Here is a 57,060-nt window from a genome sequence, read left to right on the forward strand (position 1 = left end):
TCCGACCAGCAATCGGTGTTCGTCGCCGGCATGGAGCGCACTCTGCGCTACCAGGACATCTCGATGCTGCATGAGGGCGACTATTTCCTCAACGGCAAGCTCTATGATGCCAATGGCAGCGAGGTGAAGGTCGAGGGACCGGGCCACCATTGAGGGAGAGCCGTGGGTTTATGCATGCCCGCCGGCATGTTGGTGATGACGAAGCGGTAGCAACGGCTTGATGAACGGAGTCCCATCGTGAAATCCGTTCCGTCTCGCGCCCGCCTCGAAATGCGCTGGACGCACGGGGCAAGGCCACCTTCTCGGAGGCAATCATCGGTCCCTCACGTCGGGACGCGGTGATGGGAGCATGCGGGGCGGCCCTGTTTCCTATCAAGGGCCGCTTGCCGCGTGGGCAGCACCGCCCCCGACCCTGGATTTCCAATCTCCGGAGCAAACTCAGTGCTGGATAAAACCTGGGAGCAACATCATCGGCCACTTACAGCATCGTGCCCGATTTCCGACCCGATCACGATGCTGTAATTGATTGTTGCCGCATCGTCTCTGCCGGAAACCGGTACCCACTTTTCGGCACGACGCTCTCGTCAAACTTGCTACGCCTGCGTCTCCGCCAGGCGGCAACTCCCGGTTCAAGACAACGACTAAACGATGTTTGTCTATCCCTATACAAGCACCTTGGAGAGAAAGGCTTGCGTTTGTGGATGGCATGGGTTGCCCAGTACATCCCCGGGCTTACCTTCTTCGATGATCTCGCCGCCGGCCATGAAGACGATATGATCAGCCACTTCACGGGCGAAGGCGATCTCGTGGGTCACCACGATCATCGTCATGCCGCTTTGGGCAAGATCGCGCATCACGTCCAGCACATCGGAGACCAGCTCGGGGTCCAGGGCGCTGGTCGGTTCGTCGAACAGGATGAGCTTGGGCTGCATGGCGAGGGCGCGCGCAATCGCGACACGCTGCTGCTGCCCGCCGGATAGCTGGCGGGGGTAGGCGTTGACCTTCTCAGCCAGTCCGACGCGCTTCAGGATGGCGTGGGCGCGCTCCCTCACGTCCTCGCGCGGCTCCCGCTTCACCCCGACCGGTCCCTCCATGATGTTCTGGAGAACCGTCATGTGCGGGAACAGATTGAAGTGCTGGAACACCATGCCGATATGGATGCGCTGGCGCGCTATCTCATGCTCGTGCATTTCCTGGAGGTAGCCCTTGTGCTCCTTGTAGCCGATCAGCTCGCCATCCACGCGGATGCGGCCCTTGTCGATACGCTCCAGATGGTTGATGCAGCGCAGGAAGGTGCTTTTGCCGGAACCGGATTGGCCGAGCAGGCACATCACCTGGCCGTTCGAAACGGACAGGTTTATTCCCTTGAGAACCTCCAGGGCGCCGAAGGACTTCCGCACGCCCGTCGCCTGCACCATGATCTTGGCCGGCGGCTTTGGTTGAAAGGTCATGGCGCGCTCCCTTTCTCGCCAGGATCGAGCCGGTTGTTGCGCGACAGCCCGAAGAACGCGCCGATGCTTTGCAGGGGCGTTGGAGGGAGGTTGCGGCTGCTGCCGCGGGCGTAGTGGCGCTCGATGTAATACTGGATGCCGCTCATCACCGAAACGATGATCAGGTACCAGATGACCGCCACCAGCAGCAGCGGAATGGTCTCGAACGTGCGCGTATAGATCGTCTGGGCGGCGAAGAGCAGTTCGGGAACGGCGATGATGCTGACCAGGGCCGACATCTTCAGCATGTTGATGGTGTCATTGCCGAGCGGCGGGATGATGACACGCATCGCCTGCGGCAGTATCACCCGCCGCAGCAGCCGCCCGCGCGACATGCCGATGGACTGGGCCGCTTCCGTCTGGCCGTGATCGATGGAAATGATGCCCGCGCGGATGATCTCCGCGCTGTAGGCGGCTTCGTTCAGGCCGAGCCCGAGGATTGCCGCCACATAGGGCGTGATCAGCACATTGGCATCCAGCTCGACGAAGTCGGGACCGATGAACGGGATGCCCAGCGAGATATGGGGAAACAGGGCCGACAGATTGTACCAGACCAGCAATTGCACCAGCAGCGGCGCTCCGCGGAAGAACCACACGAAAAGCCATGATGCACCCGACAGGATGGGGTTCGGCGACAGCCGCATGACCGCCAGCATCACGCCCAGCGCGACACCCATCACCATGGCGATGGCCGTCAGCTCGAGAGTACGCCATACGCCCAGCAAGATCGTCTGCGAGGTGAAATATTGACCGACCACAGCCCATTCGAACCGCGGGTTGGTGAAGAGCGTGTGCACCAGCATCGCCGCCAGAAGGGCGACGAAGGCGATGGCCACCCAGCGCCAGGGATGACTGGCCGGCCTGATGGCCAGGTCGATCGTGGGATCGACATCCGCTCCCTTCGGACGGGTCTCGTTGACCGACATGGCTGGCTCCCGAAGTTGCGGCTGCCGGGTGGCGATCTCCATCCCTTATTGGCCGTCGTTGATCGTGGCCGTCTTGATGGCGCCGACCTCCTGTCCCCACTTGGCCAGGATCTTGCCGTAGGTGCCTTCGTCGATCAAAGCCTGCACGGAGGCCTGGAGGGCCTTGGCCAGTTCGTCGGAGCCCTTGGGCAGCACCAAGCCGTAGCGACGCGGTGCATAGGAGGTGCCCGGCACCTCGAAGGAGCCTTTGTGCTGCTGCGCAATATAGGCGCCGGCAGCGGTGTCGATCATGGCCACGTCGGCCCGGCCCGCCTGCAAGGCCAGGACGATCTGGCTGGTGCCGGGCAGGATCTTGGCGCTGACTTCCGGCTTGCCGGCCTTCACACAGTCGTCCGAAGCCTTCTTGGCATCGTCGATTTCCGTGGTGCCCTTGTCGATTGCGACGGAGATGCCGCAGATGTCGGCCAGGCTATGGATGTTCTTGGGGTTGCCTTGCTTGACCAGGAAACCGCCACCCGAGGTGAAATAGTCGACGAAATCGACCTTCTTGCGTCGTTCCTCGGTGTCGGTCATCGCCGACATCGCCATGTCGTAGCGGTTGGCCGCGAGAGCCGGGATGATGGCGTCGAAGCTCATATGCTGGAATTCGAGCTTGACGCCGAGCTTCTGCCCGATCGCTTCTGCCAGATCCTTGTCGAGGCCGATGATGGTGGTGTTGTCGGTGTCGAAATATTCGAACGGCGGATATTCGACGTTGCTGGCGACCCTTATCTGGCCAGCTTCCTTCAATTTGGCGGGCAGCATGGCCTGGATCTTGGGATCTGCCTTGGTCGCAATGGCGGTATCGGCATGAGCCGTACCTACGAGCATTGCTCCGACCAGGAACAACGCGGCTGCGGTCGCCGAGGCCGACCGAGCGTGACGACGACGTTCATTGCCCATGCATTGAGTCCCCTGTTTATCGCGAGGGCCACATTGACGTGGTCTCGAAGCTCGCGGATTTTGGTTCTGGATGGTTTGGTGATTAGATGTATATACTAGTTTATACAACTTGCCGAAGCCGTTTTTGTCAAGCGCGATCCGTCCTTGAGGTCCGGGGGGCGCCCTTCGGTAGCGAGATGGGATCGGTTGGCGCTCCGGCTCTTCTCGACACGGCGGCGTATCGGGACTGGCAGGCATTTCGTTTTACTATATAGCTATATACATTATTGGGAATTGCTGCCCATCGAGCGTGCCTTCGGGGAAGTGGTCGGTTCTCGGCTGCTGCCCCATGCGGCTTGTATTAACATGTAGACCTGTTTGATTCAGACGCATTGGCACATGGCGAGATGAACAAGAAAAGAGATGGCGCCTTGAAGGAGATGGTCCGCGGCAACGGCGAGATCGGGGTCTCGCTGGGGCAGCAGGTGCGCAACCATATTCTGGCGAATATCAATTCGGGCGAATGGCAGGAAGGCTATCAGGTCCCGTCTGAATCGCGCCTTTCGGAACAGTTGGGCGCCTCGCGCATGACCGTCCATATTGCCATGCGCGACCTCGCCGCGGAGGGGGTGCTGGTGCGGCGGCAGGGGGCGGGCACCTTTGTCGCCGCCCGCCAGAGCCAATCCACCTTCCTGGAATTGCGCAACATCCATTCCGAGATCGAAGCGCGCGGGAACCGGCATACGACAGACGTCATCAAGATGGAGGAGGTCAACAGCGATCTCAATCTCGCGACCGAGCTCAATGTCGTGCCCGGTTCCACGGTATTTCACTCTCTGTTGGTTCACCGGGAAAACGGAAGACCGCTGCAAATTGAAGACAGATACGTAAACCCGCAGTTTTCTGCGGACTATCTGGAGCAGGATTTCACAAAAATCACGCCTTATGTCCACCTGATGGCCGTGGCTCCCCTGGAGGAGGTCGAGCATGTCATTCAGGCCGTCCTGGCCGATGAGTTCAGCTGCAAGCTGCTCGAAATGAAGGAGGGCGAACCGCTGCTTCTGCTGCGCCGCCGCACCTGGTCGCGCGGCATGATTGCCACCAGCGCGCGCTTCCTGCACCCGGGTCCTCGCTTCAGTCTTGCCGGGCGAATGCCTGTCGGACGCTGACGCGAGGGGGAGGCGGGTTTCCGGCGGGCCCAGCCTTGCCGTCCCTCCGCCGAAGGGCTTTGTCTGCCTTGACAGGGGCTCGACATCTGAAAGATATTAAAGTTGCATATACAACTCTATATAACTTGGATGCCGACATGTTGGGGCCAATGTTTGCAATCGGCGATCAGGGAGCTGGCGTACCCAAGCCCAGCGCGCGGCTGACGGAATTGCCCGGCTACGGACGCGGCCGGGCCGGGCCCGGCATCGCGTTCGCGCACCGGCTCGGTTCCAACGAGGCACCGGATCCACCGAGCGCGGCCGTCCAGGCCGCCGTGGCCAAGGCAATGACGGGCGCGCACCGCTATCCGGACTTGCGCGGCGAAACGCTGGCGGAGGCGCTGGCAAACCGGCATGGTCTGCCCGCCGACATGGTCGCGGTATCGGCGGGCTCCGTCACCATGCTGGACCAGCTCATCCGCGTCTATTGCGATCCTGGCGACAGGGTGATCACGCCCTGGCGCTCCTATGAGGCCTATCCGATCATCGTCGGCGGAGCAGGCGCGCGCCTTGTGGAGGTGCCGCTTGACGGTCGTCACCGGCTGAATGCGGCAGCGATCCTCCAGGCCTGCAGATCCGAGGCGCGGGTGGTGATCATTTGCAACCCCAACAATCCGACCGGCACCGTGCTGGCGCCGGACGAGTTGGAGGCGCTGCTGGATGCCATACCCGCGCAAACGCTCATCATCCTCGACGAGGCCTATGCCGACTATGCCGACGAGGCGGCGATGGTTGCAGCCTCGCCCGCGCGCCGCCTCGCCCGGCATCGGAACCTTGCCGTGCTGCGCACGTTTTCCAAAGCCTGGGGGCTTGCCGGCATGCGGGTCGGCTATTGCCTGGCGGATCGAAGCGTCATTGCAGCGGCCAATGCGGTCGCGCCGCCATTCCCGCTGCCGGCAACCGCGCAGGCGGCGGCGCTCGCGGCCCTTGCCGAGGAGGATGTGGTCGCGGCACGCATAGCTGCCAGCCTCGAGCAGCGAGGGCACATGTATGAGGGGCTTTCGGCCCTTGGATTCGAGGTCGCGCTCTCGCAGGCCAATTTCGTGTGGTTGGCGGTCGGCGCGGAAGCTGAGGCGCTGACTCTTCATTTGTCCGCGGCCGGGATTGCGGTGCGCTGTTTTCGCGGCGAGGGCGTGCGCGTCACGACGGGGACTGCGGCTGCCACCCAAGCCCTGTTGACGGCGGCGGCGTCCTGGCTGTCGAGGTGAAGGGCCGAGGGGAGAGCGACGATCGGCTGAGGCCACGGCGGGCGGCCGGGAACATCGGGATGCCGTTCGCTGGGAAGGGTTGATCTGCCCGATGCTGTTCACCAATGCGGCTATGGCGGGAGCGTCCTATCGACCATCGTGACCGCGACGGGATAGTCTTGCTCCGCCCGCGAGCCGTGGGCGCCTTCGTCCATTCCGCAGACGTCCTGCGGACAACATAGTCAGCGGAGTGCCATGTCGAGAGAAAGCACCCTTCCCAAGGCGTTCGTCCAGACCCTGCGAGAGCGGTTCGCGGATCGTTTCCAGACCGGGGCGGCCATATGTGCGCAACACGGTTCCACGACCACCTGGATCGAGAACCAGCCGCCGGATGGCGTGGTCTTCGCCGAGAATACGGCGGAGGTTGCCGATATCGTCGGACTGTGTGGCGAGGCGGGCGTGCCGGTCATCCCCTTCGGCGCGGGCAGCTCGCTCGAAGGCCAGCTCAATGCGCCAAGAGGCGGTATATCCGTCGACCTGACGCGGATGGACCGCATTCTTGCGGTCAACGCCGAAGACATGGACTGCGTGATCCAACCGGGTGTGACACGCAGCCGCCTGAACGACTATCTGCGCGATACCGGCCTGTTCTTCCCTCTCGATCCCGGCGCCGATGCGACTCTCGGCGGTATGGCCGCCACCCGCGCTTCGGGCACGACCGCGGTGCTCTATGGCACCATGAAGGACGCGGTGCTGTCACTCGAGGCCGTGATGCCGGACGGCCGGGTGATCCGCACCGGCCACCGGGCGCGCAAGAGTGCGGCGGGCTACGATCTGACCAGGCTGCTGGTCGGTTCCGAAGGCACGCTCGGCATCATCACAGAGCTGACGGTTCGGTTGCGAGGCATTCCCGAGGCGGTGTCGGCGGCCCGCTGCTCCTTCCCCACCGTCGAAGATGCCAGCAATGCCGTTATCAGCGGCCTTCAATTCGGCCTGCCCTTTGCGCGGATCGAGCTGTTGGACGCAACCACGGTCAAGGCGGTCAATGCCCATTCGCAGCTGAACCTGCCGGAGACGCCGCTGCTGCTGGCCGAATTCCACGGCACGCCGGACACGGTCGCTGAATTGTCGGTGCGTTTCGGGGACATCGCCCGCGAGCACGGCGCCACCGCACTGGACTGGACGACCGATCCGCAGGAACGGACGCGGTTGTGGAAGGCGCGCCACGACCTGTTCTGGGCGGTCCTGGGCCTGCGGCCCGGCGCCAAGGGCATCAGCACCGATGTCTGCGTGCCGATCTCGCGACTGGCCGAATGCATCGGCGCGGCGGCCGAGAAAGCCCAATCACTGAGGCTGCTCGCTCCGATTGCGGGGCATGTCGGCGACGGCAATTTCCACAATCTGATCGTGCTCGATCCGGAGAACCCGGCAGAGCGGGCCGCTGCCAAATCCTATATCGGCTGGCTGAACGAGCTGGCTCTTTCCATGGAAGGAACCTGCACGGGCGAACATGGCGTGGGGCAGGGCAAGCGTTCCTATATGGAGCGCGAGATGGGCCCGGCACTGGATGTGATGGCGGCCATCAAGGCGGCGATCGATCCGAAGAACATCATGAACCCGGGAAAGATCCTGCCTGAACGCTTCGAAGCGCAAAGCTAGCGGATCGTGTGGGGAAGGGATGAAATTTCAAAAAATAGCGCAAGAATAAGAGCTTACGGCATCAATTTCGATTTGAACCCCAAGTTAGATTCTGTAGCGCCGCTCTGAGTGGTGCAGAGCGGCCCGTTCATTCGCGGCTGAACGCCTCGACAATGGCTTGCGAGGCGGGATTCAGGATCGCGCTCTTCGCACCGTCGAGCGGGCAGGCGAGGATGACCGGCTCCCGGGCGAAATCCTCGGCGATCGGCACACTGGCCAGGGGAGTCCCGTCATAGGCACAGCTGCTTTTCGATCCTGCATAGGTGATGCCGATGCCATCGCCATGGGCGGCCAGGCTGCGCATGACCTCGAGTGCCTGCACCCTGTGGCGAACGACCGGCTCCGCGCCGATCCGCCGGAAGAGGCCCAGGACGTGTCTTACCGACAGGCCTTCCTCGAAGAGGATCAGCGCGCGTTGGCCGAGGTCACGGAGGCTGACCTCCTGCAAGCCGGCAAGGGGGTCGTCGACGCGCATCAAGGCGTGGGGCTGGATGGACGCGAGCGGTCGGCGCAGGAAGCTTGCGTCGAGACCAAGGTCGAACGTCACGGCCAGGTCGATGCGCGATTGCAGCATGTCGCGGGCGAGCGTCTCGAAATCGGCGATGCGATAGCGGATCTCGGCGCCCGGCAGCTTGCTGCGCAGGGCGTTGAGCAGGCGGCCGATATGAAGCGGCGCCAGATCCTCGAACAGCCCCAGTGTCAGGCGGCCGGCAGTAGCGCGTTGGTTGCGGGCGGGATCATCCAACTGCCGGGCGAGGGAGATGATCTCCTCGACCTGGGCAAGATAATCCCGGCCGAAATCGGTCAGCTCGACCGGGGCACCCCGGCGCCGGATGAAAAGCTTGCGCGCCAGGCGCCGCTCGACCTGCGTGATGGCGACCGAAAGCGAGGGCTGCGATACGTTGAGCTGCGAGGCGGCGGCCGAAAGACTGCCTGAGTGGGCCACGGCGGAAACATACTCGAACTGGCGAAGCGTGAGATATAGCATGAGCCTAAGAGTAGTTTAGATACTTATTATTTGAAACTATAAACGATTGCCTGTTTGCTCGTGCCGTCAAGCAGGGAGGAACGCAATGACACATCCGCTCGTCACGCAGGAACAGATCGAGGCCTATCAGCGCGACGGCGTCGTGCTGGTGCGCGGATTGTTCAAGGATCACGTGGAGAGACTGCGGGCGGGTGTGGCCCGCAACATGGCCGAGCCCAGCCAATATGGCGCCGAGAACCTCAAGCCCGGCGAGGCTGGTCGCTTCTTCGACGACTATTGCAATTGGGAGCGCATCCCCGAATTCGAGACCGTGATCCGTCACTCCGCAGCCGGCGAGGTCGCGGCGGACCTGATGGGGGCGAATTCGGTCCAGGTCTTCCACGACCATGTCCTGGTCAAGGAACCCGGCACATCGAAGCCGACGCCCTGGCACCAGGACGGTCCCTATTATTTTGTCGAGGGGACGCAGACGGTCAGCTTCTGGTCGCCGCTGGATCCGGTGCGCGAAGCGTCGCTGCGCTGCGTCGCCGGCTCGCATCGCTGGCCGAAGCCGGTCCTGCCGACGCGCTGGCTCTCGGAAGAGAATTTCTACGCCGACAGCGATGCCTATATCCCCGTACCCGATCCCGATGCGGAAGGCATGGACATTCGCGAGTGGGGGATGGAGCCGGGCGATGCCGTCGCCTTCAACTACATGACGCTCCATGGCGCTCGCGGCAACAATGCCACAACACGCAGACGGGCGTTTTCCCTGCGCCTGGTGGGAGACGACGCTCGCTATGTCGAGCGGCCCGGCCGCACCTCGCCTCCCTATCCCGGCCACGGCATGTCGGCGGGCGAAAAGCTGCGCGAAGACTGGTTCCCGACGGTTTTCCAACGTGGAGCTACGCGCGACGTCGGCTGACACATCATCGAGGGGCGGGCCGGTGCCGGCTGTTTTTCCAGCGAGGGCCCTCTGCGGAAGACAACCGGCAATCAAGTGGTCGTGGCGTTACAATAGAGGGTTTTCAAGGGAGTACGGGTTGCTGTGCCCTGAGCCCCCGCAACCCAATCAAATATGCACCAACCCCCGCGAGGTCTCATGATTCCGCGGGGTTCTGCTTTGTGAACACCGGTTTGTGCACAGGAAGGATCAATCACTGACCTCCCTGATTCAAATCGGGCGGCAGCTCCGAATGGCGCTACGCCTAAATATTTTCGCGCGTGTGAATGTCGAATGGCTCGCAATACGGCTTGGGCCCCTGCGCAGTCCTAGCGGTCGCAGTCACGGAATATAGTTGTGCGCCTTGTCCAGCCAGGGCGGATCTTCGGCATACATTTCCTGGATGAGCTTCTTGACCAGGTCGATATAGGGTGAGCTATCGCCGACCCTCTGGTTGAGGATGACGGGAGAACTGGCGTCCCTCTCCTCCAGCAGCCTGTAGTGAACGTCCGACCGCATCTGGCGGGCGGAGGCGGGCACGAGGCATAGGCCTGCATCCGCTGCGACCAGCCCGAGGGCCGCCTGGATTTCCCGCACCTCCTGAACCTCTGCGGGACGCGCATCATGGCCGTGCAGCAGGCCCAGAACATGGTCGGCATAGCTGGGGCGCGGTTCCTTGGGATAGACGATGATCTTCCGGTCCGCCAATGTCCTGATCGGTAGCGGTGCGTTGCTTTCGGCCAGCGGCGTGCCCTTGGGAATGGCGACGACCAGCCGTTCCTCGCGCAGCACGATGCCGGTGACATTGGGATCGCTGTGGCGAAGCCGACCGAAGCCGATGTCGATGCGGCCTTCCTTCAGGGCGGGGATCTGCTGCACCGACACCATTTCCAGGAGCTGGATGTCGAGCTGCGGTGCATGCTGGCGCAGCTTGCGCACGAGCGCGGGGAGGCCGCCATAGAGGGTGGAGGCGACGAAGCCGATGGAAAACACGCTGTTCTGGTTCAGCCCGACCCGGCGGGTTGCCGTCAGCATCTGGTCCACCCGGCCGAGAACCTGGAGGGACTGCTCGTAGAAGAGCCGGCCCGCATCCGTCAGGCGCACGGGCCGGCTCTTGCGGATGATCAGGGGCACGCCCAGTTCCTCCTCCAGCAGCTGGATCTGCCGGCTCAAGGGCGGCTGCGCCATGTGCAGGAGCTCGGCCGCGCGGGTGAAATTGCGCTCGCGTGCCACCGCCACGAAATAGCGGATCTGGCGAAGATCCATTTTACCCTCCCTCAGAGGTATGTTGCACTGCGGTAAGTGCCGTTATTCGAGGGCTTTTCCCAGTACTATACCTACAAGGTATCATGTCCAACACAAATGGTGTTGGACGGGGCGTCATGGCTGCCGCAGGATCGCAGCATGAACACGGTTTTTGCCCCCCTCGCTCCGGCCACAGCCCTCGCTCCCGTCGTCGAACGGATCGAGACACTGCTCGTCGACCTGCCCACCATCCGGCCGCACAAATTGTCGGTCGCCACCATGGACGGCCAGACCCTGATGCTGGTGAAGGTTCACTGCAGCGACGGCATCACCGGTATCGGGGAGGGCACGACGATCGGCGGGCTCGCCTATGGCGGAGAAAGCCCGGAGGGCATGAAGCTCGCCATCGACAGTTATTTTGCGCCGGTCATGATCGGTGAGGATGCGACCCGCGTGCAGGCCCTGATGGCCCGCCTCGGCAGGATGGTGAAGGAAAACCGCTTCGCCAAGAGCGCGGTGGAAACGGCCTTGCTCGATGCCCACGGCAAGCGCCTCGGCCTGCCGGTCAGCGAATTGCTCGGCGGGCGCCGCCGCGACCGGCTGCCGGTGGCCTGGACGCTCGCCTCCGGCGACACGGCCAGGGATATCGCCGAGGCCGAACATATGCTGGATCAGCGCCGGCATCGCATCTTCAAGCTGAAGATCGGCGCCAGGGGGCTGAAGGAAGACATCGCCCATGTCGCCGCGATCAAGCGGGCGCTCGGCGAGCGCGGCGCGGTGCGTGTCGACGTCAACATGGCCTGGAGCGAAACCGAGGCTGTCTTCGGCATGGCGGCGCTGGCCGACGCCGGCTGTGAGCTGGTGGAGCAACCCGTGGCCTCGACCGCCGCCCTGGCCCGGCTGGTCCGTCGTTTCCCTGTGGCGCTGATGGCCGATGAAGCGCTGACGGGGCCGGAATCCGCCTTCGAGATCGCCAAGACCGCCGGCGCCGACGTCTTCGCCGTCAAGATCGAGCAGAATGGCGGCCTCTACAACGCGCAGCGCGTCGCGGCCATCGCGGACGCGGCGGGTATCGGCCTGTATGGCGGCACCATGCTGGAAGGCCCGGTCGGCACCATCGCCTCGGCGCAGGTCTTCTCGACCTTTGCCGATCTGCAATGGGGCACCGAATTGTTCGGCCCGCTGCTGCTGACGCAGGAGATCCTGCGCCAGCCGCTCGATTACAGCGACTTCGAGCTGACGGTTCCGGACGGGTCGGGGCTCGGCATCGACCTGGACGAGGAACGCGTCGCCTTCTTCGCCCGCAACGGTCCGCGCAAGACGATCAGCGCCGGTTGAGGAGAGAGCCATGCTGTTCCACGTCAGGATGGATGTGACCATCCCCCACGACCTGCCCGCGAGTGAGGCGGCCGAGATCATCGCGAAGGAAAAGGCCTATTCACAGGCGCTGCAAAGCAGCGGCAAGTGGCGGCACATCTGGCGCATTGCCGGTGCCTACGCGAACTACAGCGTGTTCGATGTGAAGGACAATGCGGAACTGCACGAGATCCTCTCGGGCCTGCCGCTGTTCAAGTTTATGCGTATCGAGGTGGCCCCGCTGCTGCGACACCCCTCTTCGATCCGCGACGGTGATGGCTGACGTCACCGCGCCCGGGGCGACCACGATGACGAGGCTCCCATAAATTCAAAAGCAATAAATGGAGGATTGAAATGAGCGTGAAGATCTTCGCAAGGCCGGACATCCAGGATTTCCTGAAGGTCCTGAGCGGCCTCGACAAGGACGGCGGCAATCCGCGCGTCAAGCACATCGTCCATCGGATCATGTCGGACCTCTTCAAGGCGATCGACGATCTCGATATCACCCCGGACGAATACTGGACAGCCATCGCCTGGCTCAACGACATCGGCGCGGCCGGACAAGCGGGCCTGATTTCGCCCGGCCTCGGCCTCGATCACTTCCTCGACGAACGCCTCGACGCGATCGACGCAGAGCTCGGCATCGACAACCCGACACCACGCACGATCGAGGGACCGCTCTATGTCGCCGGAGCGCCGGTCTCACATGGCTTCGCCCGCCTCGACGACGGCACGGATACGAACGGCCACACGCTGATCATGCACGGCACCGTCCGCGGCGCCGACGGCCGGCCGCTGCCGGGGGCGACCGTCGAGGTCTGGCACTGCGACACCCGCGGCTTCTACTCGCATTTCGATCCGACCGGAAAGCAGGCGCCGTTCAACATGCGCCGCACCATCATTGCCGACGGCGAGGGCCGCTACAAATTCCGCAGCATCGTGCCGAACGGCTATGGCGTGCCGCCGGGCAGCCCGACGGAAAAGCTGCTCTCTGCCCTTGGCCGCCATGGCCAGCGCCCGGCCCATATCCACCTCTTCATCAGCGGCGAAGGCCATCGCAAGCTGACGACCCAGATCAACATCGAGGGCGATCCGCTGGTCAATGACGACTTCGCCTATGCCACCCGCGACGGCCTCGTTCCAGCCGTCGTCGAGCGGACGGACGCGGCCAGCATCGCGGCCAATGGGCTGGAGGGGCCCTTCGCCGAGATCGTGTTCGACATCCATCTGACCGCACTGGTCGACGGCGTCGACAACCAGATCAACGACCAGCGCAAGCGCGCCGCGGCCTAGAGCAAAACGCGTTCAAGCATGAACGCTTGTTTGCTCTAACTCCTTGTTCCCAAGCCAATTCAGAGGATTGGCTGACGCGTCTTTGCGATTCTCGGTGAATTCACCAAATCGCAAAACGCTTTAGCCGGCGGCGGCACCAGCGGCCCCGGCGGCCGCTCCATCCACCCCGATCATCGACATCGTTGCAAGGGCCGCGCCGACCGCCGTCCCCTGCGGGAGAGAAGTCATGTCCGCAATCATCGACAAGGCCCGTGATCTCGATCATCTGCTCGCCACCGCCGTGCAGGATGATCATGAGGCCGGCGTGTTTCGCTGCCGCCGCGACATCTTCACCGACGCGGACCTGTTCGCGCTGGAGATGAAGCACATCTTCGAGAGCAACTGGGTCTATCTGGCCCATGAAAGCCAGATCCCCGACAACAACGACTATTACACCACCTCCATCGGCCGTCAGCCGGTGGTGATCACCCGCGACAAGACCGGCACGCTCAACGCCGTCATCAATGCCTGCGCACATCGCGGAGCGATGCTCTGCCGTCGCAAGCACGGCAACAAGGGCAGCTTCACCTGCCCGTTCCACGGCTGGACCTTTTCCAACACCGGCAGGCTCCTGAAGGTGAAGGACGAAAAGACCACCCAATATCCCGAGCAGTTCGCCAAGAACGGCTCGCATGACCTGACGCGCGTCGCGCGCTTCGAGAATTATCGCGGCTTCCTGTTCGGCAGCCTGAAGGAGGACGTGGCGCCGCTGACCGACTTCCTCGGGCAGGCGCGGATCATCATCGACCAGATCGTCGACCAGGCGCCGGATGGACTGGAGGTGCTGCGGGGCAATTCCTCCTACATCTATGACGGCAATTGGAAGCTGCAGATGGAGAATGGCTGCGACGGCTACCACGTCTCCTCCGTCCACTGGAACTATGCCGCCACCATGGGCCGCCGCAGCGAGGAAGGCACCAAGGCGGTCGACGCCAATTCGTGGAGCAAATCGGTCGCCGGCGTCTATGGCTTCGAGAACGGCCACATCCTGTTGTGGACCAACACGATGAATCCGGAGGTCCGCCCCGTCTACGGCCAGCGCGAGAAGATCCGCGAGCGCGTCGGCGCCGACAAGGCCGATTTCATCATCAACCAGACCCGCAATCTGTGCATCTATCCCAACCTCTTCCTGATGGATCAGTTCAGCACGCAGATCCGCGTGACGCGCCCCATCAGCGTCGACAAGACAGAGGTCAGCATCTTCTGCTTCGCCCCGAAGGGCGAGGGTGCGGAAGACCGGGCGCTGCGCATCCGCCAATACGAGGATTTCTTCAACGTCTCCGGCATGGGCACGGCCGACGATCTCGAGGAGTTCCGCGCCTGCCAGTCCGGCTATGCCGGCACGGCAGCGCTGTGGAACGACCTGTCGCGCGGCGCGCCGCTCTGGATCGACGGTCCCGACGACAATGCCAGGCGGATGGGCCTCGAGCCGCTGCTCTCGGGTGAGCGCAGCGAGGACGAGGGGCTGTTCGTCCGCCAGCACGAATATTGGGCGACGGTGATGCGCCAGGCGCTCGCTGCCGAGAGGAAGGGAGTGGTCGCATGAGCCTGTCCTATGATGCCATTCGCGCTTTCCTGTTCCGCGAGGCGCGCCTTCTCGACGATCGCCAATGGGATGAATGGCTCACCTGCTATGCGCCCGACGTCACCTACTGGATGCCGGCCTGGGACGACGACGATGCGATCACCGAGGACCCGCATGCGCAGATCTCGCTGATCTACTATCCGAGCCGGGAAGGCCTGGAAGACCGCGTCTTCCGTATCAAGACCGAGCGGTCCGGCGCCTCGACGCCGGAGCCGCGCACCAGCCACAGCGTCATCAATGTCGAGGTGACGGCCGACCGGGGTGGCGAAGTGGACGTGCGCTACAATTTCCACACGCTCAACCACCGCTACAAGGTCACCGACCAGTTCTTCGGCACCATGTTCGTGACGCTGCGCCAGGATGGCGACAAGCTTCTGATATCGAACAAGAAAATCGTCCTGAAGAACGACTATATCCGCCAGGTCATCGACGTCTACCACATCTGACGGCACCAGCCGGACAGGAACGGAGAGGAGGGTTCCATGACCTTCTACACGATCGCACTGAACTTCGAGGACGGGGTCACCCGTTTCGTCGACTGCAAGCAGGGCGAGAAGGTCCTGGATGCCGCCTTCCGCAACAAGATCAACCTGCCGATGGACTGCTCCGACGGCGTATGCGGCACCTGCAAGTGCCGCGCCGAAAGCGGTGCCTATGATCTCGGCAGTGATTTCATCGAGGATGCCCTGACCGAGGACGAGGCGGCGGAGGGCCTGGTGCTGACCTGCCAGATGGTGCCTTCGAGCGATTGCGTCCTCGCGGTGCCGACGACTTCACTCGCCTGCAAGACCGGCCACCAGAAATTCGCTGCCACGGTGGCGGCCGTGACGCCGCATCATGACGCCGCGATCGTGCTGGAACTGGAGGTGGATGCCGCCGCCGCGCCAGCCTTCCTTCCCGGTCAATATGTCAATATCGACGTGCCGGGCAGCGGCCAGAACCGCTCCTATTCCTTCTCCTCGGCGCCAGGCGATCGGCGTCTCGGCTTCCTGATCAAGACGATCCCCGATGGGGTGATGAGCGGATGGCTCGCCGGGGCCAAGCCCGGCGACAGGCTCGACCTCACCGGCCCGCTGGGCAGCTTCTATCTGAGGGACGTGAAGCGTCCTCTCCTCTTCCTTGCCGGCGGCACGGGGCTCGCGCCCTTCCTCTCGATGCTGGAGGTCCTTGCCCGCACGGGGTCAGAGCAGGTGGTCCACCTGATCTATGGCGTCACCCGCGATCTCGATTTGGTTCTCGTCGACGAAATCGCGGCCTATGCCGCTCGCCTGCCGAACTTCACCTTTACCACCGTGGTGGCCGAGGAAGCCTCCAGCCATCCGCGCAAGGGCTGGGTGACGCAGCACATGCCCGCCGAGCTTCTGCATGGTGGCGACGTCGACGTCTATCTCTGCGGCCCGCCGCCGATGGTCGATGCGGTGCGCCGGCATTTCGACGAGAATGGCGTGAAGCCCGCAAGCTTCCACTATGAGAAGTTCACGTCGAACGCCCCGGCGAAGGAAGCGGCATGAACCCGGCGTGCTTCACCGACCGCTTCGCCGGCAAGGTGCTGGTGGTGACCGGGGCGGCGCAGGGCATCGGTCGCGCTGTGGCGATCCGCGCGGCGCGGGAAGGCGGCCGTGTGCTGTTCGTCGACCGTGCCGATTTCGTCGCCGAGGTGGCGGCGCAAGCGGGCGGTGAGACGGCCGCCTTCAGCGCCGACCTCGAAACCCATGAGGGGGCCGCGGCGGCGATGCGCTTTGCCGCCGACAGGTTCGGGGGCATCGACATCCTCATCAACAATGTCGGCGGTGCCATCCGCATGCGGCCTTTTCTCGAATTCGAGCCGCAGCAGATCGACGCGGAAATCCGCCGTTCGCTGATGCCGACGCTCTATTGCTGCCATGCGGTGCTGCCTTTGCTGGTCGCCCGAGGAGGCGGTACCATCGTCAACGTCTCCTCCAATGCGACGCGCGGCATCCATCGCCTGCCCTATTCGGCGGCCAAGGGCGGCGTCAACGCCATCACGCAATCGCTGGCGATGGAGATGGCCGGCTTCGGCATCCGCGTGGTCGCGACCGCGCCGGGCGGCACCGAAGCGCCGCCGCGCCGCGTTCCACGCAATGCGGCGGGCGATACGGACCGGGAAAAGGCCTGGATGGCCGAAGTGGTGAGCCAGGTGAAGCAGTCGAGCTTCATGAAACGCTACGCCACCATCGAGGAGCAGGCGGCGCCGATCCTGTTCCTCGCCTCGGACGAGGCATCCTACATCACGGGCAGCGTGTTGCCGGTCGCCGGTGGGGACCTGGGCTGAAAAGACTGGCCTGAAAAGACCTGGCTGAAGCGATCTGGGCTGAGATGTCCAAGACAATCGGGGGGAACGACAATGCGCAAGATCGATGTGATCGAAGCGATCGACAACAATCCGTTCGGGCCGTTCCAGTGGGCGGTGGTGGCGCTTTGCGCCCTGCTGCTGATCGTCGACGGCTATGATGTCTTCGTGGCCGGCACGGTGCTGCCGACGCTGATCGCCGAATGGGGCCTGAGCAAGCCGCAGGCCGGGGTGCTGCAGGCCTGGGCGCTGTTCGGCATGATGTTCGGTGCGCTCGTCCTCGGGCCGCTCGCCGACAGGATCGGCCGCAAGAAGGGCATCGCGATCAGCTTCCTGCTGTTCACCATCGCCACCCTGGCGACCGGTTTTGCCACCTCACCGGACCAGTTCAAGATCTTCCGCTTCATCGCCGGCCTCGGCTGCGGCGGCCTGATGCCCAACGCGGTGGCGCTGATGAACGAATATGCTCCCAAGCGCCTGCGCGGCACCATGGTGGCGCTGATGTTCTCCGGCTATTCCGTCGGCGGCATGGTGGCGGCCGGGCTCGGCATCGGCCTCATCCCGCATCATGGCTGGAAACCGATGTTCTTCGTCGCCGCGGTGCCGCTCCTCCTCCTGCCTTTCATCCTGTGGAAACTGCCGGAATCGCTCGGCTTCCTGATCCGCCAGGGCGAGCAGCAGAAAGCGCAGGCCATCTATGCGCGCATCCTGCCCTCCGCCAAGCTCGAAAGCGGCGACACGCTGGTTTTCACGGAAAGCAAGGGAACATCCGCCTCGATCCTCGAATTGTTCCGCCACCAACGCGCCTTGCGCACGCTCATGCTCTGGATCGCCTTCTTCTGCTGCCTGCTGCTGGTCTACCTGCTCTCCTCCTGGCTGCCGAAGGTGCTGCAGGAGGCCGGCTATGCCGAGAAGGCCAGCCTGCTCAGCCTGTTCTCGCTGAACTTCGGCGGCATGGCCGGGGCTGTCGCCGGCGGCTGGCTGGGAGATCGTTTCGGCCTGCCGAAAGTGGTGATCGGCTTCTTCGCCGCAGCCGCGGCCTCCATCGCGCTGATCGGCAGCAATCCGCCGGCCGGCCTCCTGTTCCTGATGGTCTTCATCGCCGGCGCCTGCACCATCGGTACGCAGATCCTGCTCTATGCGAGCGTCGCCCAGCTCTACAACCTCTCCATTCGCTCGACGGGGTTGGGCTGGGCTTCCGGCGTGGGGCGCATTGGCGCCATCGTCGGCCCGACGCTCGGCGGCATGCTGCTCGCGAGGGAATTTCCGCTGCAGCAGAATTTTCTGATCTTCGCCATTCCCGCTCTGGTCTCGACCATCGCCATGCTGGTCTTCGCAGTCGCCAATGCCCGCAGCGCCGAAACCGGCCAGCTCGCCGCGATATGAGCAACGGGCGACGATCGGCAAGCAAGCACCTGCCGGTCGTCGCTTTTCCCCCTCGTAGTGACGCCGAAAGCCGCCATGCCTTATCTCGATCTCGCCAGTCACCGCCTTCACTACCGCATCGACGGCGATGCCGCGGACAGGCCGTGGCTGCTGTTCTGCAATTCGCTGGGAACCGACCTTACCATGTGGGACGGGCAGGCGTCGGCGCTGTCGCGGAGCTGCCGCGTGCTGCGCTACGACCGGCGCGGCCATGGCCTTTCCTCGGCGCCGCTGGCGCCCTACGCGCTTGCCGATCTCGGCAACGACGTTCTGGCGCTGCTCGACGCGCTGGCTATCGAGCGGACCCATTTCTGCGGCCTTTCCCTCGGCGGCCTGACGGGTCAATGGCTCGCCGTCCATGCGGGGAACCGCCTCGGCAAGGTCGTCCTCTGTGCCACCGCCGCACGGATCGGGACGCCCGAAAGCTGGAATGCCCGTATCGAAGCCGTGCGGAGAGACGGTCTCGGCTCGTTCGTGGCGGCCACGGCTGAACGCTGGTTCACGCCGGCCTTCATCGCCGGCAATCCCGATGCCGTGGGAAATGTCCTCGACCGTTTTGAGATGACCGTGCCGGAAGGATATGTCGGCTGCTGTAACGCCCTTGCTAATGCCGATCTTCGTGGAGAGATCGCCGGGATAGCAAGCCCCGTTCTTGCCATTTCCGGGGAGGACGATCCGGTTTGCCTTCCTTCCGACCTCGAGGCCCTTGCCGCTGCCGTCGAGCGGGGACGGCACGTCTCACTCATCGGTCGGCACCTCGTCAACATCGAAGCCTCATCGCCGTTCAATGCCGTGCTATCCGATTTTCTGGAATCTCGCTGAGACATTCCAGCTTGAGATTCGAGGGCATGGAAAAGCAGTAGCTATCCAGCGAAGACCGTACCTTGTCAGTGCAGGACCGCCTGTCCTGGATCGGCCGGCGATCGAAGAGCTGGAGATGATCGGGAGCGCAATAAGGCCATGCCGGGCTGTTCGCTCACCCCAGCATGATGTTGATGGTCTTGGCCTCGGTGTAGGAGATCATCTCTTCGATGCCTTCCTCACGGCCGACGCCAGAATTCTTCATGCCGCCAAAGGGAACACCGAGGAAATGGTTGGAGCAGCCATTGATCCAGACATGGCCGGAGCGGATCCTGCGGGCGACGTTGAGGGCGTTGCGGATATCGTTGGTCCACACCGCGCCGGTCAGGCCATACTCGGTGCTGTTGGCGAGTTCCACCGCTTCATCCACCGTCTTCCAGCGCCCGACCGACAGGATGGGGCCGAAGACTTCTTCCTGCCACAGCCGCATGCCGGGCTTGACGTCGGCATAGACCGTCGGCTCCACCCAGAACCCCTTGGCGAAGCGCTCGCCTGGAGGCCTGCGGCCGCCCGTCATCAGGCGCGAGCCGTCATGCCTGGCGGTTTCGAAGAAGGACAGCACCTTTTCATGCTGGATGCGTGAATTGACAGGGCCCATGTCGGTAGCGGGGTCGAAGGGATCGCCGAGCCTGAGGCCGGCAACCGCCGAAACCACGCGTTCGAGCACGGCATCGTGGATGTCCTCGTGCAGGAGCAGGCGGCTGGTCGAACCGCAGGATTGGCCCTGCCAGCTGAAATTCATGCCGCGTACGGCGGCGGCGGCGATGATGTCGGGATCGGTGTCGGGAAAGGCGATCAGGGGATTCTTGCCGCCCAGCTCCAGCGTCACATGCTTGACGGCCACCTCTGCCGCCGATCGTTGGATGGCGCGGCCGGTCTGGGGCGAGCCGATGAAGGCGATGCGCTTGATGCCGGGATGACGGACGATGGCGTTGCCCACCGTGGCGCCGGGGCCGGTGACGATGTTGAACACGCCCGCAGGCAGGGCCTCGCGCGCGACCTCGGCCAGCAGCAGCGCCGACAGGGGGCTGGTTTCCGGCGGCTTGACGATCACCGCATTGCCGGCCGCCAGCATGGCGGCGGTGCGGGCGACGGCGAACATTAGCGGGTGGTTGAAGGGCGCGATGCGCGCCACCACGCCATAGGGCTCTCGCAGGGTGAGATGCAGGTTCTCGGCCGTGGCCGGAATGGTCTCGCCCTTGAGTTCGTGAATGAGGCCGGCATAGTAGGTCAGGCTGTCGACGGCATGGCCGACATCGCCGCGCATCGGCGTGATGGTGTTGCCGGTATCGGCGACCTCGATCCTCAGGAAGTCCTCGGCGCGGGCACGCAAGGCCTTGCCGAAGGCGCGCATGCGGGCGCCGCGTTCGGATGGGGTGAGAGCGGCCCAGGCAGGCCAGGCGGCATCGGCAGCGGCAAAGGCGCGCTCGACATCCTCGGCCGTGCTGCGCGGCGAGCGGCCGATCACCTCCTCGGTGGCGGGGTTGATGGAAAGGTCGAACTCGCCGCCCGAGGCGTGCACCAGTTCGCCGCCGATCAGCATCCTGTCATGTTCTATCGCGTAAGCCATGTCTGCGTGCTCTTTCCGGCCGCTCCCGTGGGGTGGCCTGACATCAATGGGTGATCATGCCGCCATCGGCATTGAGGAGCTGTCCGGTGATCCAGCGGGCCCGGCGGGAGAGCAGGAAGGCGATGGCATCGGCGATGTCGTCGGGGCCGCCGGCGCGCTTGAGGCATTGCTGCTCGATCATGGCCGCCTTCTGCTCGGGCGTGACGGTGGCCCGCTCGACCTCGGTGAAGGTCGGGCCCGGCGTCAACGTGTTGACCCGGATTGCCTGGCCGCCGAGTTCGCGCGCCATCGCCCGCGACAGGCCCATCACACCGGCCTTGGACGAGACGTAATGGGCATAATTGGGCCGCCCGAACAGGATGGTCGAAGAGGCCACGTTGACGACCGAGCCCTCGCCCGAGGCCACCAGGGCCTCACGAGCGGCCCGTGTCATGTTGAAGACACCCTTGAGATTGACGGCCTGGACCTGGTCCCACTCGTCGGAGGGGATTTCCCAGAAGGGACGCATCTTCAGGGTCGAGAAGATCGAGGCGTTGTTGACCAGGCCGAACACGCCGCCGAACGCTGCGAGCGTCGCATCGACGGCGGCCTGGCAGCTGGCTTCATCGGCGACATTGGTGCGCGCGAACAGGCGTCGGCCGGTTCCCGGCGTGTCCTCCTCGGCCACCGCGCGGCCCTTCTCCTCGTTCCAGTCGGCGATGCAGACATCGACGCCTTCGCCGACGAGCGTGAGAGCGAGCCGGCGCCCGATGCCCTGGCCGGCACCGGTGACGATGACGGCACCATGTGAGGGATAAGACTGCATGATCGGTTCCTTTTGTGCCGGCGGGTCAGGCGGCTGCTTCGAGTTGCAGGGTGACCAGGGAAGCTTCGTCCTTGCGCACGACCTCGGCCTCGAGCAGGGTGCCGCAGGCGGTGCAGACATGCTCACGAAGTTCGAGATCGGCATGGGTGCGGATATGCGGCCCATAGGTCTCCGGCTCGACGCGATAGCTGCGTACCTTCTCCTTCCAGTTCGAGGTGACCGGGCCGAGGTCGCAGCCGCAGCCGCAGGCAAAGCGACCTTCCGTGATCGCGAGCTCGCCCTTGCCCGCTGTCCGTGTCGGCGAGGCGCCGCCCAGGCGGCGACTGCGGATCGCGGCCCGCGCCTGTTCGGTGGCGCGCTGGTCGACCATGCCCAGTGCGATCACCACGCCATATTGGGCCGCGGCAGCCGCGAGGCTGACATGGCCGTTCGCGACATCGTCGAGCACGGCGGCGGGATCGCGCAACAGCGGATCGCCATAGCCGCCGCCGCCCTGAAAGGCATAGCCGAGCACGTCGCGCGAGCTGAGGCGCATGCGGCCGGGCTTGGGACCGAGCTCATCGACCCCGGCGGCCAGCAATTCCTCGAGATCGCCGGCGAGACCTGCCAGGATGGCCGGATCGCCGGCGTCGCGGCGGATGACATTGCGGCCGCAGGCGCCGGGCAGGCCGCCGAACTGGCCCACCGCATTGGGCACCTCCACGCCATGGCCCAGCATCATGGCCTGGAGGGCGTCGGTGCCATAGGGTGCGATCGCGAGGGCGGCACCGGCGCCGCCGCGCTGGCGGCCGGGGCCGCCGCTGTCGGGCACGAAGGCGCGGAAGAGATAGAGGAAGGGTCCGTTCGCCTCATTGGCCTCGACATTGGCGATGGCCGGGCGCGGCACGCAAAAATCGCCCGAGCCGTCGAGGCCGTCATGGTCGGGGAAGGCACCGCCCCCGCCGGCGGTGGAGTCGAGCAGGAAGGTGCCGAAGGGTGCGCCGTCCCGGTCCTGCCCCGCCAGGGTCATCACCATCATGTGGCCCTTGGTGACGGCCTGGCTCTCGCCGGCATGATCGGGCGAGCAGGCCACCAGGCGCGACAGGGCCGAAACCACCACGTTCTGGACGATCCAGGCCGTCGAGATCGTGCCCGAGGAGATCGGCGCCGGCCAGGAGGCGTTGCACAGGATGCCCTCCGGCGCGACGAAATCGACGGCGCGCAGGATGCCCTCGTTCCAGCGGATGCGCGGCGCGAGGATGGGCAGCAGCCCCGTGAGGGCGGCGCCGCGCATGCCCGAGGCCGTGCAGTTGATGAAGCCGGGCGCCTGCGGCGAGGTGCCCGTCATGTCGAGGGTGAGGCGGTCGCCCTTCTTGGTCGCGGTGACGCAGACGCGGTAAAGCACGTTCTCATGGCCGTCATGCTCGATATAGTCGCGAGCCCGGAAGACGCCGTCGGGTAGAGTTGAAAGAACCTGGCGGATCTGGCGCTCGGAACTGGCGATCTCCTCGGCCATGATGGTCTCGACCGTGTCGCCGCCATAGCGGTCCATCAGTTCGACCAGGCGGCGGGCCGCCACGGTGTTGGCGGCGATCATCGCCTTGAGGTCGAGCCCCAGCACATGGGGCAGGCGGGTCATGCCCATGATCATCTGCCACAGATCCTGGCGCAGCACGCCGTTCTCGACGAGCTTGATGCCCGGCAGCAGCATGGCTTCCTGCTGGATCTCGGTGGCGCCGATGGCCCAGGAGCCGAAGCTCATGCCGCCGACGTCGAGCTGGTGGGCGCAGGAACCGGCCCAGGCGACATGGTGGCCTTGATGGAAGATGGGCGCGACGATCGAGACGTCGGGCTGGTGGATGGCGCCGCGATAGGGATCGTTGAGGATGAACATGTCACCCTCGTTGATGCCCGGATTCTCGGCGAACTCGGCATTGATCGAACGGATGACCGAGGACATCGTGCCGGTGTGGAACAGCACCTGGGGACCCATGGTGACGATGGAGCCGTCGGCGAGATAGAGGCCGTTGTTGAAGTCGGTCGCCTCGGTCACCACCGGCGAACCGGAGACCGATTTGAGCGTGATCGCCTGTTCCTCGGTGATCGCCTGCAGCTTGTTGCGCACGACCTCGAAGGTGATGGGATCGATGGCGTTGTCAGTTGTAGACATGGCGGTCTTCCTAACGCTGCTCGATGGTGATGTTGCTGGTGGCGTCGAGCCGAGCAATCTGGCTGGCCGCGACGAAGACCGAGGTTTCGGGATGCTCGATGACGGCGGGGCCGGCGACGGTGAAATCCTTCGGCAGTTCGCGCCAATTGTAGACGGCGCACTCCATCCACGCGGCGGCCACGGGCTCGAAGATCCGGCGCCTGCCGACCGTCGGCTCGCCAGAGGGAGCCACGAGGGCGATTTCGGGCCGGCGTGCCTTGCCGAAGGCCTCGACACGGACATTGGTCAATTCCAGGCCGGCCTCGCGGAAGGCCGATCCCTTGCCGTAGGTCTGCTCATAGGTGGCCTCGAAGCGTGCGACGAGATCGTCCAGCGTCGCGGCGGCGATCTCGCCAGCCGGCACGGGAATGATGAGATCATTGGTCTGGCGCCGATAGCGCAGATCGGCCGTGCGCAGGAGCTGGACGTCCTCGCCGGTGACGCCGGCCCGGCGCATGGCGTCCAGGCATTCGGCTTCGAGCGTTGCGAAGGCCGCGGCGATCTCGGAGGCGACCAGGCCGTCGGCCGGCGTGCGGGATCCACCGCCGGCCCGCATCAACAGCGATTTTTCGACCGCGAATTGCAGGTCGGCGGCGAGCGCCCCATAGGCCGAATGCGCCATGGAGGTGACGGGCACCACCATCTTGGGCACGCCGAGCTCGGCGCCATAGCCGGCGCAATGGACCGGGCCGGCCCCGCCATAGGCGAAGATCACGAAGTCGCGCGGATCATGGCCGCGGCCGATGGTGACCTCGCGCAGCGTATCGGCCATCTGGGCGTCGACGATGCGGCGGATACCGGCGGCGGCCTCCTCGGTGGTGAGGCCGAGCGGCTTGGCGATCTGCTCGTCGATGGCGGCCGATGCCGCTGCCTTGTCGAGCTTCATCTTGCCGCCGAGGAAGGTCTGGGGATCGATGATGCCGAGCACGACATCGGCGTCGGTGACGGTGGCGAGGCTGCCGCCGCGCCCATAGCACACCGGTCCCGGCCGGGCGCCGGCGCTGTCCGGCCCGACGCGCAGCTGGCCGTCGACCACGCGGGCGATCGAACCGCCGCCGGCACCGATGGCGCGGACCTCGATCATCGGCGTGGCGATGTGAAAACCGCCGGCCTCGTGATTGGTGGACATCAGCGGCTTGTCGTCGACCACGATGGCGACGTCGAAGGAAGTGCCGCCCATGTCGGTGGTGATGAGATTGCGATAGCCCAGCTTCTTGGCCAGGTGCACCGAGCCCATCACCCCGCCTGTCGGGCCTGAGGTGACCAGCGTCACCGGCCGGCGTGCGGCCTCGGCGACCGGCATGACGCCGCCGGCCGAATTGAGGATGGAAAAGGCGCCCTTGAAGCCGCGCTTCCTGAGCATCTGCTCGATGCCGTCGAGATAGGAGACGACCTTGGGGGCGAGGTAGGAATTGAGGGCGGCGGTGGCGGTGCGCTCATATTCGCCGATGACGGGCGCCACCTCGCTCGACAGGCTGACATAGGCCCCTGGCACTTCCTCCCCGATGATGCGGGCGGCGATGCGCTCATGCTCGGGATTGCGGAACGACCACAGGAAGGCGACCGCGAAGGTCTGCACGCCCTCGCTCGCCAGCGAGCGAACGGCTTCCCGCACCTGGTCCTCGTCGAGCGCAACCAGCACCTTGCCGGCATGGTCGACGCGCTCGCGGATCTCCCGCACCAGATGGCGCGGCACGATCGGCTGGGGATAGCGCCGGCGCGAATACCAGCCGAGGCGGTCGACCGGCACGCCGGCGGTGAAGCCCATCAGGCGCTGGATCGCCAGCGTATCGCCGAAGCCGCGGGTCGCGATGAGGCCGGTGCGGGCGCCGTCGCGCTCGATCACCGCATTGGTCGCCTGCGTCGTGCCATGGCCGAAGGCGACCACGCGGGCCAGCAATTCCTCGCCCGTCATGCCGCGCTGCGCAGCGGCATCCTGCACCGCATTGAAGACGCCGACCTCCAATTCGCCCGGCGTGGACAGGGCCTTGGTGGTGACCAGGCCCCCCTGTTCGTCCAAGAGGACGAGATCGGTGAACGTGCCGCCGATGTCGACACCCAGATACATGGCCTTCCTCCCAGCTTGATACCGGGTGATCCGTGGCCGAGCGCGAGGGCCGCCGTGCCTGGCACAGCGGCTGGAAGCGCGCTTGAGATCGGATTCTGTCCCGGCGCGGGGCTCTCTTTCCCCGCGAGCATGGATCGGGTTCTACGCCCGGGCTTTACGACAATCCAATATATAATTCGCGTCGATATATAGCCAAATGCCTATGATTTGGCTGCCGTCATCGCCGGCGTTCAAAGTGGCGAAGGCGAGGCGAAAACCGGCAGCCGGCCGTCGCCGGCAGCCTGCCGCACGAAGTCCATCAGCCGCGACTGGAACCGCGAGAAGGCCTTGCCCCGCTTGTAGATCAGGAAGACGGGAACGGGCAGGTCCAGGCCCGGTGTCGCGACCTGCCGCAGCAGGCCCCGGGCCAGTTCGTCGCGCACGCAGCTTTCCAGTACGAAGGCCGCGCCGGCATGATGGCGCACCGCCTGCTTCATCGCCTCCGGATGCCCGAATTCGAGGATGACCTCGCGATGCCGGATGCCATGGGCATAGAGGGCATCCTCTTCCAGTTCGCGCCGCACCTGCTGGCGGGGCGAGGAGATGAAGGGCAGGCTGGCGATGGTTTCGGCGTCGGCGCTGTCGCCGACCAGGGTGCTGTCGGCCGCAACCACCAGGACGAGCTGCTCGGTCCACAGCTTCTCGACGCTGAGGCCGTCGACATCATGGCGGGGATCGAGAATGCAGAGCCCGAAATCGCAGGACCCGTCCCTGACGCTGGCGGTGACGAGTTGCGGGTTGGAGACCTGCACCGTAATGCCGCCCTCGCGCAGGGTCCGGCGAAAGGCGGCGAACATCGGGGGCAGCACGTAGGAAGCGACCGTCATGGAGGCGGAGACCACGGCACTGCCGGCTTCGCCGTCGCCCGACAGCGCCAGTTCGCGCTCCAGTTCGCGCGTTCGGGTGACGATATCGCGAGCCCAGGCCTCGACGCGGGCGCCTTCGCGCGTCAGGACCAGGCGCCGTCCGCTGCGCTCGAACAGCTTGGCGCCGACCTTGTCTTCCAGGAAGCGCAGATGCGCGCTGACCACGGGCTGGGCGATGCGCAGCCGCTCGGCCACGCGCGTTACGCTCTGCAGGTCGCAGACCATGCAGAAGATCTCGAGTTTGTGGAGGCTGGCCTGGGAGGCGAACAAGCGCCGCGCGTCGTGCCCCTTGGCGGCTGGAGACGTATCGGCGCTCGGCATTGGGACCTTTCCCGCTGGAGCAACACGCTCTTGCGATCGGCTCTGGATGGCTAGGCACCATAGCCTCAATCACGAAAGACGCTCAATCGGCTGGCCGGCAGACCTTGGTGACGAGAGCCATGAAACTGGTTTTCTCTTCCGCTGACAGCGAGCCGAGAATGTCGTCCTGAATCGCGACCACCAGGGGGCGCACATCGGCCAGCAGGGCCTTGCCACCCGTGGTCAAAGTGAGCGTTCGCGCGCGCCGGTCGGTCTTCTTGACGACCCGGCGGATCAGATCGCGCGTCTCCAGCCGCAAAACCACGTCCCCGATGGTCACCTTGTCCATGTCGACCAGCATGGCCAGCGTGGCCTGGTCGATTTCCGGGTTCTCTTCGAGCATCGACAGCACCGCGAATTGCAGCTGGGTCAGGTCGAAGCCGGCTTCCTGCGTCTTCTGCGTGAACGTCGCGACGGAGAGCTGATGCAGCCGCCGGATCAGGTGGCCGGGAAGGTGATGGATGAACGCCATGTTCGCTTCCTATCAGTGGCCCGCAATCGCGACAACCATTGACAATCTCAATTAGTAAGTATACGTACTAATTTATTCAGGGAGAAACGACGATGGCCAATGCGATGCAGCCGGACGATACGCCGGCCCTGCGCAAGCTCTATGCCGATTTCAGGGATCAGCACCTCAATCCGCTCTGGACCCAGCTCGGCGACCTGATGCCGCGCCATCCCCGTCCCAAGGCGGTGCCGCATGTCTGGAGATGGGCGGAGCTGTTCCCGCTGGCCCAGGCATCGGGCGATCTCGTGCCGGTGGGCCGGGGCGGCGAGCGCCGCGCCATCGGCCTCGCCAATCCCGGCCTCGGTGGCGAGGCCTATGTTTCGCCGACCCTTTGGTGCGCCATCCAGTATCTCGGCCCCAAGGAGACGGCGCCCGAACACCGCCACTCGCAGAACGCCTTCCGCTTCGTGGTCGAGGGCGAGGGGGTCTGGACGGTGGTCAACGGCGATCCCGTGCGCATGAGCCGCGGCGACTTCCTGCTGACGCCGGGCTGGAACTTCCACGGCCATCACAACGAAACCGACCAGCCGATGGCCTGGATCGACGGCCTCGACATTCCCTTCTCCTACCAGAACGATGTCGGCTTCTTCGAATTCGGTTCGGAACGCGTGACCGATTACGCCACGCCGCGGTTCTCGCGCAGCGAGCGGTTGTGGTGCCATCCGGGCCTGCGCCCGCTGTCGGGGCTGCAGAACACGGTGTCCTCGCCCATCGGCGCCTATCGCTGGGAGTATACCGACCGCGCACTCACCGAGCAGCTGCTGCTCGAAGAGGAAGGACAGCCGGCGACGGTGGAGCAGGGCCATGCCGCGATCCGCTATGTCAACCCGACCACGGGCGGCGACGTGATGCCGACCATCCGCGCTGAGTTCCACCGCTTGCGCCAGGGTGCCGAAACGGCGGTGCGGCGGGAAGTCGGCTCCTCGGTGTTCCAGGTATTCGAGGGCCGGGGCGCCGTGGTGATGGGCGGCGTGACGCACAAACTCGAAAAGGGAGACATTTTCGTGGTTCCCTCCTGGGTTGCCTGGTCGCTCCAGGCCGAGACCCCGTTCGACCTGTTCCGCTTTTCCGATGGCCCCATCATCGAGCGCCTGAATTTCGACCGCACGCTGGTCGAGGGCGGTGACTGATGAACGATCTCGACGCCGCCCGCCGGGCTCTGCAGGAGCGGCAGGGGCTCGGTGCGCGCTACGATGCGCCGGAAGCGCCGGCGGCGGATCTGCGGCTCGCCCGGCTGGGCACCGCCTATTTCGCCCGCAAGCTCGGCGAACTCGGCGATGCCGCGCTCTACGCACCCTCCCGGGTGTCCGGCTGGACCCGGGCGCATGTGATCTGCGACGTCGCCTATCAGGCGCGGGCGATCAGCAGGCAAGTGGGGGCGGCGACGGCAGGCGAGCCGGTCCCGCCTTTCTATGACGGCGAGGCCGGGCGGATCGGCGACATCGAGCTCGGCGCCACCTTGCCCGCCAGGGCGCTGCGCCATCTGTTCGACCATGCCGCCGTGCATCTCAACGTGGTCTGGCGCGACCTGCCGGGCAGCGGCTGGGATGTGCCTGCCGCCGACGCCGGTGGGGCTCTGCGACCCCTGCGCGCCACGGCGATGGAGCGTGCGCGCCGGCTCTGGCGCGGGGCGCTCGAACTCGACAATGGAACACGATTGCGCAACCTGCCGCCCGAATTCCGGGGCTAAGAGGGGCGCGCGAAACAAGTAACCGGTTCTCCGGGTGCACGGGCATCCTGCCCGTACTTTCTGGTGACCAGCAAACGCCGCGGTTTCAAGAACGGGCAAGATGCCCGTGCACCCGGAAGCGGCCCCTCGAAACGCCCGACCTATTTCGCACCGCTCCCCAAGCGTCGCTGGCATCACAGCAAGAGGAACAAACCGATGACGAGCACGAACCTGTTTGCCTCCCCCGCCTGGCCAACCGTGCCGGTGAAGGGCGAGGCAGCGGCCTATCCCATCCACCGCATCTTCTGCGTCGGCCGCAACTATGCCGCCCATGCCGCTGAGATGGGGGTGGAGGTGGACCGCGAGGCCCCGTTCTATTTCACCAAATCGGCGCTGACTGCCGAGCAGAGCGGCGCGACGGTCGCCTATCCGCCCGGTACCTCGAATTTCCACTATGAGATGGAACTGGTGATCGCCATCGGCGCACCGGTCTTCAAGGCGGATCGTGCCGCGGCAGCCAAAGCGATCTATGGCTATGCCTGCGGCCTCGACATGACGCGCCGCGATCTCCAGCTCGAAGCGCGTGCCAAGCAGCGCCCCTGGGACCTCGGCAAGGATGTCGAGCAATCCGCCGTGTTCGCCGCCGTGACCAAGGCGTGCGATTTCGCCGCCATCGGGCCGCAGCGCATTCATCTGGCGGTCAATGGCGAGACCAAGCAGGAGGCCCATCTCGCCGATTTGATCTGGAAGGTCGAGGAGATCGTCAGCCATCTCTCGCACTACTACCATCTCCAGCCGGGCGACCTGATCATGACCGGCACCCCGGCCGGCGTCGGCGCCGTGGTGGCCGGCGACGTCATCACCGGCGGCATCGATGGCCTCGATCCGATCGAGCTGACGATCGGGGCAGCGGAATGATCCATTTCCACGGTTATTTCCGCTCCTCGTCGGCCTATCGCTGCCGCATCGCCTTCAACCTGAAGGGCGTGGCCTATGATTTTGCCTCAGTCCATCTGCGCAAGGATGGCGGGCAGCAGAAGAGCCCGGCCTATCGGGCCCTGAATCCGCAGGCGCTGGTGCCGACGCTGGAGGAGGGCAGCTTCCGCCTGACCCAGTCGCTCGCCATCATCGAATGGCTCGACGAAACACGGCCGGGGCCGAAGCTGCTTCCGCAGGAAGCGAACCTGCGCGCCGAGGCGCGGGCCTTCGCGCAAATCATCGCCTGTGACGTGCATCCGCTGCAGAACCTTCGCGTCCTCGATTATCTGAAGGCCAATTTCGCGGCGGACCAGGCAGCGCTCGATGCCTGGTGCCAGCGCTGGATCATCGAGGGCCTTGCCGCCTGCGAGACGCTGCTCGCACGGCGCGCGCCTTCGACCTTCTGCTTCGGCGAGACGCCGACCCTTGCCGATATCTGCCTGGTGCCGCAGGTCTTCTCGGCCCAGCGCTTCGGCGCCGACCTGTCGGCCATGCCGCGCCTCCTGGCCGTTCATGCCGCCTGCGAGGCCCTTCCGGCCTTTGCCGATGCCCATCCCAAGAAACAGCCCGACTGGGAGGCTTGATCCACAGGCCGAGTTGGCAAGGGCTTCCGAAGTCTTCATGTAGTGGATCGATTAATCGAAAACGGCAATGCTGCGCAGCATTGCCGTTTCATTCCGTCACGAAACATCCAAGAATAAACGCTTCTTTCCGCCTTGCGCCGCCCCTCACCCTTACCCTCTCCCCGTAAGAACGGGGCGAGGGTAAGGGTGAGGGGCGGTGTCACCTGTCAAACAATGCTCTTATTGCTGCGGATATCCCTATGCGGCAAGGGTGCCCCGGTGCATGTCATCGGCACGTGCCAAGGCAGGCCTGCCGAGCATCAGGTCGGCCGCCTTTTCCGCGATCATCATCACCACGGCATTGATGTTACCGCCGACCAGGTCCGGCATGACAGAGGCATCGACGATCCTGAGCCCGTCCACGCCGGCCACCCGCAAGTGCCCATCGACGACGCGGCGTGAATCCTGCGCCCCGCCCATCCGGCAGGTTCCCGCCGGGTGATGCACGGTCACCGAGGTCGCGCGGATGAAGGCGTCGAGCGCCTCGTCGTCCTGGGCAGCGGCACCCGGTGCGTTTTCCTCGATGATATGAGGAGCCATGACCGGCTGGCCCATGGTCCTGCGCAGGATGCGCAGGCCTTCGCGCAGCGTGTCGCGGTCGCGCTCCGAGGTCAGGAAGTTCGGCGTGATGCGCGGCTTGGCGTCGGGATCGGCGGAGCTGAGGCTGATCGAGCCGGCACTCTCGGGGCGCAGCAGCGCGACCCGGCAGCCGAAACCGTCCGGCACCGGGCTGGTGAAGGGCGGCAGATAGGGCCGAGCGGGGAAGGGGGCCGCAAGGAACAGGAACTGGACATCCGGCGCTGCCAGGTCCGGCTGCGTCTTCAGGAAGGCGGTCACGCCGATCGGCACGTCCGAGGCAAAGCCGTCCTTGCGCAGCAGCGATTTCAGCATGGCCATGGCAAGACGGTCATAGCGCATTTCCTGCTGGAACCAGCTCGGGCTCTTGCGCCGGTAGCTCGCCATCACTGAGAGATGGTCCCGCAGGTTGGCGCCGACGCCGGGATTGGCAATCGTTACGCCGATGCCATGCCCGGCCAGATGGGCGGGATCGCCGATCCCCGAGAGCATCAGCAGCTTGGGCGAATTGATCACGCCGGCGGCCAGCACGACCTCGCGGCGCGCCTGGGCCAGCTGGACACGGCCGCCCTGCGTGAAGCGAATGCCGGTTGCGCGGCCGTCCGTGATCTCGATGCGGTCGGCGCGTGCACCGACAATGACGCGCAGCTTCTTGCGGCGAAGCGCCGGGCGCAGATAGGCGGTGGCGGCGCTGTTGCGCCTGCCGGCATGGATGGTTTCCTGGATGTAGTCGAAGCCTTCCTGCTGCGCGCCATTATAGTCCGTCGTCACCGAATACCCCGCCTGGCGGCCGGCCTCGATGAAATCGGCCAGGATGCCATCGCGATAGCGGGTGCGCTGCACGCGCAGCGGACCCTCGCCGCCGCGATAGGCATTGCCGCCGCCTTCCCAGTTTTCGGAACGGCGGAAATAGGGCAGCACGTCGGCATAGGACCAGCCGTCGAGGCCTGATCGTGCCCAGCGATCGTAGTCGCTGTGATGGCCGCGCACATAGGCCATCACATTGATCGAGGACGAGCCGCCGATCACCCGGCCGCGGGCGCATTCGATGCCGCGGCCGTCAATGCCGGGATCGGGCTCCATGAAATAGCCCCAGTCATGCAGGCGCTGCGGAAAGATCTTGCCGATACCGACGGGGATATGGATGAGGGGATCGCGATCCCATTGGCCGGCCTCGAGCAGCAGCACGCTGGCGCCACCTTCCGTCAGCCGGTTTGCCAGTACGCAGCCGGCCGAGCCGCCGCCCACGACGACGAAATCGTAGGTGCCGGCATCCGGGATGGGAGTCCCGCCGGCCATCAGGACACTGCCTTCAGTTCGGAGGCGGCCGTGGCGGGCCTGTGCGACAGCCATAGCTTGAAGAAGAGCACGAAGATGCCGCCGACGATGGCCGCGCCGCCGGCACTGATCATGATCACGCTGGGCAGGGCGCCGATGGCGAGCATCTGGCCGACGAAATAGGGCGCGCAGACCTGGCCGAACCGTCCGACCGCCATGCTCAGGCCGACGCCGGTGGCGCGGATGGCGGTGGGATAGACTTCCGCGGCCATGGCGATGGCGCCGGCCGTACCGATGCCGAGGAAGAGGCCGACGAGCCCGATGCACAAGGCTGCTGCGGGCACGGACGCCACGCTGTAGCCCAGGCCGACCGTGGCGGCCGCCCCGAGGATGAAGGCCGGCACCATGGTCGGGATGATGCCGAACCGCTCGATGCAGCGGCCGGCGACGGCCTGCCCGAAGAAGGCGCCGAGACCGTTGAAGGCGACGACAAAGGCGCCATCGGCCGGCGAGATGCCGTTCATGCCCATCAGGGACGGCGTCCACAGCACGGTGAGGGTCAGCACGCCCATGCCGGTGAAGAAGGGCCCCCAGAGCAGAAGCGTGCCGAGCGCGCGTCCGCCGCGGAAAACCGAGGCGAAGGAGGCGCGTTCGGTCTTGTCGCCATCGGCCACCAGCACGGTGCCGTCGGTGAGAGTGGCAAGGCCCATGCGCCGGAGAATGCGGCGTGCCCTGGCCGTATCGTTGCGGCGCGCGATCAGGAATTTCAGCGATTCCGGCAGCCAGATCGCCAGGATGGCGGCAATGGCCAGCGGCAGCACGCCGCCGATGTAGAAGATCATCTGCCAGCCGAAATGCTCGATCAGCCGCGAATTGACGAAGGCGCCGGCCATCGCCCCGAGCGGGAAGGAGGACCACATCAAGGTCACGCAGCTCGCCCTGTGGCGCTCCGGCGTATATTCGGCCGTCAGCGCAATGAAGCAGGGCGTGGCGCCGCCCAGGCCGACGCCGGCGAGGAAACGGCAGAGCATCAAGCTATGGAAAGACTGGGCGAAGGCGGTGAACAGGGTGAAGACGCCGATGAGCAGCGCCGCGATGATGAGGAGGCGCTTGCGCCCCACCCTGTCGGCAATGGCCCCGAAGCCGATGGCACCGAGGGCCGCGCCCAACAGGCCGGCCGAGAAGACGGGGCCGAGCTGGGGGATGGTCAGGCCCAGCGACTTGGCGATGAACGGTGCCGCCACGCCGATCGACTGGGTGTCCATGCCATCGAAGAAGTTGATCAGGCCGCACAGGCCGATCACCGCAATCTGCAGCCCGCTGATTGGCTTTTCGTCGATCAGCCGCGAAATGTTGAGCGAGGGGCTCGCCATGTCTTGTTTCCTCCCCGAACGGCCGGCTGTCATCCGTGAAGAGATCCGGCCGGGATCCTTATTGGCTTCTTGTCGAAGTCGAGCGGGCGTGGCCCCGCGATTTGCCTTGGCCGCCTCTTCGGAGGGTAGCCAGGAGGGCGCGCCCGTTCGATTTTTCAATTTAGTACGTATACATATAATATGTATACTGTCAATAAAATCGACCGCCGATACGAAGGTCGATTGGGCGTTCGCCGGATGGTCGGATGCCGCGCTTCCTCACCGTCCGAATGCGCAGATCAGGGGGGCGTGCTCTCGTTGTGGAGGCTGACCAGCTCCGTGAGCAAGCGCATCATCGTCGCGCGGCTCTCCGGCGGCAGCGGCGCGAGCAGGCGCTCCTGCACGCGATGGACAGCCGGCTCGACATCGCCCAGGAGCTTTTCGCCGGCCGGCGCGAGATAAAGCAGCTTGGCGCGTTTGTCGGTCGGGCTGGCTCGTCGCTTTATCCATTTTTTTGCCTCGAGGCGCTCGAGCACGTCGCCGATGGTCGAGCGGTCGAAGGCGATCAGGCTCGACAGCCGCGTGGCATCGAGGCCGGGATTGGCGCGGATAGTGAACAGCGCCGCGAACTGCACCGACGTCAGATTGAAGCCATCGCACTCCTCGGCGAAGATGCTGCTCGATATCTGCTGTGCGCGCCGGATGAGGTGTCCCGGCATGCCATAGAGCTCTGTCATTGCATGCTACCCAATTTTCGCGGGACGATAGTTAGAGGCTGTTATGAACCATGGATAGGGTTTTGATGAGGTCAAGACTGGCCGGATGGGAGGAGCGAGCGCTGCCAAGACTTGTGTCTTGGCAAGCGAAGCGACGCTGCAGATGGCCAGTCTTCACCTCACCCCGAAAGGGCGTGGCGCTTTTGCTCGATGAGCGCGTCGCGTGTCGTAGCAAGCCGCAAGGCTTGCGTCCTCACGCTTCTTCTCCTCGAACAAAATCGCTCACGTCAAAACCCTATCCATGGTCCATAACAGCCTCTAGATCATCGCCCGCAGCAAATCAAAGCAGCTTGGCCGCCGGATTCGAACCTCAGCCCCGGCCGCGACGTGCCTTCGCCTGCTCGACCCAGAGATCCCAGGGACGATGGACCTGCGCCTCAATGTTCTGCGCCGCCGTCCGGCTCTCGCCCTCGCTGAGATAGGTGATCTCGCCGAGCCGGCTGGCTTCGAGCTGGTAGCGGGCATTGAGCTCGGCATAGACAGCCCGGTAGACCGCTTGCGGCAGCGACTGGGCGACGACGGTCGAGCCGTGGCCGCGCATCAGCACGATATCGCTGGCGTCGAACTGTTCGGCCAGGGCACGGCCGAGCGCATTGTTGGAGATGAGCAGATCGGTGCTGTCGCCGCCGGCCTCGCGGATCTCGAACACGGGCGCGGCCTGGCCGATGAAGCCGGCCATGTGGAACAGGGCCCGCAGCCTGGTGGATTTCGACACGCTCAGGGGCACGATCGCATGCGAATGGCTGTGGACCACGGCGATCACGTCGGGGCGGCGGCGATAGATTTCGCCATGGATGAAGCGTTCGAGATAGACCCGGCGCCCCTCGGCGTTGACGGCATCGCCGTCGAGCGTGAACTCGATGATGTCCTCGGCGCCCACCCGGCCCGGCGCCATGTTGCGCGCCAGCAGGAAACGGTCCGGACGGTGATCGTGACGCACGCTGACATGGCCGAAGGCATCGACGACGCCCTGGTCGAACAGGATGTGATTGGCGTTGACCAGGTCCTCGATAAGGGCAGGCGAGGGCGCTACGCCCGCTCCCGCCTGGTCGGCGACGACGACGCCTGCGGCATCTTCGGAAGCGTGGGATTTATCGACACACATGAGAAGGTCCTCGAAATACTCTTGAAGGGCTGGATCGGTGCAAGGCGGTCAGGCCGCCGAAATGGATTGGGGAGCCGAGGCTAGGCCGAGGCCGTTGCTGCCATACAGCCACTGCAGCGCGTCGTACCATTGCTCCTGCGATTTGGCCGACATGATCTCGTTGCGCAATCGGGCGTGGACGCCCGCCGGATGGTAGATGTGATCACCGACCGCACGCGACATCAACTGGATGCGCGCCGTGCGGGTGACGCGGCGATGCTGGTAGGAGGCGAGGGCGGTCTCGTGGTCGCCGGGATGGGCAGCGATCTCGTCGGACAGGCAGACCGCATCCTCCAGCGCCATGCAGGCACCCTGCGCCATATATTGCAGGGTGGGGTGGGCGGCATCGCCGAGCAGCGCGACCCGTCCCTTCGTCCAGCTGTCGGTCGGATCACGGTCGCACAGCACCCATAATTTCCAATCCTTGCCGTGGCGGATGATGTCCTGGGCGCGGGGATGGACATGCTGGAAGCCGGTCAGCACTTCCTCCTGGCTGACCGGCTTGCCGGCAACCGGTTCCGGCGCGTTGTTGTGGTAGGTGACCACCAGGTTGAAGCTCTTCCAGTCCGACAGGGGATAGTGGACGATATGGCATTTGGGGCCGGCCCACAGGGTCGCCGCGTTCCAGCGCAGATCTTCCGGCATCTGCTCGGTGGGGATCACGCTGCGATAGGTGGTATGCCCCGTCACCCGTGGCGCGCCATCGCCGACCAGCTGGGTGCGGATGTTGGACCATAAGCCGTCGGCGCCGATCAGCAGGCTGCCGCTGACGCGCTCGCCGCCCTGGAGCAACGCGGTGACGCTGGTGCCTTCCTCCTCATAGCCGGTCACGGCGCAGCCGGTGCGCAGGTCGATGAGCGGATCGGCCCGGCAGGCCTCGACCAGGACACGGTGCATGTCGCCGCGGTGGATGACGGCATAGGGATTGCCGAAGCGCTTCTGGAACGGTTCGGTCAGGTCGATGGAGGCGATCTCCTCGGCCGTCAGCGCATCCATCATGCGCAACCGGTCGACATAGACGGCCAGCTTGCGCATGGCATCGCCGACGCCGAGATAGTCGAAGGAATGGAAGGCGTTCGGGCCGAGCTGGATGCCGGCGCCGATCTCGCCCAGTGCCGGAGCACGCTCGAGCACGATGCTGGCATATCCCTTGCGGGCAAGGCCGAGCGCGGTTGCCAGGCCGCCAATTCCCGCGCCGGCAATGACGATCTTGTGTTGCATTTCGAGTGTCTCCTCCGTCCCTGCCATTGGGATCGGTGCCGCCCACACGGCATCGCAGCCCCTGCGGCGGGCCGGGGCAGGCCCCCCCCCGGCTTCGCGATCCTGGCAGTGTTCGATCAGGCATTTGATAATTGACAGTTAACTGATAATCAGTGTACTGTCAATTATCAAATGAGCCACCATGATCCGTTCCGAGGCGCGTCGGTTCTACGCCCTGCGGAAAGCGAGGCCGGTGGCTGGAAAATCGAACGGGCCTGTCGACCGGCTCGTTGAACGGGAGGAGCACCATCCGATGAACTACGTCACCCAGGCGGACCGCATGCTGATCGGCGGCGAACTCGTGCATGCCAGCAACGGCGCGTTCGACCTGTCGATCGATCCCGCGACCGAAGAGGTCATCGGCCGGGTGCCGCGTGCGACGGTCGAGGATGTCGACCGGGCTGTCCGGGCTGCCGATGCGGCCTGGCCGGAATGGTTCGCGCTCACGCCGCTGGCGCGCAGCCGCGCCATGCGCGATTTCGGCAAGGCATTGCGCGCCCGCTCGGAGGAGATCCTCAAGGTCGAGGTCGCCGATACCGGAAACACCATCACGCCCATGCGTGGCGATGTCGGCTTCTCGGTCGACAGCCTCGACTACTATGCCGGCCTCGCGCATGAACTGAAGGGCCAGACGATCCCCTCCACGCATGAAAACCTGCACATCACCTTGCGCGAGCCCTATGGCGTGGTGGTGCGCATCGCCCCCTTCAATCATCCCCTGATGTTCGCGGTGGCGAGGACCGCGGCGGCACTGGCCGCCGGCAATGCCATCGTGGTCAAGCCGCCGGAAACCAGCCCGCTCTCGGCCATGATCCTGTCGCAGATCGCGCGGGATGCACTGCCGCCCGGCATCTTCAACGTGGTCACCGGCGACGGCCGGACCGTCGGCAACGCCCTGGTCCAGCATCCCCTGGTCAAGCGCATCGCCTTCATCGGTTCGCCGCAGACGGGGCGGGCGATCCAGCGCGCGGCGGCGGAGGTCGGCGTGAAGCATGTCAGCCTGGAGCTCGGCGGCAAGAATCCCTTCATTGCCTTTCCGGATGTCGATCCGGAACGGATTGCCGAGGCGGCGGTCCGCGGCATGAACTTCGCCTGGCAGGGCCAGTCCTGCGGTTCGACCAGCCGCCTCCTCGTACATGCCGACATCTACGACGCCGTGCTGAAGCGCGTCGTCGAGAAGGTCAGGGCGATCCGGCTCGGAGACCCGCAATCGCCCGATATCGGCATGGGCCCTGTCAATTCGCGGGTCCAGTTGGAGAAGGTGCTGTCCTTCTTCGAGAGCGCCAGGACGGATGGCGCGCGCCTGATGACCGGCGGCAAGCGCCCCGATGGTCCGATGTTCGAGAGGGGGTTCTGGGTCGAGCCGACCGTCTATGCCGATGTCGAGCCGGGCATGCGGCTGTGGCAGGAGGAAGTGTTCGGCCCGATCCTGTCCGTCGGCAAATGGCGCAGCTTCGAGGAGGCGGTGGAGAAGGCCAACAGCACCGAATACGGCCTGACGGCGGCGGTATGGACCAACGACGTCAACGACGCCTTGTGGATGGTGCGCAAGATCCGCGCCGGCCACACCTGGATCAACGGTTCTTCGGCGCATTTCATCGGCGTTCCCTTCGGCGGCATGAAGAGCTCGGGGGTCGAGCGGGAGGAAGGCATCGAGGAGATGCTGGGCTATACCGAGACCAAGACGATCAACATCATGCTGCCGAAGGGGTGATGGAGAAGACTGCCGCCTGGCTGAGCCGGTGTCGGCGGGGCGGCCAGGGCTCCGAATCCAAGTTAATGAGGACCGTCAACACCCTCCCCTGGATGTCCGCAACTCCCTTGAGTTGCGTAGGGAGGGTCGGCCTGCAAGGCCGGTCTGGGGTGGAAACATGCAGGTCGTGATGACGAAACGGGTAAGTCTTGCCAGGAGATCACCCCACCCCGCCGCTTCGCGTCGACCCCAGGCACTTCCAAGAGGAAATGCCGACCCCTCCAGGGGAGGGTAAATCGCGCCCAGCATTAACTCGAATTCGAGCTTTGCGGGGGACGTCACATTCATATTGACAGCATACTGAATTTATGTATGCTGTTTAATGGGTGGAAGAGCATCCGTAGGCCTTCGAGGCATGCGGGGAGTGAAGGCGAAACCTTCAGGGCAAACCCGGCCGCATTCCAGTTTTGTGTGCTGACAACCATGCGGGGGACGCACGTTCCGCTTCCGCGTGCCGATGCTGCCCAATCAAAAAACAATACAGAGGGAGGATCCATGACCTATGTAATCGGCGTCGATACCGGCGGTACCTTTACCGACGGCTTCCTGGCCAGCACCGAAGGCGTGCTGGTCTCCGCCAAGGCCCATTCGACGCCGCCCGATTTTTCGCGCGGCTTCATCAACGTGCTTGGCGAGTTGGCGAACAATGTCGGGAGCAGCGTGGAAGAGCTGCTGTCGCAGACGGACTATATCGTCCACGGCACCACCTCCACGCTCAACGCCGTCGTCACCGGCGACGTGGCGCGTGTCGGCTTCCTGACCACAAGGGGCCACGCCGATTCCATCCGCATCATGAATCTGGAAGGGCGCTATGCCGGGCTCGATCCGAGCGCCGTCCAGAACATCTCGCGGACCAACAAGCCGGCGCCGCTGGTGCCGCATCGCGACGTGATCGAGATCGACGAGCGCATCGACCACAAGGGCGCTGTCATCGTTCCCCTCGACGAGAAGGGCGTGCGTGCCGCGGTGAGGAGGCTGCGCGACGACGGCGTGCGGGCAATCGCCGTCTCGCTGCTCTGGGCCTTCCGCAATCCGATGCATGAGCGGCGCATCCGCGAGCTCATCCAGGAGGAAGCGCCGGAGCTCTATGTTGCGCTGTCGCATGAGACCAGCCCCCGCATCCGCGAATATACCCGCAGCGCCACCACCATCATCAACACGCAGGTCGGCCCGGTTCTGAAGGGCTATCTCACCCCGCTCGAGGAAGAACTGCGCGCCAAGAAATTCGAAGGTTCCCTCCTGATCATGCAGGGCTCCGGCGGCTGCGTGCAGGCGGCCGACGCGCCCAAGCATGCCGTCAGCACGCTGGGCTCCGTACTCACCGGCGGCGTGATCGGCTGCCTGCGCCTGGCCGAACGCCTCGGGCACAAGAACATCATCTCCACCGATATGGGCGGAACCACCTTCCTGGTCGGCCTGGTGCGTGACGGCAAACCGAGCACGACCACAACCACGGTGCTGCACCAGCACCAGATCAACACCGCGATGGTCGATGTCCGCACCATCGGTGCCGGCGGCGGCGCGATCGCCTGGATCGACGGCGGCGGCAATCTGCGTGTCGGCCCCCGCAGCGCCGGCGCCCGGCCCGGCCCGGTCTGCTATGGCGAGGGTGGTCAGGAGCCGACCGTCACCGATGCCGACCTCGTGCTCGGCATCATCAATGGCGACAATTTCCTGGGTGGCCGCAAGAAACTGTCGAAGGAACTGGCGGCCGAAGCGATCCGCACCCGGATCGCCGAACCGCTCGGCCTGACGGTGGAGCAGGGGGCGGCCGCGATCTACGCCATCCAAAATGCCCAGACCGCCGATCTCGTGCGCAGCGTCGTGGTCAATGGCGGCCATGATCCGCGCGATTTCGTGCTCTATTCCTTCGGTGGGGCAGGCCCGGTGCATGCGGTCAACTATTCGGCCGATCTCGGTGTCTCGGAAGTGGTGGTGCCGCTCGGCTCGACGGCTGCGGTGTTCTCGGCCTATGGGCTCGCTTCCTCCGATATCGTGCTGACGGCGGAAATGTCGGATCCCGGCAATTTCCCCATCGATCCGGCCACGCTCAACGGCAATTTCGAAAAGCTCGAAGCCGAGCTCGCCGAGCGTCTGGTCCAGCAGAGGCTGCGCTTTGCCAAGGTGGTCTATGAGCGCGAAGCCGAACTGCGCTACACTATGCAGATGGCCGAAGTGACCACCCCGGTGCCGGGTGGTCCGCTCGGGGAGGCGGAGATCGCCGGCATCGGCGCCAGCTTCGAAGAGCTCTACGAGCGCATCTACGGCAAGGGCGCCGGTTTCAGCGATGCCGGCCTGCAGATCATCACCTATCGGGTGCGCGCCATCGGCATCCTGCCGATCCGCGCCGATCTCGCCGCGCATGACAGCGCGAACGCCGACCCGACGCCGTCTGCGATCCGCAAGGTGTTCCTCGACACGCGCAAGGGCTGGCAGGACACCAAGATCTACGACTATCGCAGCCTGGGCGCCGGGTCGAAACTATCGGGACCGGCGGTGGTGGAGACGCCGACCACCACCGTCGCGCTGCCGGAGGGCTTCGCTGGTGTGGTGGACGCTTATGGCAATCTCGCCATTCGCGTCGCGGAACAGGGCTGAGGGAGAAAACCATGCCGCTCATTCAAATCGCAGGGTCGGAGCGCTTCGCCTATCAGCCGAAGGCACCCGACGAGACCAGAAAGCTGGCATCCGGGGCCAGGCTGCACCAGGTGACGGACAAGGACATCGAGGCCGTCGATCCCCTGACCTATGAGGTCATCCGCCACCGCCTCGCCGCCATTGCCGAGGAAATGGGCGATGGCCTCAAGCGCATGTCGGGCTCCGTGGTGGTGACGGACTGCAACGATTTCGGCGCGACCATTCTCGACGAATGCGGCGATTCCGTCGTCGTCGGCCTCTACAACACCCAGTTGGCCGCTTCTGTCGACATGGCCGTCAAATGGACGCTGGAGAACCGCTCCCGGCAACCCGGCTTCCAGGCCGGCGACATGTTCCTATGCAACGATCCCTGGGTCGGCGGCGGGCTGCACCAGAACGATGTCACCGTCTTCGCGCCGCTCGTCCATGATGGCGAGGTTTTTGCCTGGACGGCCGTCGTCTGCCATCAGGTCGATCTCGGCGGCGTCTCGCCTGGAAGCTGGTCGGTGGAAGGGCGCGACGTCTTCTGGGAATCGACGCCGATCCCGCCGGTGAAGATCGTCGAGGCCGGCAGCATCCGCGCCGACATCGAGGACATGTATCTGCGCCGTTCCCGGGTGCCGCGCCTGATCGCCCTCGATCTGCGGGCCAAGATCGGCGCCAATAACATCGCTCAGGAGCGCCTCGCTGCCCTGATCGCCAAATATGGTGCGCTTACCGTCAAGGCGGTAATGAAGCGCATGATGAACGATGCCGAGGCGCGCTTGCGCGCCAAGCTGCGGGCGCTGCCGGACGGCACCTGGAGTGGCGTCGCCCATCAGGATTCCTTCCGCCACAGCGACCGCAATCTCTACAAGATCCTGCTCACCATGACGAAGCAAGGCGACAGGCTGACCTTCGACTTCACCGGCACGGACAAGGAAACCGAAGGCTTCGCCAACTGTACCTTTGCCGGCCTGCGCGGCGGCATCATGCCGATCGTGCTGACCATGCTGTGCGGCGACATTCCCTGGTCGCCGGGTGGCCTCTATCGCTGCCTCCAAATCGTCAGCGAGCCCGGCACCATCAACAATTGCAACTTTCCGGCCGGCATCGGCAAGGCTTCGGTGGCTTCGGCGTGGGCCACGCAGAACGTGGTCTCCGAATGCGTCGCCGGCATGCTCGACGTGCATCCCGAGCACCGCAAATCGCTGATGTGCGTATGCTGCGGCACCTGGGACCTTGCCGTCCTGGCCGGGCTCGACCAGCGCGGCAATCCCTTCGTGACCATGATCTGCGATTCCATGGCCGGCGGCCTCGGCGCGCGTGTCGATCAGGACGGGGTCGACACCGGTGGCCTCAACTGCATCCCGATGGGGCGCGTCGCCGACGTCGAGATCAACGAGTTCAGCTTCCCCATGCTCTATCTATGGCGGCGGGAGGAGACGGATTCCGGCGGGCCGGGACGTTTCCGCGGCGGCATGGGCGGATCAAGCTGCTTCATACCGCACGATTCCCCGATCGGCGGCGTGCATCTGGTGGTCTCGGCCACCGGCAAGGCGCTGCCGCAGGCAACCGGCAGCAGCGGGGGCTATCCCGCCGGCACCCAGTATGACGTGCTCAAGCGCAATGCTCGCGTTGCCGAGCTCTTCGCGGCCGGCCGCATTCCGGCGACCCTGGAGGAGGCCGGCGGCAGCGCCGATGTTCTGGAGGCCCACCTGGAGACGCATCTGGGCGCGCAGGACGTCTACTATACCCATTGGCAGGGCGGCGGGGGCTATGGCGATCCGCTGCTGCGCGATCCGGTCCTGGTCGCCCGCGACGTCGAGGCCCGCAAGGTATCCGCCCAGGCGGCCAACGACATCTATGGCGTGCTGCTGAACACTGATGGCAGCGCGGATGACCTGGCAACGCGCCGGCGCCGCACGCAGCTGCGCTGCGAACGCGTCGGCGAGCCCGTCCCCAACCAGGCAGCGGAGTGAGGAGCCATGAAGATCGACGACAACGCCCGCCTGCACACCGACGGCAGCATCGTCTGCAGCCATTGCGACCACCCCCTGGGAACGAGCGCCGGCGATCCTTTCGCCAACGCTATCCGCCGCGAGCGACCTTCCCAGGCTGCAGGCCCCGGCGTGCGCGCCGAGCCTTCGCATTTCACCGACCGGCCTATCGGCCTGCGCCAGGTCTTCTGCCCCGGCTGTTATGTCCTGCTGGCCACCGAGATCGCGCCGACGGACGAACCCTCATACCGACGTTGGGAACTGCAGGACCAATGCTTGGGAGATGCAAGACAGGACATATGAAACGAAGCACGATGCCCTGATATAGCCGAACAGCCGTTCAGGGTTGTTGCTGGCATTCAGCGAAACAGCGCAGGCCGCGTGTTGCCCTGGCATCACCCGGCCTGACAATTGCTGCGACTTTGGTTGCTGTTGCCGCGCCATCGGCTTCGTCTGGTCGAAACCGGCATTCGAAAGGCATGCGAACAGCATCGATATATCGGCTGGTTATGACCGGCCAGGACCGATAATCAACGCAAGATCATATATTGCCCCTGTTCAACAAATACTTCTATCGAGTGCTGGTATCGGTGGTTGCGGGGGCCTCACAACCAAATCTGTCATAAATCACTCGCCATCGAAGTCCTGCCGCTTGGTGGCGTTTTGCCTTTTAGTTTGGAACCTGGCTGAACAGATAGGCTGTTGGTCGATATCAGCGGCCGACCTTTGCTGAGGCGACGCGATTGGGGGCTTCGCCAGGAAGGTCACCCGCTTCGCGACAAATGATGCGGATGTCAGGGACTGCCCAAAGCGGGGCGGCGAGATCAGGCGAGAAAAGATTGCCATCCTAAAATCTACTCAATATATAGATTATAGAGTCTTTTGGGTTGATCGAGAGAAATGATGGCGCAAGTCGGTTCGTTTTCGCAGCCGTTTTCGATGCGGGCCAACGCCGTATTGAGCAGAAGGACCCTCTACACCGCCTTGTCATGGCTGGCGCCGCTCCTGGTGCTGTGTGCCTGGGAAAGTGCCTCCCGGCTCGGCCTGATCGCTCAGCAGGTCATGCCCGCCCCTAGCCGCGTTGCCGAGACAGCCTGGGAGCTCGCGAGGACGGGGGAATTGTTTCTTCATCTCGGAGCCTCCCTGCTGCGTGCTGCCGCGGGCTTTGTGATTGGGGGAGGCGTCGGGTTTGCGCTCGGCGTCGCGGTGGGATTTTCGCCGCTGGCGCATGCTCTGCTCGACCGCTCGATCCAGATGGTCCGCGCCGTGCCCTTCCTGGCAATTCTGCCTCTCGTCATCGTCTGGTTCGGTGTCGATGAAAGCGGCAAGATCTTCCTGGTTTCCCTGGCCGTTCTGTTTCCCATCTACATCAACACGGTGCTGGGCATCCGACAGATCGATCCCAAGCTCATGGAACTGGCCAAGGTCACGGGAATGGAGTGGCCGGCGATCGTTCGACGCATCGTGCTTCCCGGTGCCATGCCCTCCATCCTGACCGGCGTGCGCTATGCGCTGGCCCATGCCTGGCTGGCCCTGGTCGTGGCCGAGACGTTGGCAACCACCAAGGGCATTGGCTTCCTGGCAATGGATGCGCGCGAATTTCTCCAAACCGACGTCATTCTCCTGACCATCATCATCTACGCCATCATCGGCGTGGCGGCCGATGCCCTTGCGCGCTTGCTCGAGACCAAGCTGCTCGGGTGGCACCCGAATTTTGCAAAGGGAGCAAGGTGATGAACCAGCTGGTGGACCTCGCCAGGCCGATCACCCAGGAGAAGTGGGCAAGTCGTGCCCCATTCGAGCAAGCCCCGCTTGCCGTTTCCGTCTCCGGCCTGGAACGGCGATATGGCTCGCGTGTCGTCATCGAAGCACTGGATCTCGACATCCACGAAGGAGAATTCGTTGCGTTGCTGGGAGAGAGTGGATGCGGCAAGACGACATTGTTGCGCGCACTTGCCGGGCTGGACGCACCGGACGATGGGCAGATCGACGCCCCGGGCCGGCCTGCTGTGGTCTTTCAGGAACATAGGCTGCTGCCGTGGGCACCGGTCTGGGCCAACGTCGCCCTGGGTCATGAGAACAGCGTAGGCCGCGCGGGAGCGACGCGGGCGCTGGCGGAAGTGGGCTTGGCTGGCCGCGAAGATGATTGGCCGCGCAATCTATCCGGTGGCCAGGCGCAACGAGTTGCGCTTGCCCGGGCTCTGGTCCGTGAGCCGAAGCTGCTCCTGCTCGATGAGCCTTTTGCGGCGCTCGACGCACTGACACGCATCAAAATGCATGCGCTCGTCCGCGAACTCGTGGCCCGGCATCGCCCCGGCGTGCTGATCGTAACCCATGACGTGGACGAAGCCATCGTGCTTGCCGACCGCATTCTCGTCATGCGCGCCGGGCAGATCGCTGCTTCCTACCGACCGGCCGACCACGGGCAAGGCGAGTTGCGGCGGCAATTGCTCGAGGAATTGGGCGTGACGGCGCACTGACCGTTCTTTCAACCTCTAGACCTGGGATAAGACTGTGACGAACTCCAATCCGAGCCGCCGCTCTCTCCTGCAGGCAGGTGGCCTGTTGCTGGCCGGTGCCGCCGTATCGCGGCTGAGCCCGGCATTCGCGGACGAGCCGAAAAAACCGACGCGCAACACCGACATCGTGCGTCTGGGCTGGGGGCGGGGCGGCATTCCCCTGATCGCAAAACAGCGCGGCGTCCTTGACAAGGACCTCGCCGAGAAGGGCATCAAGGTCGAATGGGTCGGCCCTTTTCCCAACCACGCGCCCTCGCTGCAGGCGGTGGTCGGCGGCAGCGCGGACTTCGGCTTCTGGGGCTCGACGACACCGGCACTGGCCGCCATGCTGGCGGGCTCGCCGCTCGTCTTCAATGGTTTTAACGTCTACGCGCCGCGCTCGACCGCGTTGATCGTGAAAAAGAGCAGTGGAATCAACTCGGTTTCTGATCTCGTCGGCAAAAAGGTCGCCGTCAACAAGGCCGGTCTCGGTGAATTTCTGGTCGTCGCTGCCCTGGAAAAGAACGGCATCGACCCGAGCAAGGTCGAATTCATCTATCTCAATCCGCCCGATGCAGCTCCCGCCTTTGCGCAAGGAAAGGTCGATGGCTGGTCCATGTGGTCACCCGGCGTCGATATTTCCCGTTTCGAGAACGATGCCAAAGACATCTTCAACGAGGGCAAGGATCTCGATTTCCTGATCGACTACAGTTCGCTGGTATCGACACGCAAGTTTTCGCAGGAGAACTCCGAACTCGTGCGGGCGGTACTGGACGCCTACTACAAGGAAGGCGAGTGGCAGACACATAATACGGTCGAATCCGAGCGGATCGCCCAGGCGGAAGGCAAATATGCCGACCAGGTGCGCGATTATCTCGCCAGCCTGAAGCGCGTCAACACCTTCTACGAACCAAAGGATGCCGAGTTCACGGCGCGATTCCAACGGGCTGCCGATTGGCTGGCGGATCGCAAGATCATCAAATCGCATCTCAAGGTCGCCGATTACAGCGTTCAGGTATAGGGGGCCTCGTCCATGTCACGACACCATGTTCGCCTCGGCGTGAACGTGCTCGCCTCGGGCCGCCACGACGCGGCCTGGAAGACGTTCGACGACAAGCGCCACCTGTCGACCGACATCGATCATTTTGTGGCGATCGCCAAATCAGCCGAACGCGGCCTGATCGACGCCATTTTCCTGGCCGACAACCCGGGAGGACTGGTGAGTGAATCCCATACACGCCCCTGGCGCGCGCTCGATCCGGCCATCCTGGTCGCCAATCTGGCAGCACATACCGAGCATGTCGGCCTCGTCTGTACCACGACGTCCCTGTTCGGCCATCCCTACACGATCGCCCGGCAGATCGCCTCCATTGACCATGTGAGCCGCGGCCGCGCGGCCTGGAACATCATCACGTCGCAAAATCCGCCTGCCCTCAACGCTTATGGCGTTGAAAAGGGCTGGGATCAGGCGGAACGATACAAGCGGGCCGAAGAGTTCGTGCAAATCGTCACGGCCTTTTGGGATAGCCTGCCCGAGGAAGCCCTCGTCGCCGATCCGAAGTCGACGGTCTATCTCGATCCCTCGCGGCTGCGCTCCCTCGATTTCAAGGGAGAGCATTTTTCCGCGCGTGGCGCATCCTCCGTGCCGGAGACGCCGCAGGGCAGGCCCGTGATCTTCCAGGCCGGCCAATCCTCCGACAGCCGAGCCTTCGGTGCGCGCTACGCGGATGCGCTCTTCACCGGGCAGCGCATCGTCGAAGGCGCACGCGCCTTCTATTCCGAGGTCAAGACATTGGCAAAACGCTTTGGCCGCAATCCGGAACATCTGCTCGTCATGCCCGGCCTGTTTCCGATCCTGGCTTCGACGGAGGAAGAGGCCGGGCGTCACAAGCGCGACCTCGATGATCTCCTCGATTCTGTCGCCTTACGTGCGGAACTGGCACGCCACCTCGCGGTCGATGAAGCGCTTCTCGAAGATCTCGACGCACCGATACCGTTCGAACAAAGCGAGGCAAATGTGTCTCTCGTGCCGATCGCCTCGCGTTGGCACCGCGCGGAAATGCTCAAGGAGGCCCGGCTGCACGGCTGGAACATTCGCGAGCTTCTCTTCTCGAACATCACTGGCGGGCACCGCGTCTTTGTGGGTACGCCCGAGGGCTTCGTCCAGGACATGTTGCACTGGGTCGATACCAAAGGCGCCGACGGCTTCAATTTGAACATCGACGTGCAACCTGATGGCCTTGACCTGATTGCCGATGAGGTCATTCCGATCCTGCAGAAGCTCGGGCGCTTCCGCACGGCCTATGAGGGGCTCACCCTGCGCGACAATCTTGGCCTGCCGCGCTTCGATGCCGGGGCACAGGGCAGGCTGGCGGCCGCGGTCTGAGCGTTGAAGGAATGCTTCCAGATGTCTGACCTCAGCACATCGGCAGGGGGGAGCCTCCGGCTGGTCTCGCCCATCGCAGCATCGTTCGGCCTGTCTGCAGCGCTCGAGCATATCGCTCGCACGGCTGTCGAGCGCGAAATCAGCCGTCGTCTTCCTCGGGAGGAGATCGCCGAGCTGAAAGCACTCGGCTTCGGGTCCCTGCGCCTGTCGAAGCAAGCCGGCGGCGCGGGTGCTTCGCTGTCGCAGCTGTTTTCCGTTGCACGCGACCTGGCTGCTGCCGATTCCAACATTGCCCATGCGTTTCGCAACCATCTTTGGCAGGTCGAGGCAGCCCTGCGTCGACCCCAGCACCCGTTTCACGCGCATGTCCTGGCTTTGACCGCAGCCGGAAAGACAATCGGCTTGAGCTTTGCCGACAGTGACGCAATTGCCGCCGGCGCAACGCCGACGAGGGTTTTGTCACGGATAGAATGGGACGAGGCCAGGCAGGCCTATCGCGGGTCCGGGCGGAAGGTCTATGCGACCGGCAATCTTTATAACGACGCCTTTGTCGGGCTTGCCGTCGAAAACCGCGAAAATGCAACGGTCCAATATGTGCTTGATCGCGGTGATGGCGTCGAAAATGAGGACGACTGGGCTGGATTCGGTCAAAGACTGACGGGGTCCGGCACGGCCGAGTTCAACGCCGTCACCATCCCATCCCATCAGGTCTATCCGCTGGATCCGCCGGCACGCGAGGGGGCAGCGCCATGGCGCTTCACCTTCCATCAGGTCTATCTCACCAACTGTATCGCCGGCGTGGTGCGCAGGATCGCACTGGATGCGGTCGACGTGCTGCGGGCGCGCGGACGCAACTTCTATCATGGCGAAGCCGAACGCCCTGCCGACGAACCGGTGCTGCAGGCCCAGCTCGGGCGGATCCGCGCCTATGCCGCTGCGGTGGAGGCAACGATCGAGCGTGCGATCGCCGCGCTACAGACGGCTTGGGATGCCTATGGAACCGAAGCGGAGTATGAACGTGTCCTTGCCGCATCGCTTTCGGCTGCCGAGGCCAAGGTGGTGATCGACGATCTCGCGCCACAGATCGCAAACTGGCTCATCGATCTCGGCTCCGGCTCGGTCGTGTCCCAAAACAGCGGATTGGATCGGCATTGGCGCAATATCAAGGTCATCGCCTCGCACAATCCCAGGCTCTACAAGGAACGGCTCCTCGGCCAGAACCTGTTGAGTGGACGCCTGCCACCAACCGGGGCGTTCTTTTGAACGTGCCATCAGTCTCCTCGCGCTCCAACATGTTTGCCATGAACCAGCAGATTGCTTCGCCCGACGTCACCACCCCGATCTTTCCTGCATTTTCGCCGGCGCAGGTGCGTGCCGAACTGCTGGCAAGGCGGGAAATCCTGCTTGCCGACCTGAGGGAGGAGGATGCCTTTGCCAAGGGGCACCCTCTTTGGGCAGCGAACTTCCCCGTCGGCAGGCTGGAACTCGACGTTCCCAGGCGCATACCGAGGCGTGATGTCCTGATCGTGCTCTATGGCAGAGACGATTATCGCGATCTGGCACCCCTGGCGGCGCAAAAGCTCGCTTCCTGGGGGTATGGAAACGTTCACCTGCTCGACGGGGGGCTGGCCGCCTGGACGCAAGCGGGCTATGAACTGTTCATCGACGTCAACGTGCCTTCCAAATCCTTCGGCGAGTTCGTCGAAGCACGCCGTCATACCCCCTTGTTGCCTGCCGAGGAGGTGCGACGCCTGATCGGCTCCGAAACGCCGCCTGTCATCCTCGATGCGCGCCGGTTCGATGAGTTCAACACCATGAGTATTCCCACCGGCATATCGGTCCCGGGTGCCGAGTTGGTGCTCCGGGTGCGCGACTTGGCTCCCGATCCGAAAATCACGGTCATCGTCAACTGCGCCGGCCGGACACGCTCGATTATCGGCACGCAGTCCTTGATCAATGCGGGCATTCCCAACCCGGTCGCTGGATTGCGGAATGGCACGATTGGCTGGACCCTGGCCGGGTTTGCGCTCGACCATGGCGCAACACAGCGATCGTCCCAGACAACGCGCCAGGCCCGGCAAGCTGCCCAAATCGATGCTCGCCAGGTGGCCGAGCGTGCTGGTGTCCGGCGTATTTCACTGGCCGCGGCCGACGCGATAGTCCAGCCCGGGCGTTCGATCTATCGCATCGATGTTCGCGATCCCGAGGAATATCGCAGCGGCCACTTGCCCGGATTTGTCAATGTTCCGGGAGGACAGCTCGTCCAGGAGACCGACCACGCGGTGCCGGTCCGAGGCGCGCTTATCCTGCTGGCCGACGACGACGGCACCCGCGCCGATATGACCGCATCCTGGCTATCGCAGATGGGGTGGGAAGTCCTTGTCGTCGATCCGGTGGAAGACAAGGAGCGCCGTCAGCTTGAAGATATCCGTTTCGATGCCGTTCCGATTCCCCAAGTACCGCTTGTTTCCCCGCAAGACCTGCGAGACTGGCTCGAGGATGGAGACACCGCTGTCATCGACGTGACCAGTTCGGCAAATTACGTCAAAGGCCACGTTCCAGGGGCCTGGTGGGCCTTGCGCTCGCAGATCGCTCCGGCGCTTCAGGCCGTCGGGCCTGCCGAGCGCATTGTCGTCACATGCGGTTCGGGCGCTCTCGCCGCCTTTGCGGCTAAGGAAGTCGCGACCTTGACGGCCTCAAAGGTGTTTGTCCTGGAAGGCGGCACGGGCGCCTGGATCGCAGATGGACTCCCCGTAACCAAAGGCGAAGAACGTCTCGCATCCATCCGCATTGACCGCTACCGCCGCCCCTATGAAGGAACCGACGCATCGCGCCAGGCGATGGAGGATTATCTCGAATGGGAATACGGCCTTGTCGCGCAGCTCGACCGCGACGGAACGCACTTCTTTGAGGTGATCTGAGTATCGCCGCGAATGGAAATTGGGCCATACCTGTAACCCGTGTTTCCGTCGGCAAGAATCGAACGGGCCGGGCATAGTGAAGTCAGCCCCTGCAGAGGGGCTGCGCACCGGCCAGGAAACTTGGCGAAAGCGCGGTCCTTCACGCCAGCTTGACCACCTTGGTCAGATGCCGGGGTGCCACCGTATCGACATTGCGGCGTTGGGCGACACGCTCGCCCAGGAGCTGAAGCGCGGGCAGGCAGACCAGGCCGCGCAATTCGTCGGCGACATCGAGATCGAGGGAGATGTCGCCCGGCCCGCCCAGACCGACCACGAGGGCGCCCTTCTCGCGCAGCTCCGCCACGAGCTGGGCCTCCTCCTGGGCGGTGCGCGGATCGTAGAGCATGACCACGAGCGTCTGTTCGTCGAGCAGGCTGACCGGACCATGCCGGTATTCGAGCGGATGGAAGGCCTGGGTATAGCTCTGGCTCATTTCCTGAAGCTTGAGCGAGGCTTCCAGGCAGACCCCGTACTGCGCGCCGCCGCCGAGATAGACGAAATGGCTGCGGCCGGCGAGGTGTCCTGCCAATCGCTCGTCCAGGGCTTTCGCCAGGCTTTCGGCCTGTTCCGTCACGGCGGAGGGGATCGCCACGCCTGCCATCCTCAGGCCGAGCAGCAGCATCAGCGAGGCCGAGCTGGTCATGACGATACCTTCTTCGCCATGGGTCGGCGTGAAGGCGAGATGATCGGCTTCGCGCGCGAGGGCGCTCTCGCGTTCGCAGGTCAATGCCGTGACCGTCAGTCCGGCGTCGCGGCTGGCGGCTGCAGCCGCGACGGTTTCGGTGGTCTCGCCGCTACGCGAGAGTGCGATGACATGCGCACCGGCGGGATCGGGCAGATAGGCCTCGGGACGTCTCAGCCATTCGCCGCCCGGCACGGCGATGGCCCTGCGGCCATGGGCGTTGAAGACGGCGGCAAGCGAGACGGCAAGGTTATAGGAGGTGCCGCAACCGATGATGACGGTGATCGGCGCATCGATCGCGGGGAGCGCTGCCCCAAGGCCCTGCTGCCAGAACGGGAATTGTTCGAAGATGACACGCTCGGTGACGTTCATGACTATACTCACTGGGTTGGATAGGTTCGGTGGTCGGTCACTTGACCGCGCCGGCGACGAGGCCGCTGACCAGGTACCGGTTGAGGAAGATGACGATCAGCGTCGGCACGATGATCGCGACCGAGCCGGCCGCGTTGATCAGGCCGTAATCGACGAAGTTCTTCGTCGCGAATTCGGGGACGAGGATGGTGAGCGGCTTGGTTGCCATGGTGGGCGAGAAGATCAGGGGCACCATGAACTGGCCCCAGGCGCCCAGGAAGGTGATGATGGCGGCGGCGACCAGCCCGGGAGCCGCCATCGGCAGCACGATCCTGGCCAGGATGTAGAGCCGGCTCGCCCCATCGATCTGGGCTGCCTCCTCGATGGAAAGGGGCAGGGACTGATAGACGCTGCGCATCAGCCATAGCGACAGCGGCAGGAAGGCCGAGACATAGATCAGCGTGACGCCCAGATAGGTATCGACCAGGCGCAGTGTCGTCATGATCCGATAAAGCGGGATCAGCACCGTGTATCCCGGTATCGCAAAGGTGGCGACCACGAGGATGAAGATCACCGTGCGCCCCGGGAAGTTCAGGCGCACGAAGGCATAGCCTCCCGCCGCCGCCAGGGCGACGCACAGGATGGTCGCACCGAGGGACGTGACGATACTGTTGACCAGCGCGGCCCGGAATTGCTGCCAGACCATGGTATCATTGGCCATGGTGGTGCCAATCCCGAACAGCTTGGCATAGTGCTCCAGGGTGAGCGTCTGCGGAAAGAAGTGCACCGTGCTGGCGGTGAGGTCGGGTGTCGGCGTCAGGCTTGTCGCGAAAGCCCAGTAGACCGGTACCAGTGACCACAGCACCAGCACGGCACAGGCTAGCATGAGACCGAAACGGGAGAGGAGGGCGCGCATGGGTCAATCGAGCCTGGTTTCGCGATAGACGCGTGAAACGAAGACGAGCGAAACCGCCAGTGAAATGAACATGACCAGCACCGACAGCGCCATGCCCCGCGAAAAGCGCAGGTTCTGGAAAGCCTCCAGATAGACCTGGACCAAGATGGAGCGGGTATCGAGGCTGGAGCCGGCCAGGATCCACACTTCGTCGAACAGGTTGAAGGCCGTGACCGTCGATTGCGCCAGGGCGATCGCCAGGCCGCTGCGAATGAGAGGCAGCGTCATCATGCGAAAGAGCTGGAAGCGATTGGCGCCGTCGATCCGGGCGGCCTCGTAGATATCCTTGGGGATCGATTGCAGGGCCGCCAATACGATCACGACCGTCAGCGGCATGGTCCGCCAGACATGCACGACCGTGACGAGGATCAGGGCCGAGCTGCGATCGTTGAACCAGACATGCCGGTCGAAATCAAAGCCGATGGCCGTGAGGAGGCCGTTGAGCAGGCCATGGCTGGGATTGTAGATCCACTGCCAGACGATGGCGTTGACCACGCCCGGCAAGGCCCAGGGTAGGATCACGATTGCCAGGAGCCAGCGCCGGCCGATCGTCAGCCTGTTGAGCAGCACGGCCGCAGCCACGCCGCCGACGGTCTCCAGAGTGACCGCAAGGACGACGTAGAAGAGCGTATTGGCCCAGGCCGTCAGGGCGTTCTTGTCGGTGAACAGGGCCGTGTAGTTGGACAGGCCGACGAAGGGGGTGCCCGCCTGCATCGGATCGACCCGATGCAGGCTCTGCCACATGGTGGCGATGACTGGCCAGATCACCAGCCCGATCATCGTCGCGACGATCGGAGCGGCGAGCACCAGCCCGAGCCAGGCGTCGTTCCTGGCACCGCTGTTCCGCTCCGCGCTGGCCCGGGTCAGAGCCGTCACGCTCATTGCTGCATGGCTCGCTCGGTTTCATCCGCGATCTGCTTGAGCGCATCATCGACGCTCAGCTGGCCCTTGGCAGCCTGGTTGATGGCCGTATACACGGCGGAGCTGAACTGGGGATACCAGATCGGCGTTCCCTGCGGGAATAGGCCGCCGGCCGTTGAGGCCTGCTCGATCAGGACCTTGCCGCTTTCGAGCTTGCCGGCCTTGTTCAGGTCTTCGAGCGCCGAAGTGCGTGTCGCCAGCGTGCCGGCTTCCGTATAATTCTTGAGCTGTTGCTCCTTGGCGCTCATCCATTTGACAAAGGCCAGCGCCGGCTCTTTTTTCTGGGACGTGACGGGAATGCCCATGGCCTCGGGCAGGCCCAGGCTGCGTGTCACGCCGCTTGCGGTCGGGAAGAGGGCAGCCACGGCCTTGCCGGCAACCTTGGATTTGCTGGCGTCGTTGAAGAGGGCGAGCCGGCCGACCTCGCCGCAGATCTCCATGCTGACCTGACCATCCATGAAGAGCTGATGGACGTCCATGTCGATGAGGCCGGGTGCGGCGGGATCGACCAGGCCCTGCTTGAGGGCATCGATCTCGAAGGCGAGGGCCTTGTGGCCCGCCGATGACGGGTCGGTGAACAAGGGCTTGAAGTCCTTGTCGAAGAGTTCGCCGCCAAAGGCCTTGGTGAGGAGATACCAGGCGGTCGAGGTGCCCTCCGCGGGGGACAGGGGAATGCCGATCGGGTATTTGGAAACACCCTTTTCCTTGAGGGTCCGCGCGGCAGCCAGCAATTCGTCGAGCGTCTTGGGCATGGCCGTGATGCCGGCCTTGTCGAAGTGCTCCTTGTTGACGATGAGAACGCGGAAATCATTGTTGTAGGGCAGGGCGATCAGCTTGCCGTCATAACGGAAGATCGGGCTGGTCGCGATGTCCTTGACCGTGGCCTCGTCGAGCAGGCCATCGAGGGGGGTATACCAGCCGGCCGCGCCGAACTGGCCGGTCCACGACCAGTCCACCTCGGTGACGTCGGCCGGCGCGCTGCCTGCGAGCAGGGACGTGACGAGCTTGGCTCGGATGTCGTTCCAGGACAGCGACTGGAGATCGACGTGAATGCCGGTCTCCTTCTCGAAATCCTCCGCCAATCCAGGCCGCTGACCGGAAGGCAGCAGGACCGAGATGCTTTGCCCTGCCAGGGGCTTGGCGTCGTCCGCCCAGACCGGCTGGGCCAGTATCAACGCAGAAAGTGCGACGAACGCACGCAATCCGTGCCGTAACATGTCAATGATCCCTCTTTGTATGGTCAGCTGCGGCCATTCCTCGCGCGGCTTGCATGTTCTGTGATCGAGGCGCCCAGGCGCTCGATCCATGCTTGATCCACGGGCCAGTCGAGGTCTTGCGCGGCGCGCAGCAGCGCACCGCCAATCGGGGGAAGCCGCGGCGGCATGGGAGAGCCCCCCACACGAGCCGTAACCTTCGCCAGTACATGCCCGCTGGCGAACACGCCGCCGGCATAGCTCCAGGATCGGCACGTCTTGGCATCCATGCGGCGCCAGGCCGCCTCGACATGGCGGGCGAGATGTTCGGCGGCCTCGTCGAGGATAGCGACGGCGGTGGCGTTGCCTGTCTCGGCCAGGCGATCGACGAGGACCGACAAGGCTGCGATCTGGGAACGAGGATGGGACAGCTCGACGTGCCATTGCAGCAAGGCGTGCGGGCGATCGGCCCAATCGAGCGCCAGGAAAGCGAAGAAGGCGTCGGCCAAAGCCGGTGCTGTCAGGCGTCCGTCGAGGGCCTGGCTGACGCGGGCGATCGTCTCCCGACCGATCCAGAAGGCGCTGCCCTCGTCGCCGAACGCATCGCCCCAGCCCCCGACGCGCAGGTCGTTGCCATGCTCGTCGCGGGCCCAGGCCATCGACCCCGTCCCCGCCAGGATCAGGACGCCTGGCCCACCGGCAAAGGCTGCAACATGCGCCGCTTCGACATCATTGAGGATGGCGTGGGATTGCCCAAGCGCCGACGCGGCTGCCTGGTTCTGGGACTGCGTCACCGCTGCAATCTCGCCATAGGCCGGGAGCGCCAGCACGGCATGGTCGCAGGCCTGGGCAGCCGCACCGGCCGCCCGGATCTGTGCCTCGAAGCCGGCGAGCCAATCGGGATTGTCGACCGGGTTGATGCCGGCGCCTTCCAGCCAGGTGTCGATCACGCCGTCCCGGCTTGCTGTCGCCAGGATCGTCTTGGTGCCGCCGCCGTCGATTGCGAGGATCCCGGCCATCAGGAAGCACCTGCCGGTACGTCCACCAGGGTGAGCCGCACGCCGACCTCATGCAGCTGCGTTTGCCAGTCCGAAGACAGGCTGGCATCGGTCATGATGCTGATCGAGGGGGCGAGCGGGGCCACCGCGTAAGTGGACATCACCCCGAATTTGCTCGAATCGGTGACGATGAAGCGCTTCTCGGCGCGCTTGAGCATGCGGGCGTTCA

At 64.5% G+C, this 57,060-nt stretch carries 49 protein-coding genes and 1 pseudogene (1 of these 50 only partly in view); 28 read left to right on the forward strand and 22 right to left on the reverse strand.

All coding sequences use genetic code 11. The features are described from left to right. A pseudogene (locus ABXS05_RS25220) lies at positions 1–153 on the forward strand (purine permease); the annotation flags it as partial. A gap of 509 nt (positions 154–662) precedes the next feature. On the opposite strand, the gene ABXS05_RS25225 reads toward ABXS05_RS25220, so the two are convergent. Genes ABXS05_RS25225 through ABXS05_RS25235 form a run of 3 tightly spaced genes read right to left on the reverse strand, consistent with a single transcriptional unit; the run spans position 663 to position 3,286 of the window. Next, positions 663–1,451 (reverse strand): amino acid ABC transporter ATP-binding protein, encoded by a 789-nt coding sequence (locus tag ABXS05_RS25225; protein ID WP_311944977.1) that lies wholly within the window; start codon positions 1,449–1,451, stop codon positions 663–665. Continuing rightward, entirely contained in the window at positions 1,448–2,416 is a 969-nt protein-coding gene (locus ABXS05_RS25230; protein WP_311944974.1) for an amino acid ABC transporter permease, read from the reverse strand. The genes ABXS05_RS25225 and ABXS05_RS25230 overlap by 4 nt, the downstream gene beginning before the upstream one ends. Positions 2,417–2,461: 45 nt before the next feature. Beyond that, a complete protein-coding gene (locus ABXS05_RS25235) occupies positions 2,462–3,286 on the reverse strand; it encodes an ABC transporter substrate-binding protein (protein WP_367625754.1) in 825 nt (274 codons plus the stop codon). A gap of 491 nt (positions 3,287–3,777) precedes the next feature. Between ABXS05_RS25235 and hutC the strand changes: the two genes are divergently transcribed. From hutC to ABXS05_RS25250, 3 genes are all read left to right on the forward strand, one after another. Further along, on the forward strand, positions 3,778–4,506 hold the full coding sequence (gene hutC, locus ABXS05_RS25240; protein ID WP_311944980.1) for a histidine utilization transcriptional repressor HutC: 729 nt from the start codon (positions 3,778–3,780) through the stop codon (positions 4,504–4,506). A 137-nt stretch (positions 4,507–4,643) separates the two neighbouring features. Further along, positions 4,644–5,753, forward strand: a complete 1,110-nt coding sequence (locus ABXS05_RS25245; RefSeq protein ID WP_367625755.1) for an aminotransferase class I/II-fold pyridoxal phosphate-dependent enzyme — start codon at positions 4,644–4,646, stop codon at positions 5,751–5,753. A gap of 234 nt (positions 5,754–5,987) precedes the next feature. Next, on the forward strand, positions 5,988–7,391 hold the full coding sequence (locus ABXS05_RS25250) for an FAD-binding oxidoreductase (RefSeq protein WP_367625756.1): 1,404 nt from the start codon (positions 5,988–5,990) through the stop codon (positions 7,389–7,391). Between the two features lie 127 nt (positions 7,392–7,518). Here ABXS05_RS25250 and ABXS05_RS25255 read toward each other — a convergent pair whose 3' ends face one another. Further along, the gene (locus ABXS05_RS25255) at positions 7,519–8,418 is read right to left on the reverse strand and encodes a LysR family transcriptional regulator (RefSeq protein ID WP_311944969.1); all 900 of its coding nucleotides are present in this window, start codon (positions 8,416–8,418) and stop codon (positions 7,519–7,521) included. 85 nt (positions 8,419–8,503) lie between these two features. Between ABXS05_RS25255 and ABXS05_RS25260 the strand changes: the two genes are divergently transcribed. After that, positions 8,504–9,322 carry a phytanoyl-CoA dioxygenase family protein gene (locus ABXS05_RS25260; RefSeq protein ID WP_311944968.1) on the forward strand — a complete coding sequence of 273 codons (819 nt, stop codon included), beginning with the start codon at positions 8,504–8,506 and terminating at the stop codon, positions 9,320–9,322. A gap of 360 nt (positions 9,323–9,682) precedes the next feature. Here the strand turns inward: ABXS05_RS25260 and ABXS05_RS25265 are convergent, their stop codons facing one another. Continuing rightward, positions 9,683–10,606 carry a LysR family transcriptional regulator gene (locus ABXS05_RS25265; protein ID WP_311944966.1) on the reverse strand — a complete coding sequence of 308 codons (924 nt, stop codon included), beginning with the start codon at positions 10,604–10,606 and terminating at the stop codon, positions 9,683–9,685. 138 nt (positions 10,607–10,744) lie between these two features. On the opposite strand from ABXS05_RS25265, the gene ABXS05_RS25270 reads away from it, so the two are divergent. The 9 genes from ABXS05_RS25270 to pcaD all read left to right on the forward strand — a co-directional run bounded on the left by ABXS05_RS25270 (position 10,745) and on the right by pcaD (position 19,416). Beyond that, positions 10,745–11,923: a muconate/chloromuconate family cycloisomerase gene (locus ABXS05_RS25270; protein ID WP_367625757.1), complete on the forward strand. Its 1,179-nt coding sequence runs from the start codon at positions 10,745–10,747 to the stop codon at positions 11,921–11,923. Positions 11,924–11,933: 10 nt separating this feature from the next. Further along, entirely contained in the window at positions 11,934–12,224 is a 291-nt protein-coding gene (gene catC, locus ABXS05_RS25275; protein ID WP_367625758.1) for a muconolactone Delta-isomerase, read from the forward strand. 71 nt (positions 12,225–12,295) lie between these two features. Next, positions 12,296–13,234, forward strand: a complete 939-nt coding sequence (catA, locus tag ABXS05_RS25280; protein ID WP_367625759.1) for a catechol 1,2-dioxygenase — start codon at positions 12,296–12,298, stop codon at positions 13,232–13,234. Positions 13,235–13,460: 226 nt separating this feature from the next. Further along, positions 13,461–14,819 (forward strand): Rieske 2Fe-2S domain-containing protein, encoded by a 1,359-nt coding sequence (locus ABXS05_RS25285; protein WP_367625760.1) that lies wholly within the window; start codon positions 13,461–13,463, stop codon positions 14,817–14,819. Beyond that, the gene (gene benB, locus ABXS05_RS25290; protein ID WP_367625761.1) at positions 14,816–15,304 is read left to right on the forward strand and encodes a benzoate 1,2-dioxygenase small subunit; all 489 of its coding nucleotides are present in this window, start codon (positions 14,816–14,818) and stop codon (positions 15,302–15,304) included. The genes ABXS05_RS25285 and benB overlap by 4 nt, the downstream gene beginning before the upstream one ends. 36 nt (positions 15,305–15,340) lie before the next feature. After that, on the forward strand, positions 15,341–16,369 hold the full coding sequence (benC, locus tag ABXS05_RS25295; protein WP_367625762.1) for a benzoate 1,2-dioxygenase electron transfer component BenC: 1,029 nt from the start codon (positions 15,341–15,343) through the stop codon (positions 16,367–16,369). Continuing rightward, entirely contained in the window at positions 16,366–17,151 is a 786-nt protein-coding gene (gene benD / locus ABXS05_RS25300) for a benzoate diol dehydrogenase BenD (protein ID WP_149250255.1), read from the forward strand. The genes benC and benD overlap by 4 nt, the downstream gene beginning before the upstream one ends. A gap of 72 nt (positions 17,152–17,223) precedes the next feature. Continuing rightward, on the forward strand, positions 17,224–18,555 hold the full coding sequence (locus tag ABXS05_RS25305) for an MFS transporter (protein WP_367625763.1): 1,332 nt from the start codon (positions 17,224–17,226) through the stop codon (positions 18,553–18,555). 75 nt (positions 18,556–18,630) lie between these two features. After that, a complete protein-coding gene (pcaD, locus tag ABXS05_RS25310; RefSeq protein WP_367625764.1) occupies positions 18,631–19,416 on the forward strand; it encodes a 3-oxoadipate enol-lactonase in 786 nt (261 codons plus the stop codon). Between the two features lie 154 nt (positions 19,417–19,570). On the opposite strand, the gene ABXS05_RS25315 is transcribed toward pcaD, so the two are convergent. The 6 genes from ABXS05_RS25315 to ABXS05_RS25340 form a co-directional block, all read right to left on the reverse strand. Then, positions 19,571–21,025, reverse strand: a complete 1,455-nt coding sequence (locus ABXS05_RS25315; RefSeq protein WP_367625765.1) for an aldehyde dehydrogenase family protein — start codon at positions 21,023–21,025, stop codon at positions 19,571–19,573. A gap of 43 nt (positions 21,026–21,068) precedes the next feature. After that, positions 21,069–21,830, reverse strand: a complete 762-nt coding sequence (locus ABXS05_RS25320) for an SDR family NAD(P)-dependent oxidoreductase (RefSeq protein ID WP_367625766.1) — start codon at positions 21,828–21,830, stop codon at positions 21,069–21,071. Between the two features lie 25 nt (positions 21,831–21,855). Further along, on the reverse strand, positions 21,856–23,979 hold the full coding sequence (locus ABXS05_RS25325; protein ID WP_367625767.1) for a hydantoinase B/oxoprolinase family protein: 2,124 nt from the start codon (positions 23,977–23,979) through the stop codon (positions 21,856–21,858). 10 nt (positions 23,980–23,989) lie between these two features. After that, positions 23,990–26,086: a hydantoinase/oxoprolinase family protein gene (locus tag ABXS05_RS25330; RefSeq protein WP_367625768.1), complete on the reverse strand. Its 2,097-nt coding sequence runs from the start codon at positions 26,084–26,086 to the stop codon at positions 23,990–23,992. Positions 26,087–26,316: 230 nt separating this feature from the next. Then, positions 26,317–27,312: a LysR family transcriptional regulator gene (locus tag ABXS05_RS25335; RefSeq protein ID WP_311944942.1), complete on the reverse strand. Its 996-nt coding sequence runs from the start codon at positions 27,310–27,312 to the stop codon at positions 26,317–26,319. 82 nt (positions 27,313–27,394) lie between these two features. After that, the gene (locus tag ABXS05_RS25340; RefSeq protein ID WP_367625769.1) at positions 27,395–27,823 is read right to left on the reverse strand and encodes a MarR family winged helix-turn-helix transcriptional regulator; all 429 of its coding nucleotides are present in this window, start codon (positions 27,821–27,823) and stop codon (positions 27,395–27,397) included. Positions 27,824–27,915: 92 nt separating this feature from the next. On the opposite strand from ABXS05_RS25340, the gene ABXS05_RS25345 reads away from it, so the two are divergent. From ABXS05_RS25345 to maiA, 4 genes are all read left to right on the forward strand, one after another. Then, the gene (locus ABXS05_RS25345) at positions 27,916–28,992 is read left to right on the forward strand and encodes a cupin domain-containing protein (RefSeq protein WP_367625770.1); all 1,077 of its coding nucleotides are present in this window, start codon (positions 27,916–27,918) and stop codon (positions 28,990–28,992) included. Further along, complete coding sequence (locus ABXS05_RS25350) at positions 28,992–29,552, forward strand: maleylpyruvate isomerase N-terminal domain-containing protein (protein WP_367625771.1); 561 nt, start codon at positions 28,992–28,994, stop codon at positions 29,550–29,552. The genes ABXS05_RS25345 and ABXS05_RS25350 overlap by 1 nt, the downstream gene beginning before the upstream one ends. Positions 29,553–29,747: 195 nt before the next feature. Next, complete coding sequence (locus ABXS05_RS25355; protein ID WP_367625772.1) at positions 29,748–30,449, forward strand: fumarylacetoacetate hydrolase family protein; 702 nt, start codon at positions 29,748–29,750, stop codon at positions 30,447–30,449. Next, positions 30,446–31,093, forward strand: coding sequence for a maleylacetoacetate isomerase (gene maiA, locus ABXS05_RS25360; RefSeq protein WP_437178697.1), 648 nt, complete (start codon positions 30,446–30,448; stop codon positions 31,091–31,093). Before ABXS05_RS25355 ends, maiA begins: the two co-directional genes overlap by 4 nt. 237 nt (positions 31,094–31,330) lie before the next feature. Here maiA and ABXS05_RS25365 read toward each other — a convergent pair whose 3' ends face one another. From ABXS05_RS25365 to ABXS05_RS25385, 5 genes are all read right to left on the reverse strand, one after another. Further along, positions 31,331–33,007: a GMC family oxidoreductase gene (locus ABXS05_RS25365; RefSeq protein ID WP_367625773.1), complete on the reverse strand. Its 1,677-nt coding sequence runs from the start codon at positions 33,005–33,007 to the stop codon at positions 31,331–31,333. Continuing rightward, the gene (locus ABXS05_RS25370; RefSeq protein ID WP_367625774.1) at positions 33,007–34,359 is read right to left on the reverse strand and encodes an MFS transporter; all 1,353 of its coding nucleotides are present in this window, start codon (positions 34,357–34,359) and stop codon (positions 33,007–33,009) included. The genes ABXS05_RS25365 and ABXS05_RS25370 overlap by 1 nt, the downstream gene beginning before the upstream one ends. Before the next feature lie 278 nt (positions 34,360–34,637). Continuing rightward, positions 34,638–35,075 carry a MarR family winged helix-turn-helix transcriptional regulator gene (locus tag ABXS05_RS25375; RefSeq protein ID WP_367625775.1) on the reverse strand — a complete coding sequence of 146 codons (438 nt, stop codon included), beginning with the start codon at positions 35,073–35,075 and terminating at the stop codon, positions 34,638–34,640. Positions 35,076–35,424: 349 nt separating this feature from the next. Then, entirely contained in the window at positions 35,425–36,219 is a 795-nt protein-coding gene (locus ABXS05_RS25380) for a class II aldolase/adducin family protein (protein ID WP_068298863.1), read from the reverse strand. Between the two features lie 48 nt (positions 36,220–36,267). After that, positions 36,268–37,479, reverse strand: coding sequence for a 3-hydroxybenzoate 6-monooxygenase (locus tag ABXS05_RS25385; protein WP_367625776.1), 1,212 nt, complete (start codon positions 37,477–37,479; stop codon positions 36,268–36,270). Positions 37,480–37,660: 181 nt separating this feature from the next. Here ABXS05_RS25385 and ABXS05_RS25390 point away from each other — a divergent pair, with 181 nt between their 5' ends. The 10 genes from ABXS05_RS25390 (at position 37,661) to ABXS05_RS25435 (ending at position 51,692) form a co-directional block, all read left to right on the forward strand. Continuing rightward, positions 37,661–39,232, forward strand: a complete 1,572-nt coding sequence (locus ABXS05_RS25390) for an aldehyde dehydrogenase family protein (RefSeq protein WP_367625777.1) — start codon at positions 37,661–37,663, stop codon at positions 39,230–39,232. A 534-nt stretch (positions 39,233–39,766) separates the two neighbouring features. Further along, complete coding sequence (locus tag ABXS05_RS25395; RefSeq protein WP_367625778.1) at positions 39,767–41,869, forward strand: hydantoinase/oxoprolinase family protein; 2,103 nt, start codon at positions 39,767–39,769, stop codon at positions 41,867–41,869. Between the two features lie 11 nt (positions 41,870–41,880). Further along, a complete protein-coding gene (locus ABXS05_RS25400) occupies positions 41,881–43,869 on the forward strand; it encodes a hydantoinase B/oxoprolinase family protein (RefSeq protein WP_311939724.1) in 1,989 nt (662 codons plus the stop codon). A gap of 6 nt (positions 43,870–43,875) precedes the next feature. Then, positions 43,876–44,190 carry a hypothetical protein gene (locus ABXS05_RS25405; RefSeq protein WP_311939722.1) on the forward strand — a complete coding sequence of 105 codons (315 nt, stop codon included), beginning with the start codon at positions 43,876–43,878 and terminating at the stop codon, positions 44,188–44,190. Between the two features lie 636 nt (positions 44,191–44,826). Next, positions 44,827–45,621, forward strand: a complete 795-nt coding sequence (locus ABXS05_RS25410; protein ID WP_437178698.1) for an ABC transporter permease subunit — start codon at positions 44,827–44,829, stop codon at positions 45,619–45,621. Continuing rightward, on the forward strand, positions 45,621–46,367 hold the full coding sequence (locus ABXS05_RS25415; RefSeq protein ID WP_311939718.1) for an ABC transporter ATP-binding protein: 747 nt from the start codon (positions 45,621–45,623) through the stop codon (positions 46,365–46,367). Before ABXS05_RS25410 ends, ABXS05_RS25415 begins: the two co-directional genes overlap by 1 nt. Before the next feature lie 34 nt (positions 46,368–46,401). Then, positions 46,402–47,406: an NrtA/SsuA/CpmA family ABC transporter substrate-binding protein gene (locus tag ABXS05_RS25420; protein WP_367625780.1), complete on the forward strand. Its 1,005-nt coding sequence runs from the start codon at positions 46,402–46,404 to the stop codon at positions 47,404–47,406. A gap of 12 nt (positions 47,407–47,418) precedes the next feature. Beyond that, the gene (locus ABXS05_RS25425) at positions 47,419–48,771 is read left to right on the forward strand and encodes an NtaA/DmoA family FMN-dependent monooxygenase (RefSeq protein WP_367625781.1); all 1,353 of its coding nucleotides are present in this window, start codon (positions 47,419–47,421) and stop codon (positions 48,769–48,771) included. 21 nt (positions 48,772–48,792) lie between these two features. Further along, the gene (locus ABXS05_RS25430) at positions 48,793–50,034 is read left to right on the forward strand and encodes an acyl-CoA dehydrogenase family protein (RefSeq protein WP_367625782.1); all 1,242 of its coding nucleotides are present in this window, start codon (positions 48,793–48,795) and stop codon (positions 50,032–50,034) included. Between the two features lie 38 nt (positions 50,035–50,072). Next, entirely contained in the window at positions 50,073–51,692 is a 1,620-nt protein-coding gene (locus tag ABXS05_RS25435) for a rhodanese-related sulfurtransferase (RefSeq protein WP_367625783.1), read from the forward strand. A gap of 139 nt (positions 51,693–51,831) precedes the next feature. Here ABXS05_RS25435 and ABXS05_RS25440 read toward each other — a convergent pair whose 3' ends face one another. The 6 genes in view from ABXS05_RS25440 to ABXS05_RS25465 are tightly spaced (at most 37 nt apart) and all read right to left on the reverse strand, a layout consistent with a single transcriptional unit that may run on beyond the window. Then, positions 51,832–52,785 carry an SIS domain-containing protein gene (locus ABXS05_RS25440; RefSeq protein WP_311939708.1) on the reverse strand — a complete coding sequence of 318 codons (954 nt, stop codon included), beginning with the start codon at positions 52,783–52,785 and terminating at the stop codon, positions 51,832–51,834. 37 nt (positions 52,786–52,822) lie between these two features. Next, complete coding sequence (locus tag ABXS05_RS25445; protein WP_311939706.1) at positions 52,823–53,680, reverse strand: carbohydrate ABC transporter permease; 858 nt, start codon at positions 53,678–53,680, stop codon at positions 52,823–52,825. Positions 53,681–53,683: 3 nt separating this feature from the next. Next, the gene (locus ABXS05_RS25450; RefSeq protein WP_311939704.1) at positions 53,684–54,601 is read right to left on the reverse strand and encodes a carbohydrate ABC transporter permease; all 918 of its coding nucleotides are present in this window, start codon (positions 54,599–54,601) and stop codon (positions 53,684–53,686) included. Further along, positions 54,598–55,857 (reverse strand): ABC transporter substrate-binding protein, encoded by a 1,260-nt coding sequence (locus tag ABXS05_RS25455; protein ID WP_367625784.1) that lies wholly within the window; start codon positions 55,855–55,857, stop codon positions 54,598–54,600. The genes ABXS05_RS25450 and ABXS05_RS25455 overlap by 4 nt, the downstream gene beginning before the upstream one ends. Positions 55,858–55,880: 23 nt before the next feature. Then, positions 55,881–56,852: an N-acetylglucosamine kinase gene (locus tag ABXS05_RS25460; protein ID WP_367625785.1), complete on the reverse strand. Its 972-nt coding sequence runs from the start codon at positions 56,850–56,852 to the stop codon at positions 55,881–55,883. Then, positions 56,852–57,060, reverse strand: partial view of a DeoR/GlpR family DNA-binding transcription regulator gene (locus tag ABXS05_RS25465; protein WP_367625786.1) — the end only. Its footprint extends 589 nt past the window's final position; only the last 209 of its 798 coding nucleotides appear in the window; the start codon falls outside the window, past its right edge — the gene reads right to left on this strand; it ends in the stop codon at positions 56,852–56,854. The genes ABXS05_RS25460 and ABXS05_RS25465 overlap by 1 nt, the downstream gene beginning before the upstream one ends.

The organism is Labrys neptuniae (assembly GCF_040797145.1).
GTDB classification, from domain to species: Bacteria; Pseudomonadota; Alphaproteobacteria; order Rhizobiales; family Labraceae; genus Labrys; species Labrys neptuniae.

Bases quoted from the DNA above. Each gene is read 5' to 3' on its own strand.
- ABXS05_RS25225 (WP_311944977.1), bottom strand. From the start codon at position 1,451: ATGACCTTTCAACCAAAGCCGCCGGCCAAGATCATGGTGCAGGCGACG.
- ABXS05_RS25230 (WP_311944974.1), bottom strand. From the start codon at position 2,416: ATGTCGGTCAACGAGACCCGTCCGAAGGGAGCGGATGTCGATCCCACG.
- ABXS05_RS25235 (WP_367625754.1), bottom strand. From the start codon at position 3,286: ATGCTCGTAGGTACGGCTCATGCCGATACCGCCATTGCGACCAAGGCA.
- hutC (WP_311944980.1), top strand. From the start codon at position 3,778: ATGGTCCGCGGCAACGGCGAGATCGGGGTCTCGCTGGGGCAGCAGGTG.
- ABXS05_RS25245 (WP_367625755.1), top strand. From the start codon at position 4,644: ATGTTGGGGCCAATGTTTGCAATCGGCGATCAGGGAGCTGGCGTACCC.
- ABXS05_RS25250 (WP_367625756.1), top strand. From the start codon at position 5,988: ATGTCGAGAGAAAGCACCCTTCCCAAGGCGTTCGTCCAGACCCTGCGA.
- ABXS05_RS25255 (WP_311944969.1), bottom strand. From the start codon at position 8,418: ATGCTATATCTCACGCTTCGCCAGTTCGAGTATGTTTCCGCCGTGGCC.
- ABXS05_RS25260 (WP_311944968.1), top strand. From the start codon at position 8,504: ATGACACATCCGCTCGTCACGCAGGAACAGATCGAGGCCTATCAGCGC.
- ABXS05_RS25265 (WP_311944966.1), bottom strand. From the start codon at position 10,606: ATGGATCTTCGCCAGATCCGCTATTTCGTGGCGGTGGCACGCGAGCGC.
- ABXS05_RS25270 (WP_367625757.1), top strand. From the start codon at position 10,745: ATGAACACGGTTTTTGCCCCCCTCGCTCCGGCCACAGCCCTCGCTCCC.
- catC (WP_367625758.1), top strand. From the start codon at position 11,934: ATGCTGTTCCACGTCAGGATGGATGTGACCATCCCCCACGACCTGCCC.
- catA (WP_367625759.1), top strand. From the start codon at position 12,296: ATGAGCGTGAAGATCTTCGCAAGGCCGGACATCCAGGATTTCCTGAAG.
- ABXS05_RS25285 (WP_367625760.1), top strand. From the start codon at position 13,461: ATGTCCGCAATCATCGACAAGGCCCGTGATCTCGATCATCTGCTCGCC.
- benB (WP_367625761.1), top strand. From the start codon at position 14,816: ATGAGCCTGTCCTATGATGCCATTCGCGCTTTCCTGTTCCGCGAGGCG.
- benC (WP_367625762.1), top strand. From the start codon at position 15,341: ATGACCTTCTACACGATCGCACTGAACTTCGAGGACGGGGTCACCCGT.
- benD (WP_149250255.1), top strand. From the start codon at position 16,366: ATGAACCCGGCGTGCTTCACCGACCGCTTCGCCGGCAAGGTGCTGGTG.
- ABXS05_RS25305 (WP_367625763.1), top strand. From the start codon at position 17,224: ATGCGCAAGATCGATGTGATCGAAGCGATCGACAACAATCCGTTCGGG.
- pcaD (WP_367625764.1), top strand. From the start codon at position 18,631: ATGCCTTATCTCGATCTCGCCAGTCACCGCCTTCACTACCGCATCGAC.
- ABXS05_RS25315 (WP_367625765.1), bottom strand. From the start codon at position 21,025: ATGGCTTACGCGATAGAACATGACAGGATGCTGATCGGCGGCGAACTG.
- ABXS05_RS25320 (WP_367625766.1), bottom strand. From the start codon at position 21,830: ATGCAGTCTTATCCCTCACATGGTGCCGTCATCGTCACCGGTGCCGGC.
- ABXS05_RS25325 (WP_367625767.1), bottom strand. From the start codon at position 23,979: ATGTCTACAACTGACAACGCCATCGATCCCATCACCTTCGAGGTCGTG.
- ABXS05_RS25330 (WP_367625768.1), bottom strand. From the start codon at position 26,086: ATGTATCTGGGTGTCGACATCGGCGGCACGTTCACCGATCTCGTCCTC.
- ABXS05_RS25335 (WP_311944942.1), bottom strand. From the start codon at position 27,312: ATGCCGAGCGCCGATACGTCTCCAGCCGCCAAGGGGCACGACGCGCGG.
- ABXS05_RS25340 (WP_367625769.1), bottom strand. From the start codon at position 27,823: ATGGCGTTCATCCATCACCTTCCCGGCCACCTGATCCGGCGGCTGCAT.
- ABXS05_RS25345 (WP_367625770.1), top strand. From the start codon at position 27,916: ATGGCCAATGCGATGCAGCCGGACGATACGCCGGCCCTGCGCAAGCTC.
- ABXS05_RS25350 (WP_367625771.1), top strand. From the start codon at position 28,992: ATGAACGATCTCGACGCCGCCCGCCGGGCTCTGCAGGAGCGGCAGGGG.
- ABXS05_RS25355 (WP_367625772.1), top strand. From the start codon at position 29,748: ATGACGAGCACGAACCTGTTTGCCTCCCCCGCCTGGCCAACCGTGCCG.
- maiA (WP_437178697.1), top strand. From the start codon at position 30,446: ATGATCCATTTCCACGGTTATTTCCGCTCCTCGTCGGCCTATCGCTGC.
- ABXS05_RS25365 (WP_367625773.1), bottom strand. From the start codon at position 33,007: ATGGCCGGCGGGACTCCCATCCCGGATGCCGGCACCTACGATTTCGTC.
- ABXS05_RS25370 (WP_367625774.1), bottom strand. From the start codon at position 34,359: ATGGCGAGCCCCTCGCTCAACATTTCGCGGCTGATCGACGAAAAGCCA.
- ABXS05_RS25375 (WP_367625775.1), bottom strand. From the start codon at position 35,075: ATGACAGAGCTCTATGGCATGCCGGGACACCTCATCCGGCGCGCACAG.
- ABXS05_RS25380 (WP_068298863.1), bottom strand. From the start codon at position 36,219: ATGTGTGTCGATAAATCCCACGCTTCCGAAGATGCCGCAGGCGTCGTC.
- ABXS05_RS25385 (WP_367625776.1), bottom strand. From the start codon at position 37,479: ATGCAACACAAGATCGTCATTGCCGGCGCGGGAATTGGCGGCCTGGCA.
- ABXS05_RS25390 (WP_367625777.1), top strand. From the start codon at position 37,661: ATGATCCGTTCCGAGGCGCGTCGGTTCTACGCCCTGCGGAAAGCGAGG.
- ABXS05_RS25395 (WP_367625778.1), top strand. From the start codon at position 39,767: ATGACCTATGTAATCGGCGTCGATACCGGCGGTACCTTTACCGACGGC.
- ABXS05_RS25400 (WP_311939724.1), top strand. From the start codon at position 41,881: ATGCCGCTCATTCAAATCGCAGGGTCGGAGCGCTTCGCCTATCAGCCG.
- ABXS05_RS25405 (WP_311939722.1), top strand. From the start codon at position 43,876: ATGAAGATCGACGACAACGCCCGCCTGCACACCGACGGCAGCATCGTC.
- ABXS05_RS25410 (WP_437178698.1), top strand. From the start codon at position 44,827: ATGCGGGCCAACGCCGTATTGAGCAGAAGGACCCTCTACACCGCCTTG.
- ABXS05_RS25415 (WP_311939718.1), top strand. From the start codon at position 45,621: ATGAACCAGCTGGTGGACCTCGCCAGGCCGATCACCCAGGAGAAGTGG.
- ABXS05_RS25425 (WP_367625781.1), top strand. From the start codon at position 47,419: ATGTCACGACACCATGTTCGCCTCGGCGTGAACGTGCTCGCCTCGGGC.
- ABXS05_RS25430 (WP_367625782.1), top strand. From the start codon at position 48,793: ATGTCTGACCTCAGCACATCGGCAGGGGGGAGCCTCCGGCTGGTCTCG.
- ABXS05_RS25435 (WP_367625783.1), top strand. From the start codon at position 50,073: ATGAACCAGCAGATTGCTTCGCCCGACGTCACCACCCCGATCTTTCCT.
- ABXS05_RS25440 (WP_311939708.1), bottom strand. From the start codon at position 52,785: ATGAACGTCACCGAGCGTGTCATCTTCGAACAATTCCCGTTCTGGCAG.
- ABXS05_RS25445 (WP_311939706.1), bottom strand. From the start codon at position 53,680: ATGCGCGCCCTCCTCTCCCGTTTCGGTCTCATGCTAGCCTGTGCCGTG.
- ABXS05_RS25450 (WP_311939704.1), bottom strand. From the start codon at position 54,601: ATGAGCGTGACGGCTCTGACCCGGGCCAGCGCGGAGCGGAACAGCGGT.
- ABXS05_RS25455 (WP_367625784.1), bottom strand. From the start codon at position 55,857: ATGTTACGGCACGGATTGCGTGCGTTCGTCGCACTTTCTGCGTTGATA.
- ABXS05_RS25460 (WP_367625785.1), bottom strand. From the start codon at position 56,852: ATGGCCGGGATCCTCGCAATCGACGGCGGCGGCACCAAGACGATCCTG.